The sequence below is a fragment of the Tessaracoccus lapidicaptus genome (assembly GCF_001693815.1).
Lineage (GTDB): Bacteria > Actinomycetota > Actinomycetes > Propionibacteriales > Propionibacteriaceae > Arachnia > Arachnia lapidicapta.
Window position 1 is genome coordinate 170,835 of sequence record NZ_MBQD01000023.1, and the last position, 56,408, is coordinate 227,242.

General features: G+C 70.5%; 58 protein-coding genes, 1 tRNA gene and 1 pseudogene (2 of these 60 cut by a window edge). 26 read left to right on the plus strand and 34 right to left on the minus strand.

Features of this window, described 5'->3' with window-relative positions; all coding sequences use genetic code 11:
* From BCR15_RS10550 to BCR15_RS10575, 5 genes are all read right to left on the minus strand, one after another.
* On the minus strand, positions 1-1,724 hold the 5' portion of the coding sequence (locus tag BCR15_RS10550) for an ABC transporter permease (RefSeq protein ID WP_068752151.1). The gene continues 1,432 nt to the left of window position 1, outside the view; the window shows 1,724 of its 3,156 coding nt (coding positions 1-1,724); the start codon lies at positions 1,722-1,724; its stop codon lies off the left edge, out of view.
* A gap of 27 nt (positions 1,725-1,751) precedes the next feature.
* Positions 1,752-2,687, minus strand: a complete 936-nt coding sequence (locus BCR15_RS10555) for a DMT family transporter (protein ID WP_176715228.1) — start codon at positions 2,685-2,687, stop codon at positions 1,752-1,754.
* A 107-nt stretch (positions 2,688-2,794) separates the two neighbouring features.
* Positions 2,795-3,742: a L,D-transpeptidase family protein gene (locus BCR15_RS10560; protein WP_068752153.1), complete on the minus strand. Its 948-nt coding sequence runs from the start codon at positions 3,740-3,742 to the stop codon at positions 2,795-2,797.
* 283 nt (positions 3,743-4,025) lie between these two features.
* Positions 4,026-4,961 carry a 3-methyladenine DNA glycosylase gene (locus tag BCR15_RS10570; protein ID WP_197971761.1) on the minus strand — a complete coding sequence of 312 codons (936 nt, stop codon included), beginning with the start codon at positions 4,959-4,961 and terminating at the stop codon, positions 4,026-4,028.
* The gene (locus BCR15_RS10575; protein ID WP_068752245.1) at positions 4,958-5,653 is read right to left on the minus strand and encodes a M48 family metallopeptidase; all 696 of its coding nucleotides are present in this window, start codon (positions 5,651-5,653) and stop codon (positions 4,958-4,960) included. Before BCR15_RS10575 ends, BCR15_RS10570 begins: the two co-directional genes overlap by 4 nt.
* Before the next feature lie 160 nt (positions 5,654-5,813).
* Between BCR15_RS10575 and BCR15_RS10580 the strand changes: the two genes are divergently transcribed.
* Entirely contained in the window at positions 5,814-7,049 is a 1,236-nt protein-coding gene (locus tag BCR15_RS10580; RefSeq protein ID WP_068752156.1) for an inorganic phosphate transporter, read from the plus strand.
* On the plus strand, positions 7,046-7,342 hold the full coding sequence (locus BCR15_RS10585) for a hypothetical protein (protein ID WP_068752157.1): 297 nt from the start codon (positions 7,046-7,048) through the stop codon (positions 7,340-7,342). Before BCR15_RS10580 ends, BCR15_RS10585 begins: the two co-directional genes overlap by 4 nt.
* Position 7,343: 1 nt before the next feature.
* Here BCR15_RS10585 and BCR15_RS10590 read toward each other — a convergent pair whose 3' ends face one another.
* Genes BCR15_RS10590 through BCR15_RS10600 form a run of 3 tightly spaced genes read right to left on the minus strand, consistent with a single transcriptional unit; the run spans position 7,344 to position 10,290 of the window.
* On the minus strand, positions 7,344-8,363 hold the full coding sequence (locus tag BCR15_RS10590; protein WP_068752158.1) for a LacI family DNA-binding transcriptional regulator: 1,020 nt from the start codon (positions 8,361-8,363) through the stop codon (positions 7,344-7,346).
* Positions 8,360-9,109, minus strand: coding sequence for an ATP-binding cassette domain-containing protein (locus BCR15_RS10595; RefSeq protein ID WP_228383393.1), 750 nt, complete (start codon positions 9,107-9,109; stop codon positions 8,360-8,362). Before BCR15_RS10595 ends, BCR15_RS10590 begins: the two co-directional genes overlap by 4 nt.
* Positions 9,110-9,114: 5 nt before the next feature.
* The gene (locus BCR15_RS10600) at positions 9,115-10,290 is read right to left on the minus strand and encodes an ROK family transcriptional regulator (protein WP_068752160.1); all 1,176 of its coding nucleotides are present in this window, start codon (positions 10,288-10,290) and stop codon (positions 9,115-9,117) included.
* Positions 10,291-10,556: 266 nt separating this feature from the next.
* Between BCR15_RS10600 and mmsA the strand changes: the two genes are divergently transcribed.
* From mmsA to BCR15_RS10620, 4 genes are all read left to right on the plus strand, one after another.
* Entirely contained in the window at positions 10,557-12,116 is a 1,560-nt protein-coding gene (gene mmsA / locus BCR15_RS10605; protein ID WP_068752161.1) for a multiple monosaccharide ABC transporter ATP-binding protein, read from the plus strand.
* A gap of 27 nt (positions 12,117-12,143) precedes the next feature.
* Positions 12,144-13,451, plus strand: coding sequence for a sugar ABC transporter permease (locus tag BCR15_RS10610; RefSeq protein ID WP_197971760.1), 1,308 nt, complete (start codon positions 12,144-12,146; stop codon positions 13,449-13,451).
* Positions 13,452-13,589: 138 nt separating this feature from the next.
* Positions 13,590-14,696 (plus strand): substrate-binding domain-containing protein, encoded by a 1,107-nt coding sequence (locus BCR15_RS10615; RefSeq protein ID WP_176715229.1) that lies wholly within the window; start codon positions 13,590-13,592, stop codon positions 14,694-14,696.
* Between the two features lie 132 nt (positions 14,697-14,828).
* Entirely contained in the window at positions 14,829-15,512 is a 684-nt protein-coding gene (locus BCR15_RS10620) for a ferredoxin--NADP reductase (RefSeq protein WP_068752164.1), read from the plus strand.
* On the opposite strand, the gene BCR15_RS10625 is transcribed toward BCR15_RS10620, so the two are convergent.
* The 11 genes from BCR15_RS10625 to BCR15_RS10675 all read right to left on the minus strand — a co-directional run bounded on the left by BCR15_RS10625 (position 15,491) and on the right by BCR15_RS10675 (position 26,357).
* Positions 15,491-16,363, minus strand: coding sequence for an SDR family oxidoreductase (locus BCR15_RS10625; protein WP_068752165.1), 873 nt, complete (start codon positions 16,361-16,363; stop codon positions 15,491-15,493). The genes BCR15_RS10620 and BCR15_RS10625 overlap by 22 nt on opposite strands.
* Before the next feature lie 29 nt (positions 16,364-16,392).
* Complete coding sequence (locus tag BCR15_RS15565; protein ID WP_068752166.1) at positions 16,393-16,632, minus strand: DUF72 domain-containing protein; 240 nt, start codon at positions 16,630-16,632, stop codon at positions 16,393-16,395.
* Positions 16,633-16,637: 5 nt separating this feature from the next.
* Positions 16,638-16,982 carry a DUF72 domain-containing protein gene (locus BCR15_RS15570; RefSeq protein WP_500809113.1) on the minus strand — a complete coding sequence of 115 codons (345 nt, stop codon included), beginning with the start codon at positions 16,980-16,982 and terminating at the stop codon, positions 16,638-16,640.
* A gap of 792 nt (positions 16,983-17,774) precedes the next feature.
* The gene (locus tag BCR15_RS10640) at positions 17,775-18,869 is read right to left on the minus strand and encodes a sialidase family protein (RefSeq protein WP_068752168.1); all 1,095 of its coding nucleotides are present in this window, start codon (positions 18,867-18,869) and stop codon (positions 17,775-17,777) included.
* Entirely contained in the window at positions 18,866-19,546 is a 681-nt protein-coding gene (locus BCR15_RS10645; protein ID WP_068752169.1) for an N-acetylmannosamine-6-phosphate 2-epimerase, read from the minus strand. The genes BCR15_RS10640 and BCR15_RS10645 overlap by 4 nt, the downstream gene beginning before the upstream one ends.
* Positions 19,543-20,472, minus strand: a complete 930-nt coding sequence (locus BCR15_RS10650; protein WP_068752170.1) for an ROK family protein — start codon at positions 20,470-20,472, stop codon at positions 19,543-19,545. The genes BCR15_RS10645 and BCR15_RS10650 overlap by 4 nt, the downstream gene beginning before the upstream one ends.
* Positions 20,469-21,386: a dihydrodipicolinate synthase family protein gene (locus BCR15_RS10655; RefSeq protein WP_068752171.1), complete on the minus strand. Its 918-nt coding sequence runs from the start codon at positions 21,384-21,386 to the stop codon at positions 20,469-20,471. The genes BCR15_RS10650 and BCR15_RS10655 overlap by 4 nt, the downstream gene beginning before the upstream one ends.
* Before the next feature lie 25 nt (positions 21,387-21,411).
* Positions 21,412-22,200, minus strand: a complete 789-nt coding sequence (locus tag BCR15_RS10660) for an ATP-binding cassette domain-containing protein (RefSeq protein WP_068752172.1) — start codon at positions 22,198-22,200, stop codon at positions 21,412-21,414.
* On the minus strand, positions 22,197-24,278 hold the full coding sequence (locus BCR15_RS10665; RefSeq protein WP_068752173.1) for a dipeptide/oligopeptide/nickel ABC transporter permease/ATP-binding protein: 2,082 nt from the start codon (positions 24,276-24,278) through the stop codon (positions 22,197-22,199). The genes BCR15_RS10660 and BCR15_RS10665 overlap by 4 nt, the downstream gene beginning before the upstream one ends.
* Positions 24,278-25,243 carry an ABC transporter permease gene (locus BCR15_RS10670; protein WP_068752174.1) on the minus strand — a complete coding sequence of 322 codons (966 nt, stop codon included), beginning with the start codon at positions 25,241-25,243 and terminating at the stop codon, positions 24,278-24,280. Before BCR15_RS10670 ends, BCR15_RS10665 begins: the two co-directional genes overlap by 1 nt.
* A 103-nt stretch (positions 25,244-25,346) precedes the next feature.
* Positions 25,347-26,357 carry an ABC transporter substrate-binding protein gene (locus tag BCR15_RS10675; protein ID WP_228383392.1) on the minus strand — a complete coding sequence of 337 codons (1,011 nt, stop codon included), beginning with the start codon at positions 26,355-26,357 and terminating at the stop codon, positions 25,347-25,349.
* 175 nt (positions 26,358-26,532) lie between these two features.
* Between BCR15_RS10675 and BCR15_RS10680 the strand changes: the two genes are divergently transcribed.
* The 17 genes from BCR15_RS10680 (at position 26,533) to BCR15_RS10760 (ending at position 41,237) form a co-directional block, all read left to right on the plus strand.
* The gene (locus BCR15_RS10680) at positions 26,533-27,816 is read left to right on the plus strand and encodes an ethanolamine utilization protein EutH (RefSeq protein WP_068752175.1); all 1,284 of its coding nucleotides are present in this window, start codon (positions 26,533-26,535) and stop codon (positions 27,814-27,816) included.
* Positions 27,813-28,103, plus strand: coding sequence for a EutN/CcmL family microcompartment protein (locus BCR15_RS10685; RefSeq protein WP_068752176.1), 291 nt, complete (start codon positions 27,813-27,815; stop codon positions 28,101-28,103). Before BCR15_RS10680 ends, BCR15_RS10685 begins: the two co-directional genes overlap by 4 nt.
* 34 nt (positions 28,104-28,137) lie before the next feature.
* The gene (locus BCR15_RS10690) at positions 28,138-29,625 is read left to right on the plus strand and encodes an ethanolamine ammonia-lyase reactivating factor EutA (protein WP_068752177.1); all 1,488 of its coding nucleotides are present in this window, start codon (positions 28,138-28,140) and stop codon (positions 29,623-29,625) included.
* A 22-nt stretch (positions 29,626-29,647) separates the two neighbouring features.
* Positions 29,648-31,015 (plus strand): ethanolamine ammonia-lyase subunit EutB, encoded by a 1,368-nt coding sequence (locus BCR15_RS10695; protein WP_068752178.1) that lies wholly within the window; start codon positions 29,648-29,650, stop codon positions 31,013-31,015.
* Between the two features lie 6 nt (positions 31,016-31,021).
* The gene (gene eutC / locus BCR15_RS10700) at positions 31,022-31,936 is read left to right on the plus strand and encodes an ethanolamine ammonia-lyase subunit EutC (RefSeq protein ID WP_068752179.1); all 915 of its coding nucleotides are present in this window, start codon (positions 31,022-31,024) and stop codon (positions 31,934-31,936) included.
* 10 nt (positions 31,937-31,946) lie between these two features.
* On the plus strand, positions 31,947-32,603 hold the full coding sequence (gene eutL, locus BCR15_RS10705; protein ID WP_176715230.1) for an ethanolamine utilization microcompartment protein EutL: 657 nt from the start codon (positions 31,947-31,949) through the stop codon (positions 32,601-32,603).
* A 17-nt stretch (positions 32,604-32,620) separates the two neighbouring features.
* A complete protein-coding gene (locus tag BCR15_RS10710) occupies positions 32,621-34,099 on the plus strand; it encodes an aldehyde dehydrogenase family protein (RefSeq protein ID WP_068752180.1) in 1,479 nt (492 codons plus the stop codon).
* A 202-nt stretch (positions 34,100-34,301) separates the two neighbouring features.
* Positions 34,302-34,589, plus strand: a complete 288-nt coding sequence (locus BCR15_RS10715) for a BMC domain-containing protein (RefSeq protein WP_068752181.1) — start codon at positions 34,302-34,304, stop codon at positions 34,587-34,589.
* Between the two features lie 144 nt (positions 34,590-34,733).
* Positions 34,734-35,327, plus strand: coding sequence for a cupin domain-containing protein (locus BCR15_RS10720; protein WP_068752182.1), 594 nt, complete (start codon positions 34,734-34,736; stop codon positions 35,325-35,327).
* Positions 35,328-36,098: a cobalamin adenosyltransferase family protein gene (locus BCR15_RS10725; protein WP_068752183.1), complete on the plus strand. Its 771-nt coding sequence runs from the start codon at positions 35,328-35,330 to the stop codon at positions 36,096-36,098.
* Positions 36,095-36,916, plus strand: coding sequence for an ethanolamine utilization protein EutJ (gene eutJ, locus BCR15_RS10730; protein WP_068752184.1), 822 nt, complete (start codon positions 36,095-36,097; stop codon positions 36,914-36,916). The genes BCR15_RS10725 and eutJ overlap by 4 nt, the downstream gene beginning before the upstream one ends.
* Positions 36,917-36,930: 14 nt before the next feature.
* Positions 36,931-37,557, plus strand: a complete 627-nt coding sequence (locus BCR15_RS10735; RefSeq protein ID WP_068752185.1) for a hypothetical protein — start codon at positions 36,931-36,933, stop codon at positions 37,555-37,557.
* Positions 37,558-37,597: 40 nt separating this feature from the next.
* Positions 37,598-37,873: a cupin domain-containing protein gene (locus BCR15_RS10740; RefSeq protein WP_141680109.1), complete on the plus strand. Its 276-nt coding sequence runs from the start codon at positions 37,598-37,600 to the stop codon at positions 37,871-37,873.
* Between the two features lies 1 nt (position 37,874).
* Complete coding sequence (gene pta, locus BCR15_RS10745; RefSeq protein WP_068752187.1) at positions 37,875-39,023, plus strand: phosphate acetyltransferase; 1,149 nt, start codon at positions 37,875-37,877, stop codon at positions 39,021-39,023.
* 1 nt (position 39,024) lies between these two features.
* A complete protein-coding gene (locus BCR15_RS10750; RefSeq protein ID WP_068752188.1) occupies positions 39,025-40,131 on the plus strand; it encodes a 1-propanol dehydrogenase PduQ in 1,107 nt (368 codons plus the stop codon).
* Positions 40,132-40,170: 39 nt separating this feature from the next.
* Complete coding sequence (locus BCR15_RS10755) at positions 40,171-40,839, plus strand: PIG-L deacetylase family protein (RefSeq protein WP_068752189.1); 669 nt, start codon at positions 40,171-40,173, stop codon at positions 40,837-40,839.
* A complete protein-coding gene (locus BCR15_RS10760) occupies positions 40,836-41,237 on the plus strand; it encodes a rhodanese-like domain-containing protein (protein WP_068752190.1) in 402 nt (133 codons plus the stop codon). The genes BCR15_RS10755 and BCR15_RS10760 overlap by 4 nt, the downstream gene beginning before the upstream one ends.
* Before the next feature lie 375 nt (positions 41,238-41,612).
* Here the strand turns inward: BCR15_RS10760 and BCR15_RS10765 are convergent, their stop codons facing one another.
* The 9 genes and pseudogenes from BCR15_RS10765 to hemE form a co-directional block, all read right to left on the minus strand.
* Complete coding sequence (locus tag BCR15_RS10765; RefSeq protein WP_228383391.1) at positions 41,613-41,999, minus strand: hypothetical protein; 387 nt, start codon at positions 41,997-41,999, stop codon at positions 41,613-41,615.
* Between the two features lie 133 nt (positions 42,000-42,132).
* A tRNA-Ala gene (locus tag BCR15_RS10770) sits at positions 42,133-42,205 on the minus strand.
* A 73-nt stretch (positions 42,206-42,278) separates the two neighbouring features.
* The gene (gene hemC / locus BCR15_RS10775) at positions 42,279-43,943 is read right to left on the minus strand and encodes a hydroxymethylbilane synthase (RefSeq protein WP_083196599.1); all 1,665 of its coding nucleotides are present in this window, start codon (positions 43,941-43,943) and stop codon (positions 42,279-42,281) included.
* 37 nt (positions 43,944-43,980) lie between these two features.
* The gene (gene hemL / locus BCR15_RS10780; RefSeq protein ID WP_176715231.1) at positions 43,981-45,267 is read right to left on the minus strand and encodes a glutamate-1-semialdehyde 2,1-aminomutase; all 1,287 of its coding nucleotides are present in this window, start codon (positions 45,265-45,267) and stop codon (positions 43,981-43,983) included.
* Positions 45,264-46,229: a porphobilinogen synthase gene (gene hemB, locus BCR15_RS10785; protein ID WP_068752192.1), complete on the minus strand. Its 966-nt coding sequence runs from the start codon at positions 46,227-46,229 to the stop codon at positions 45,264-45,266. The genes hemL and hemB overlap by 4 nt, the downstream gene beginning before the upstream one ends.
* Entirely contained in the window at positions 46,226-46,918 is a 693-nt protein-coding gene (locus BCR15_RS15320; protein WP_256094616.1) for a uroporphyrinogen-III synthase, read from the minus strand. The genes hemB and BCR15_RS15320 overlap by 4 nt, the downstream gene beginning before the upstream one ends.
* Positions 46,919-46,975: 57 nt before the next feature.
* Positions 46,976-47,860: pseudogene (gene hemC / locus BCR15_RS15325) on the minus strand (hydroxymethylbilane synthase); the annotation flags it as partial.
* Positions 47,857-49,140 (minus strand): protoporphyrinogen/coproporphyrinogen oxidase, encoded by a 1,284-nt coding sequence (locus tag BCR15_RS10795; protein WP_068752194.1) that lies wholly within the window; start codon positions 49,138-49,140, stop codon positions 47,857-47,859. The gene BCR15_RS10795 and the pseudogene hemC (BCR15_RS15325), both read right to left, overlap by 4 nt.
* The gene (gene hemE / locus BCR15_RS10800) at positions 49,137-50,144 is read right to left on the minus strand and encodes a uroporphyrinogen decarboxylase (protein ID WP_218058956.1); all 1,008 of its coding nucleotides are present in this window, start codon (positions 50,142-50,144) and stop codon (positions 49,137-49,139) included. The genes BCR15_RS10795 and hemE overlap by 4 nt, the downstream gene beginning before the upstream one ends.
* 56 nt (positions 50,145-50,200) lie before the next feature.
* Between hemE and BCR15_RS10805 the strand changes: the two genes are divergently transcribed.
* From BCR15_RS10805 to hemQ, 3 genes are read left to right on the plus strand one after another with little or no spacing between them, the layout of a single operon-like run.
* Positions 50,201-51,469 (plus strand): glutamyl-tRNA reductase, encoded by a 1,269-nt coding sequence (locus BCR15_RS10805; RefSeq protein WP_176715232.1) that lies wholly within the window; start codon positions 50,201-50,203, stop codon positions 51,467-51,469.
* A complete protein-coding gene (locus BCR15_RS15330; protein ID WP_176715233.1) occupies positions 51,466-52,518 on the plus strand; it encodes a ferrochelatase in 1,053 nt (350 codons plus the stop codon). Before BCR15_RS10805 ends, BCR15_RS15330 begins: the two co-directional genes overlap by 4 nt.
* Positions 52,518-53,246 carry a hydrogen peroxide-dependent heme synthase gene (hemQ, locus tag BCR15_RS15335; RefSeq protein WP_256094605.1) on the plus strand — a complete coding sequence of 243 codons (729 nt, stop codon included), beginning with the start codon at positions 52,518-52,520 and terminating at the stop codon, positions 53,244-53,246. Before BCR15_RS15330 ends, hemQ begins: the two co-directional genes overlap by 1 nt.
* Before the next feature lie 4 nt (positions 53,247-53,250).
* On the opposite strand, the gene BCR15_RS10815 is transcribed toward hemQ, so the two are convergent.
* The 6 genes in view from BCR15_RS10815 to BCR15_RS10835 are tightly spaced (at most 46 nt apart) and all read right to left on the minus strand, a layout consistent with a single transcriptional unit that may run on beyond the window.
* The gene (locus BCR15_RS10815) at positions 53,251-54,264 is read right to left on the minus strand and encodes an LLM class flavin-dependent oxidoreductase (protein WP_068752197.1); all 1,014 of its coding nucleotides are present in this window, start codon (positions 54,262-54,264) and stop codon (positions 53,251-53,253) included.
* Positions 54,265-54,270: 6 nt separating this feature from the next.
* Positions 54,271-54,888 carry a histidine phosphatase family protein gene (locus tag BCR15_RS10820; protein ID WP_068752198.1) on the minus strand — a complete coding sequence of 206 codons (618 nt, stop codon included), beginning with the start codon at positions 54,886-54,888 and terminating at the stop codon, positions 54,271-54,273.
* The gene (gene rsfS, locus BCR15_RS10825; protein WP_068752199.1) at positions 54,885-55,286 is read right to left on the minus strand and encodes a ribosome silencing factor; all 402 of its coding nucleotides are present in this window, start codon (positions 55,284-55,286) and stop codon (positions 54,885-54,887) included. Before rsfS ends, BCR15_RS10820 begins: the two co-directional genes overlap by 4 nt.
* A complete protein-coding gene (gene nadD, locus BCR15_RS10830) occupies positions 55,273-55,941 on the minus strand; it encodes a nicotinate-nucleotide adenylyltransferase (RefSeq protein WP_068752200.1) in 669 nt (222 codons plus the stop codon). The genes rsfS and nadD overlap by 14 nt, the downstream gene beginning before the upstream one ends.
* Positions 55,938-56,075, minus strand: coding sequence for a hypothetical protein (locus BCR15_RS14965; RefSeq protein ID WP_153302428.1), 138 nt, complete (start codon positions 56,073-56,075; stop codon positions 55,938-55,940). Before BCR15_RS14965 ends, nadD begins: the two co-directional genes overlap by 4 nt.
* A gap of 46 nt (positions 56,076-56,121) precedes the next feature.
* Positions 56,122-56,408, minus strand: partial view of a glutamate-5-semialdehyde dehydrogenase gene (locus tag BCR15_RS10835; RefSeq protein ID WP_068752201.1) — the 3' portion only. Its footprint extends 955 nt past the window's final position; 287 of the gene's 1,242 nt are visible here — the last part of the coding sequence; its start codon lies off the right edge, out of view; its stop codon occupies positions 56,122-56,124.

Genomic DNA, 56,408 nt, shown 5'->3' on the forward strand with positions numbered 1-56,408 from the left:
GCGGCGGCCAGCTGCCACGGGTCGAGGTCGAGTCCCCCCGTCAGCCGGACCGTCAGTTCGCGGGCGCCGTCTGGGACGGGCAGCGGTCCGGGGGGCTCGTGATCGGCGAGCTCCGGGGGCAGGCTGAGTCCGGCCGGCAGCGCGGCCGCGGCGCCGAGGCGGTCCACCGGGCCGGCGACCAGCTTGACCGGTACGTCGCCCACCATCGCGGTCTCGTCGACCCACGCCGGGCTGGAGCCGGCGATCGTGGTGGACGTTCCCAGGTCCGGCAGCGCCGGCATGCCGCCGGCGGGAGGCCCGCCCAGGACCGCACGCAGGTCCGCGCCGCGCTCCAACGCCGCGATGTCCGCGCCGACCGCGCGGCTGGCCCCGCCGAACAGTCCGGTGATCGTGACCCCGCCCAGCGCCAGGATCGACAGGACCAGCGGGACGGTGGCGGTGGCGGCACCACGCAGCACGTGCGCCCCGGCGAGCCAGGACACGACTCCGCGCGACGGCACCACGGGTCCGGCCGGCGACACCCCGATCCGAGCCAGAGCGGCAGCGACGTCGCGCCGCCCCTGGGCGGCCGCCCCCGACCTCACCGCCATGCCCGCGTGCGCCGCCCCGACGCCCACCAGCGCCGCGAACGCCGTCGCCGCGCCCACCGCCGCACCCACCAGCACCTGCGGCGTCTGCGCCCAGGAGCCGGCCAGGACGCGCAGCGCGGCGACGCCGACGCCGGCCCCCGCGAGCCCACCGACCGTCACCACGAGCGCCGCCTCAACAGCGGCGACCCCCGTCCACTGAGCGACGGTAGCGCCGCGCGCCAGGAGCAGGCGGGTCTCCCTCGCGCGCGCCAGGGCGACGACGTGCGCCACCTGACCGACGGCCGCGGCCGCGACGGCCCACGCCAGGCCGATCGGCACGATCCCGAGGCGGCGCGCGTCGGCCCAGCCCGCGGCCGCCGATGCCACCCGATCGGCCAGTGCCCCGTGGACCGTGACCCCGCGGCCAGTGTCGTCGGCGACTTCCGCCAGCTCCTTGGCCCGGACGGCCCCGGAGCTGAGCGCCGCGAAGTCGTCCGCCTCGACGCGGTCGAGCGCCGGCTCCAGGAACCAGGCGAGCACCGGAGTGCCGGGGAGTTGGGTGATGACCGTCCGCGACACCAGGAGGGGGCCGATGAGCGCCCCCTCGGCGCCCCGCACGGCCAGCGGATCGGCCACCCAGCGCGACTCGGACGGATCGACCGGCCGCCACGTGGCGGTGACGGTCAGCAGCCGCCCCCCGACCTCGATCGTGTCACCGGGCCGGACGCCCAGGCGCTGGGCCGCGTCGGCCTGGAGCGCTGCCTCGTCGTCGGCGGAGGGTTCCCGTCCCGTCAGGGCAAGTCCTTCGGTTCCGGACCCGGCATGGCGCGCCACGACGCGCGCCTCACCGACCCGCACCGGCTCGGCGTCGATCGACGTGGTCACCACCACTCGCGCGGGCGCGAAACCGGCCTCGAGTGCCGAGCGTGCCCGGCGGTCCTGGGCGTCGATGTCGGACCCCGCCCGCGCCCGGACCGTGAGGGTCGCGGGCGAAGGACCAGCGAGAGCGTCCCGGGCCGCGGCTGAGGCGACCGCATCGGTCAGACCGGCGACGACGCCCAGCACGGCTGCGGCCATGACCACCAGGCCGATGAGCACAGCGGGGAGCGCGGGCCGCGCGCGGACGCGCGCGACGCCCCAGCCGGTCCACTGCATCCTCGCACCCTAGCCCCGCGGGGCCGGTCAGCTGCCAGGCGGTACCGTAGCCGGCTCCGGGGCGCCGATCTCGGCTGCCAGTCGTCGCTCCTCGACGGCATCGGGATGGTCCTTGGACAGCAACATGACGCCGTAGACCGCGATCGCGCCGGTCACGGCCATGCCGACCGCCGGGCCGACGCCCATGTCCATGCCCTCTCCGAGCACGATGAGGCCGAAGAGAACGGCGACGAACGGGTCGACCGTGGTCATGGTGCCGACGGTGATCTCGGCGGGCCCCGACGCGTAGCCCTGCTGGATCATCCAGACGCCGAGGCCGTAGCAGGCCAGCATCATGAGCACCGTGGCCAGCACCTCGAACCCGCCGAACGGCTGCCCGTGCTTGAGCACCAGGTCCATGGCCGCCTTCATGAACCCCGAGGCCAGGCCGTAGAAGGTCGCGCCGACCGAGGACCACATCATCGCCCGCGCCCACGGGGCGGCCTTGGTGGCGAGGTACGACAGGACCGCGCAGATGGCGCACACGACCAGGAAGGCGATGAACATCGGCGCGAACTCGACCTGCTTCTCCCCGGTCGCGAACAGCGACGAGAACACGGTGAACCCGACGACGCCGGCGACGGTGACCGCCACGGCGATCCACATCTTGTGGCTGAGCGCGTGCTTGTGGATGCGCGCGGCGAGCAGCACCGACCAGGGCACCGCCAGGATGCCGACGGGCTGCACCACCGCCACCGGTGCGAAGGACAGCGCGACGAGGTGGATGGCCGCCCCCATGAAGACGAACGTCAGCCCCAGCAGCCACTTCGGGATGGTGAACAGCTTCAGCAGCCCGGCGAAGGTGAGCTTGTTCGACGACGCCGTCGCCGAGGGGTGGAACGTCGACTTCACTCCGAGGCTCTGGAGGATGGCCCCGCTCGCGAAGAGGAACGAGGACACCACCTGCATTCCGATGGCCAGCACGATCACGCGGCTATCCGCCTTTCACTCAAATGACTCCGACGAGCCTACCTCTCGGTCGCGTCGATCCCGTCGGACTGTGGTCTCAGTCCGACGGGACTCAGGTGACGTCAGTAGACGACGACCTTGTCACCGACCCGCGCGGTGTCGAACAGCGCGGCGACGGCCGCCTTGTCGCGGACATTGACGCAGCCATGGGAGGCGCCGTTGTATCCGTTGCGGGCGAAGTCCGCCGAATAGTGGACCGCCTGCCCACCGCTGAAGAACAGCGCGTAGGGCATGGGCGTGTCGTACAGACTCGAGACGTGGTCGCGTGACTTCCAGTACACCGAGAAGACGCCGTTGCGGGTGGGGGTGAGCTCGGAGCCGAACCGCACGTCCATCGTCATCCGGATGCTGCCGTCGACCACCCAGGCCAACCGGCGTTGCGACTTCGAGATGCAGATCACGCGGCCGCTCAGGCAGCGGTCGTCCAGCGTCATCGATGACGGCTTCGGCGTCGCGACGATGTTGTTGAGTTCGTCGCTCGTCGGCTTGCGCGTCATGGCGTAGAGCCGGTCCTTCGTCCGCTGGTCGACCTCACCCGTCACCGGGATCTGCCGCTTGCCCTGGAATCCGCTGACCGCCTCGGCCGTCTTCGGGCCGTAGATGCCGTCGATCTTGGGCGCATACCAGCCGATCTGCTTGAGCCGGGCCTGAAGGTCCTTCACGGCGTCACCCGTGGCACCCTCGGCCAGGAGCGCCGGGCCGGGGCGCATGATGTTGTACATCTCGTCGCGGGTGGGTTCCCGCGTCATGGCCACGAGGCGGTCCAGCGTCGTCTGGTCCACCTGGCCGGTGACCGGAATGCCGCGCTTGGCCTGGAAGCCCTCGACGGCCAACCGGGTCGCATCGTCGTACGTGCCGGAGACGGGTCCCTCCATCCACTGGATCTGCTGGAGGCGGTGCTGCAGCGCGCGGACGTCGTCACCCTCGTCACCGAGCGCCATCAGCGCGGGCGGGGCCGACGGCGTCGGTGGGGCGGTCGCGGTGGGATCGGTGGTCGGGCTCGGCTCCACACTGGGAGTCGGCTCGGAACTGGGAGTGGGCTCGACACTGGGCTCGGGCTCCGGTGCCGGGCTCGGTTCAACGCTGGGCGGCGGTGCGTCGTCTGACCCGGGCTGCGGGGCCCGGGGGGACACGGTGGCGCTGGGCACAGCGGAGGGCGCGAGCCCGGCCGGAGCGCACGCGCCGGTGGCGAGGGCGACGGCGACGGCCAGGCTGGTGACGATCCTCCGCGCGGTGGGCAGAGCGGACATGGTGACCTCACAGTAGGGGAAGCGCTGACGTGTCAGCGGCAGCTTAGGCGGGAGGTGGGGTCGCGCCGGTCCTCAACACGCCCGTCTCCTCACTCCCACTACGCCCGGGGACCCGCCCCCGGTTGCACAGGGCCGTCAGCGAGTCGATCAGTGCACCGCGCAGCGGGGCCGCCCGCTCCGTAAACACCCGTTGGCGCGCCACGTAGTCGGCGCGGCCAGCGGCGGTTTCGACCGGGATCGGCTCATATCCCCACCCGGTGAGGTCATAGGCGGAGGCCTGCATATCCACCGCGCGGATGTCGCGCGCCAACCGGAACGTGGCGAACACCAGGTCTGAGGACACGGCGGGAGTGAGTTTGCCCGCCCACTTGTACAAGTCCATGTTGACGTGCAGGCAGCCGGGCTGGTCGAACTCCGCCTGCCGTTCGCGGGTCGGGTGGAGCAGGTTGAGCGGCTTGGCCGCGGGCGTGAAGAAGCGGAACGCGTCGATGTGGGTACAGCGGCATCCCACCTCCTCGACGATCCGGGCGATCTCGGCGGGCGGGTATCTCAGCGGCAGGTACGGGTGGCGGCTCTCGTCGGGGCGAAGCCGGTAGACCATCGCCCACTCGTGCATGCCGAAGCAGCCGAAGCGCGCGGGAGCCGCCTCCGTCGCCGTCAGGAGATCCAGCGCGGTTCGCACCGTCCCGCCGCGCTGAGCCAGGAAGGCGTCGCCGTCCAGGGTGACCGCGCCGGACGGGAGCACCCGGTAGCGCCCCGCCCGCGCGTACTCGGCCGCGTCGGCGAGCGCCACCCCCGCGCCCGGATGCCACTGGGCCAGCTGCGACGGCCGCAGCGTGTAGTAGTGGAACAGGAAGTCGTCGACGGGGTGCTTGACTCCCCTGTCCCTCCGCGCCACGACGTCGGCCAGCTCGGCCTCGACGGCGCTGGCATGCGCCTCGGCGCGGGCCTGCCAGTCGGCGCGTTCCAGGACGATCACGGCCGTCCCCGCAGGGCACGCCGGCGGACCCGCCACTCCGGCAGGAGGGCGTCCATCCACCGGGTGAAGCCGGCGCCGTGGCCGCGCTCGTGCAGGTGGACCAGCTCATGCACCAGGACGTACTCCAGAGCCCACGGCTCGAGCTCGGCGAGTGCGACGTTGAGCGTGACGACGGCGGTGCGGGTGTTGCACGTCCCCCACCGGCTGGTCATGCGCCGCCAGCGGACCGACGAGGGAGAGCGTCCGACCCGCGCGCACCACCGGTCGAGGAGCGGCTCGAGCGCCAGGGCGAGTTCGCGGCGGTAGAGCCCGTCGAGCGCCCGACGGCGGGCGGCGTCGTCCTTGCCCACCAGCCGGAGGACGCCGCCGTCGCGCCGGGCCGAGGCCTTGGACCCGCCGGCCACCGACACCTCGTGCCACCGGCCCCAGAGCCGTGCCCTGCCCCCGTCCGTGAGCGGTTCCTGCGCCGGGGCGGCCATCCGGACCGTGGTCTGCGAGCGGGCGATCCACGCGCGGTTGGCGATGACGAAGTCCTCGATCCGCTCCAGCGGCACCCCCAGCGGCACCGACACCGCCAGGCGGCCGTCCGGGGGCAGCACGCGGAGTCGGAGGTTCTTGATGGGCTTGTAGGACACCTCCATCAGTCTCCCGTCGAGGCGCAGGACGGCGGTGGAGACGGTGCGCGCGGACATGCCGGTCATGATAGGTCGCCGCCTCCGACAGAATCGACGCCCGGCCCGCGCCGCCCACTGTTCACATGAGCTTCATGGCGCAGGCCTGCCGGTGAGCCTGTCGCTGCCGTAACCTGCCCCCGATTGCGCGATCCCGCCCGCCACGTAGCAGACTGGACCCGTGCCCCCCGAGTTGATCGTGCTAGCGCTCGTCGTCGTCGTCGCCCTTGTCTTCGACTTCACCAATGGATTCCACGACACCGGCAATGCCATGGCCACCTCCATCGCGACGGGGGCGCTGCGCCCCAAGACGGCGGTCGCGCTGTCAGCCGTGCTCAACCTCGTCGGGGCATTCCTGTCCGTCGAGGTGGCGCTCACGGTGACCAACGCCGTGGTCAACATCCAGGACAAGACCGGGGCCCCCAGACCGGAGCTGATCGCCGACGGCGGCCTGTCCCTCCTCCTCATCATCCTGTCCGGACTCGTCGGGGCGATCGTCTGGAACCTGCTGACGTGGCTGTTCAGCCTCCCGTCCAGTTCGTCGCACGCGTTGTTCGGCGGCCTCGTCGGCGCCACCATGGCCGGCCTCGGCGTGGAGGGCGTCAAGTGGGTGGGCGACGGCACGAAGCTCGACGGTGTCATCGGCAAGGTCGTACTGCCCGCGCTGATGTCGCCGGTGATCGCCGTCGTCATCGCGGCGGTAGGCACGTCGCTGATCTTCCGCATCACCCGGGGCGTCGCCGAGAAGTACCGCGAATCCGGATTCCGCTGGGGCCAGATCGGGTCGGCATCGCTCGTGTCTCTCGCGCACGGCACCAACGACGCCCAGAAGACCATGGGGGTCATCACCCTGGCGCTCATCGCCACCGGGTCATGGACGGACCTCGAGTCAGTGCCGTTCTGGGTCAAGGTCGCCTGTGCCGTGGCCATCGCGCTGGGCACCTACCTGGGCGGGTGGCGCATCATCCGCACCCTCGGCAAGGGGTTGGTGGAGATCGCCTCCCCGCAGGGCATGGCGGCCGAGTCCTCCTCCGCCGCGGTGATCCTCGCCTCGAGTCACCTCGGCTTCGCGCTGTCCACCACCCACGTCGCCACCGGGTCGATCCTGGGCACCGGGCTGGGAAAGAAGGACGCAACCGTCAACTGGCGCATCGCGGGCCGGATGCTGTTGGCGTGGCTCATCACCCTGCCCGCAGCCGGCACGGTCGGCGCGATCGTGTGGTTCGTCGGCCACTCGGTCGGGGGCTTGGCCGGTGCCCTCGTCGTGACCGCGATCCTCGTCGCCTCGGCGGCCTGGATGTATCTGCGGTCGCTGCGCACCGCCGTTGACCATCGCAACGTCAACGACGACTGGGTCGAGCAGGTCACCGACCGCCCGGTCCCCCATCACGGCGTCCGCGAGGAGACGAAGGCATGAACAACCTCTGGCTGGCGCTGCAGGGCGCGTGGAACGTGCTGTGGGTCGGGCTGCTGCTCGGCGCGGGGCTCCCCGCCATCTTCGCCCTCGGCATCAGGGCGCTGTCCTACGGCGTCGGGGGCGACGCCGACGCGACCCTGCACGAGCCGCATCCCGCCGCGAAGGTGGTGGCGTTCTTCTGCTTCGGCGTGGTCGTGCTGGCCATCGCCGCGGGCATCGGCGTCATCGTGGCCCACGGTCTGGGCGCGAAGCTGGTCTTCGACGGCATCGTGCCGGCGTTCGTGCCCAAGTGAGTCACTGACTCGGGGGGATCTCCCCTGACCCGCGGATGATCATGGTCGTCGGCACCACGACCTCCGTGACGGCCGTCGTCACGCCGTCGAGCCGGTCGAACACGATCGTCGCGGCCTCCCGGCCGATGCGCCTGGGATCTTGGGCCACCACCGTGACCGGCGGGATCAGGTGCGCGGCGAGCGGGATGTCGTCGAAGCCGACCAGAGCCGTCGTGTGCTGGGCGCCCGCCTCGCGCAGCGCGCCGATGGCACCCACGGTGATGACGTTCTGGGCGGTGAACAGCGCGGTGGGCGGCGCCGGATCGGCGAGGAGCCGCGCCACGGCGGCCGCCGCCGCAGCCTCCCCGCGCAGGTCACCGAGCACCAGCCGGGGGTCCACCTCGATCCCCTGGTGGCGGCACTCGTCCACGAACCCTCTCAGACGTTCCCGCGCGGTGAAGATCCGTTCGTCGTCGCCCAGGAACGCGATGCGACGGTGCCCGTGACTCGCCAGGTGGGCCACCGCCTCCCGCGCGCCCCGGTAGTTGTCCGACATCACGGTGTCCCCGACCACCCCGGACGGGCGGCGATCGACGAACACGACGGGCGTGCCGTGTTCGATCTCCCGCTCGAGGTATCCGTGGTCGTGGCCGATGGTGGTGAGGATCAGGCCGTCGACCCGCCGCCGGAGGAACGCGGCCACGGCCTCGCGCTCCCGTTCGGGGTCGTCGTCGAGGCTGGAGGCGAAGACCGCGACGTGGCGGGCGTGCGCCACGTCCTCGACGGCGCGGTGGACGGCCGCCGAGAACGGGTTGGCGACGTTGCCGACCAGGAGGCCCAGGGTGTTGGTCCGGCCCCGGCGCCTGAGGAGTCCGGCGTGGAAGTCGGGCTGGTAACGCAGGGTCTCGACGGCGGCCTCGACGCGAGCGCGGGTCTCGGGGGCGACCCGCGGATCGTCGTTGATCACCCGCGACACCGTCGTCACCGCGACACCGGCCTCGGCGGCCACGTCCTTCATGGTGGGTCGCGGGGTTCCCGTCATCGGTGGCTCCGGAGCCTCGTCGCTCCCGTGATGGCGGAGAGCACTTCCTCGTAGCTGGCGGTGGCGGTGTCGAAGGAGCCGTTGTTGCGGCCGTGCCGCAGCACCTCGATCCGGTCGGCCACGGCCCGCACGTCGTTGAGGTTGTGGCTGATCAGGATGACGCCGAGGCCCATGTCGCGCAGGCTCTCCACGTAGCTCAGCACCTCCGCGGTCTGCCCGACCGAGAGGGAGGCGGTGGGCTCGTCGAGCACCACGAGGCGGGGCCGGCTCACGAGCGTCCTCGCGATCGCCACGCACTGACGCTGTCCCGCCGACAGCTGCACCAGGGGCGTTCGCAGGTCCGGGATCCGGGCGTTCAGCTGGGCGAGGTAGGACCGCGCCAGGTCATCCATGCGATCGACGTCGAGCAGCCCGGACGAGCTGAGCTCACGTCCCAGAAAGATGTTCGACGTGACGTCGAGGTTCTCGGCCAGCGCGAACTCCTGGAACACCGCGGCGATCCCCATCGCGAAGGCCGCCTGGGCCGAGGCGATAGTGACAGCCCTCCCGTCGAGATAGATCTGCCCGCCGTCGGGCTGGTAGATGCCCGAGATCATCCGCGCCACGGTCGACTTGCCTGCGGCGTTGTCGCCGACGAGGGCCACGACCTCCCCGGCGCGGACCTCCAGATCGACGTCGACCAGGGCCTGGACACCGCCGAAGTGCTTGCTCACCGACCTCAGCGTCAGCAACGGCGCATCTTCCATGTGAGTCATCCTTCCACCGTTACGCCCACACCCGCGTTGATGGCGTCGTGGATGGCCACGAGCGCCCCTCTGGAACAGCCCTCCGTGGGGAACGCGGGGTCCACGAGGAGTTCGTCCGGCGACGGGAGCAGGGGCCGCGCCCGCACGGACTCCCGCAGCGCCGCCACGAACGGCTCCCCCACCGCCGCGAGCTCGCCGCCCCACGTGATCCGCTCCGGCGCAACGACGGTGGCGAGATCGGCCACCGCCGCCCCGATGGCGCTCCCGGCGTCCGCGACCACCTGCCGGCAGCCGGGGTCCCCGTCCGCCGCGGCCTTGACGATCCCCCGCAGATCCATGGGTCCGTGGCTGAGCCGCACCAGTTCGGCCAGCGCCTCCCCCGCCACCACGGTGTTGAGGCAGCCACGGGCCCCGCAGCGGCAGATCTGGCCGGCCGAGGCGACCCGGACGTGCCCCAGCGCCCCGGCTGCGCCTCGGAAGCCCGCCAGGGGTGTCCCGGAGACGAGGTAGCTCGAGTCGGTGGTGTGCGACGCGTACACGTACAGGGCTGAGGATGCCCCGCGGAGGGAACCCAGGCGGGACTCAGCCAGCGCCCCCGCGTCCGCCTCTTTGACGACCAGGACCGGCCGCTGAATACGGGCGGACAGGAGCTGGTCGACGTCGAGCTCCTCCCATCCCGGCAGCTGGAAGGCCGCGCCCCGACCCTCCCGCCCGACGCTGGAGGGCAGCGCCAGGCCGACCCCGCCGATCTGGTCCATCGACGCGCCGACGTCGTCGGCCATGTCGGAGATCAGCAGGGCCGCCCGGTCGAGCGTGGTGTCGGAGCGGTGGTCCGGGGGCAGTGGGAGGCGCTTCACCGTCCGCACGTCAAGCGACGCGTCCGCGATGACGAGCTCGAGCGAGCGCCGGCCGATGTGCATCCCCACCGCGAGCGCCGATGAGGTCTTCAGGGCGACCAGTTGTGCGCGGCGCCCGGAGCGGGTGGTGGCGGTGGTCTCCACGACGTCCTGGTCGAGCAGCTGGCGCACGATGTTGGACACCGTGGCGGGCGACAGCCCCGTGACGCTGGCGAGTTCCACCTGCGTGATCCGGCCGTACGCCTTCACAGCTTCAATGATGCGGGAGCTGTTGGCCTCGCGCAGCGAGGGTTGCGAGCCCGGCGCTCCGACGACCCTGTTCACGCTTGAAGGCTAGCAGCTGGCTGAGCGTGAACCCAGGAGTTGCGTTCAGTTCCCAAACTAACGGCCGGCGCCGCTGGTGTTAGCGATGAACAGGTATTAACCCTAGTCAGAGCCTATGGCATCGATTCCATTTATCACGGTTTGATAACGCTTGTATTCAAGAGTTGACGCCAAGGCTGGGCGGCCCGTACGTTCAATCCATCGGGGGACGGCGACACTGACTAGTCGCTCAACACCCGCGGAGTCGAAGGAGACACGGGTAGGACATGGACAACAGTCACGTGTTGCTGGGGATGCTGAACATCACCAAGGAGTTCCCGGGCGTGCGCGCTCTCGACGGCGTCACGATGAACGTGCGCCGGGGTGACATCCACGCCATCTGCGGCGAGAACGGCGCCGGCAAGTCGACGCTGATGAAGGTGCTGTCGGGGGTATACCCGCACGGGACGTACGACGGGCAGATCGTCTTCGAGGGCAAGGAGATGCACTTCGGTGGCATCAAGGCCTCCGAGGAGCAGGGCATCGTCATCATCCATCAGGAGTTGGCGCTGATCCCTGAGCTGTCGGTCACGGAGAATCTGTTCCTCGGCTCCGAGGTCACCTCCGGGCTGCTCATCGACTGGCAGGCCGCTAGGCTCCGGGCGCTCGACCTGCTGGCCCGCGTCGGCCTCGACATCGACCCCGATGCGCCGATCAAGACCCTCGGCGTCGGGCAGCAGCAACTCATCGAGATCGCCAAGGCGCTGGCCAAGAACGTGAAGCTGCTGATCCTGGACGAGCCCACGTCGGCGCTGAACGAGGACGACTCGCGCAACCTGCTCGACCTCATGCGCGGCCTGAAGGCCAAGGGCATCACCCAGATCATGATCTCCCACAAGCTCAACGAGATCGCCGCCGTGTCCGACGCCGTCACCGTCATCCGGGACGGGCGCACGGTCGAGACCTACGACGTCGTGGCCGGCCACGTCGACGAGGACCGCATCATCCGGGCCATGGTCGGTCGCTCCATCGAGAACCGCTACCCCACCCGCACGCCCCACATCGGCGATGTCCTGTTCGAGGTGAACGGCTGGAACGTGGAACACCCGTCCATCCCCGGACGCCTCATCGTCAAGGACGCCGCCTTCACGGTGCGCTCGGGCGAGGTGGTCGGCTTCGCTGGCCTCATGGGCGCCGGCCGCACCGAGCTGGCCCGCTCGATCTTCGGCCGCTCCTACGGGCGGTGGCTGTCGGGCGAGATGCACCTCGACGGGCGCCGGATCGAGACCCACACCGTCGCGCAGGCCATCGACCAGGGCATCGCCTACGTCACCGAGGACCGCAAGATGCTGGGCCTCAACCTGATCGACGACATCAAGAGCACCATCGTGTCCGCCAACCTCAAGGACATCGTGTCGCGGTTCCTGCTCAGCCCACGCAAGGAGTCCGCCGTCGCGGAGAAGTACCGCAAGGAGCTCCGGATCAAGGCGCCGAGCGTAGACGTCGGCGTCTCCACCCTCTCCGGCGGGAACCAGCAGAAGGTGGTGCTCGCCAAGTGGATGTATCCCGAACCGCAGCTGCTCATCCTGGACGAGCCGACACGAGGGATCGACGTCGGCGCCAAGTACGAGATCTACAAGCTCATCCACGCGCTCGCCGACTCGGGCAAGGGGGTCGTGGTGATCTCCTCCGAACTGCCCGAGCTGCTCGGCATCTGCGACCGGATCTACACCATCTGCGAGGGCCGGATCACCGGCGAGCTGGCGGCAGCGGACGCCGACCAGGAGACCCTCATGCGACGAATGACCACCACCAGCACCACCTCAGCCGCAGCGCTGTCGGCCTGACCTGAAACGGACTAGACAATGAAGGCTTTGAAGCAAGTTCTCGGGGGAAACCTCCAGCAGTACACGATGGCCCTGGCGCTGGTGCTCCTCGCCGTCGTCTTCGACGTGGTGTCCGGGGGGCGGATGCTCACGTCATCCAACTTCCAGAACCTGATCTCCGGCAACGCCTACGTGCTCATTCTGGCGATCGGCATGGTGATGGTGATCGTCATCGGGCAGATCGACCTCTCGGTCGGCTCGGTCGCGGGCTTCGTCGGCATGACCACGGCCATCACGACCGCCACGTATGGCTTCCCCTGGTGGGCCGGCATCCTGGCGGGCCTCCTGGCCGGAGTGGTCATCGGAGCCTGGCACGGCTTCTGGCTGGCGAAGGTCGGCATCCCGGGCTTCATCACCACCCTGGCCGGCATGATGATCTTCCGCGGGCTCGTCATCTGGATGTCGCAGTCGATCTCCGTGCCCGTCCCGTCGGAATACAAGTTCTTCGGCGCCGGCTACCTGCCTGAGTGGGGCCCCTCCTTCACGGGCCTGAACAACTCGACTCTGCTGCTCGGCATCCTCGCCGCGGCCTGGTTCATCTGGAGCGAGCTCAAGCGGCGCGCCCATGCCCTGGAGCGCGGGGCCGAGGCTCCGATGTGGGCCACGATCGTCCGCATCGCGCTGATCGTCGCGGTCATCGGCTACGTCACCTGGCTGTTCGGCAGCGGCCGCCCCGGTACCTCGTTCCCGATCCCGGGCGTCATCCTGGTCATTCTCGTCATCATCTACCACGTCCTCACCCAGCGGACCCGGTTCGGTCGCCACATCTACGCCGTGGGTGGTAACAAGGCCGCCGCTGCGCTGTCGGGCGTCAACACCGCCAGGACCTACTTCCTGGTCATGCTCAACATGAGCTTCCTCGCGGCCATCGCCGGCATCCTGTTCGTGGGCCGTGCCACCGCTGCCGGCCCCTCGGACGGCACGATGTGGGAGCTGGACGCCATCGCGGCGGTCTTCATCGGCGGCGCCGCGGTCTCCGGCGGCATCGGCACCGTGATCGGATCCATGATCGGCGGTCTGGTGATGGCCGTCCTCAACAGCGGCCTGATGCTCATGGGCGTCGGCGCCGACCAGACCCAGGTCATCAAGGGCCTGGTTCTCCTGGCGGCCGTGGCCTTCGACGTCTACAACAAGCAGCAGGGCCGCCCCTCCCTGATCGGCACCCTGATGCGCCAGTTCCGCAGCGAACCCACCGCCGTCGCGCCGGTCACCGGGACCACCCCGGAGCCTGCGGCCGTGGATGGAGGCCCCGTGGTCGACGCCGCCGACACCCTCCCCGTCACACAGTCCAAGTAGTCCCTCCACACCATCGGGCGGCGTCCTGTGGGCGCCACCCCTCCCCCGGTGCGCCCTCGTGCGCACTCCACGGGCACCGATGCCCACCCCCGAACCGGATCGGCCGGTCGGGATCTTCCGAAAGGAACACCCATGAAAATGAAGGCAGCTGGCCTCCTCACCGGACTCCTCGTCTCCTCGCTGGCGCTCACCGCCTGCGGCGGCGGCCGCGAGGGCACCACCGAACCCACCACCTCGGGCGACACGTCCGCCTCGGCCGCCGCGGGCGGTTTCGCGGAGGACGCCACCATCGGCGTCGCACTGCCGTGGCTGGGCACGCAGAACTGGAAGGAGGCCGAGGTCATGTTCGCCGAGCAGCTCGAGGCCGCCGGGTTCACCCCCCTCATCCAGGCCGCCGACAACAAGGTGCCCCAGCAGCAGCAGCAGATCGAGGCCATGATCGAGCAGGGCGCCGAGGTCATCGTCGTCGGCCCCGTCGACGGCACTCAGCTCGGCTCCGTGCTGGAGAAGGCCCACGACGCGGGCATCGAGGTGCTGGGCTACGACCGGCTCATCGAGAACACCACCGCCATCGACGGCGTCGTCCAGTTCGGCTCGATCCGCACCGGCGAGCTCCAGGGACAGTCGCTGCTCGAGGGCCTCGAGGCCACCGGCCCCGGCCCCTACAACATCGAGCTCTTCGGCGGCGGCCCGGCCGACCCCAACGCCCCGAACTTCTTCACCGGCGCCATGAGCGTGCTGCAGCCGAAGATCGACGACGGCACCCTCGTCGTGGTGTCCGGCCAGACCGAGTTCACCCAGGTAGCCACCCCTGACTGGGACAACGCGAAGGCCCAGGCGCGCATGGACTCGCTCCTGTCGGGCAACTACTCCGACAAGAAGATCCACGGCGTGCTCTCGCCCAACGACGGCATCGCCCGCGCCATCCTGACGTCGGCCAAGCAGGCCGGCATGGAGCTGCCCGTCGTCACGGGCCTCGACGCGGAGAACGAGTCGATCATCTCGATCGCGGCCGGCGAGCAGTACTCCACGGTCGCCAAGCCCACCGATGCGCTCGTCGCCAAGACCGTCGAGCTGATCCAGGTGCTGCAGTCCGGTGAGGCGCTGCCGGAGACCGAGGACACGGCCAACAACGGCAAGGTGGACGTCAACATCTACCAGCTGGACCCGGTCGTGGTGACCAAGGACAACGCCGCCGAGGTGTTCGCCAACGATCCCGATCGCCTGGCTCTCCTCGAGGGCTGATCGCACCACACGACGAGGGGCGGGTCCGTGAGGGCCCGCCCCTCGTCGTGCCGCCCAAACCCGTGCAGGGGGCGCGGCCGCGGGGTAGCGTCGGGAGCGACGGCACCGCGACGGCGAAGGAGGCCCCCGCTCATGTCCCTGACTCTTGTCGAGAAGCTCCACGAGGCGGCAAACATCTGGACGTTCCGCTTCCGCAGTGACGAACCGCTCGTGTGGGAGGCCGGGCAGTTCGTCCAGGTCGAACTCCCCCACGAAGACCCCGACGACGAGGGCACCGCGCGATGGTTCACCAACGCGGCCGCGCCCTACGAGGGCGTCATGCAGATCACCACGCGGGTGACGCGCTCCACCTTCAAGCAGGCGCTCTCGCGGCTGGAGCCGGGGGACGCCATCGAGCTGAAGGAGGCCCCCGACGGGGACTTCACCTGGGAGGAGACCGACGTCCCCATCGTCTTCGTCGCCGGCGGAATCGGTGTGACGCCGTTCCACAGCATCCTCAAGCAGCGGTTCCACGACGGCGAGCCCCTCGCCGTCACGTTGATCTACGGCAGTGGCTCGGACGACGTGGCGTTCGGCGACGAACTGGCCGAGTGGGAGGAGTCCGACCGGTCACTGACCGTGCATCGGGTCGTGGGTGAGCCCCTCACAGTCGACGTGCTCACCCGCCTGGTGCCCGCGCTGACGGACTGCCTGGTCTATGTGTCGGGTCCGGAGCCGATGGTCGAGGAGCTGGGCGAGGCGCTCCGCGACGCGGGGCTGCCGGACCCGCAGCTCAAGGAGGACTTCTTCCCCGGCTACACCGCCGAGGACATCTGAGCCCACGACCGCATGGTGGCCTCGAGCGGCTCCGTGGGCCGGCCCAGCAACCGGGCGAGGTCGCCCGTCGTCGCATCCAGGGCTCCCTCGCGGATGCTGCCGTTCATCTCGACGATGAACTGCGCCGTCGCCTCGTCCAGCCCGGCGCCGAGCAAGAGATCGCGCTCGTCGTCGGAGCTCAGGGGCTCGTAGCGCACCGGGGTGCCGAGCACGAGCTGGGCAGTGCCGGCGAACTCCTCGTAGCTCCACGCGGTATCGCCCGAGAGCTCGTAGACACAGCCCTCATGGCCCGGCGTGGACACCACCACGGCGGCGGCCTCGGCGTAGTCCCGGCGCGGGGCCGTCGCGAGCCGCCCGTCACCCGCGCTGTTGGCCACCACCCCGCCGTCCCGGGCGGCGACGAAATCCTGGTAGTGGTTCTCCGTGTACCACCCGTTGCGCAGCAGGGTGGCGGGGATGCCGGACTCGCGGATGAGTTCCTCGGTGGCCCGGTGGTCGACGGCGAGTCCCAGGATGGTGGTCGGCGCCATCAGCACCGACGTATAGGCAACGTGTCCGACCCCGGCCCGGCGTGCCGCCTCGACGGCGTTGGCATGCAGCGGGAGCCGGTGACCCGGGTCGCTCAGCGAGATGAGCAGCAGGTCCTGCGCCCCGTGCAGCGCGGCGGCGGTGGCGTCGACGTCCTCGAGGTCGAGCGGAGCTGTGCGGACCCCCCGCCGCGCCAGGTCGCTGAGCCGTACGGCGTTGCGCCCCAGGGCGAGGATCTCCTCGGCGGGGGTCCCGCGGTCCAGGAGAGCCGCGACGGTCAGGCCGCCCAGCTGTCCGGTGGCTCCGATGATGGCGATGGTCATGGCTCTCCTCGTCGTGCGATGCGACGATCCTAGGCCCGCCCGAGCCATTCCCGGCAGTGGCCCGCCCAGCGGTCGAGGGCCGCGTCGGAGTAGGCGCTGGTGTACAGCTCCGTCTCCCCGTGGAGCCGGATGTAGCGGATCCCAGTGGTGGCGTCGCTCATGGTCGGCCAGACACCGGCGCTGTCGGCGATGACCATGGCGACGTCGTGCTCCCGCAGCAGGTCGTGCGCCTCCGCTGACTCGAAGCTGGGATGGCGGGGCTCCAGCACGTGGCTCAAGGGCCGCCCGACGGCGACGCCGGGCGCCGGCGTGGGCCGAGAGCCAGCACGCCGGAGGCGAAGAAGTTCGCCAGCGCGGCGTCGACGTCGTGGAGTTGCTTGAGATGCGTGATGTACCGGGCACCCTTGACGGCGAAGACGAAGTCGTCCGGTGTCGCGGCCGCCCACGACCGGTACGAACTCGGACGTTGGAGCGAGTAGAAGGACCCGTTGATCTCGACGGAGTTCATGCGTCCCGCGAGGTACTGCAGTTCGTCGCGCTGCCTCAGCCCGGGCGGATAGAAGTCCCCGCGCCACCGTGGGTACCGCCATCCCGAAACCCCGATGCGACACTGAGCCATGCCAGGGAGCGTAGCCGCCGCCCTCCGGGGAGAAGCGAGAAACCCCCGCCGGGGCGGGGGTTTCTTTGATCCGGTGGACCTAGCGGGAGGCTTGTCGAAACTTACCCCGGCACTGGCGCGGATGGTCGCGAGCCACGGAGCTATTCGCAGGCGTGCGTGTCCACCACGCCCACGGAGGCGTAGCCTCCTTCAGCTGTCTCGACCGGATGAGGCTGCCCTTCAGGAGGCGGAAACTGCGTACCTGTCGGGGCGGTCGTTGAAGGCGATCGCGAAGGAAGTTGGGATCGGGCATGAGCGGTTGTCGCGCCTCCTCCGCGAGCGCGGAGTCAAGCTACGGAACCAGTCCCCTACTCGGGAAGAGACTGCTCAGATGAAGACTCGCTACACCGAGGGCATGTCACTTGAACGCATTGGAGCAGTGCTGGGCTACTCGCCTGGCACTGTCAGGGCTCATCTGCTCGCCGCCCAGGTCGTCATGCGCGACTCGCATGGGCGATAGGCCTGCGCGATCAGGCCGATCTGTAATCGTCGGGCCTGGCTTCCACTTCGTCGAACAGCGCGTCGTGAACGAGGAGGCGGGCCTCGGCGCTGAGCGTCCGATCCGAGTGTCAGTCTTCCGCTTACTTGCCGACGTCGATAGCCACGCCGGAGAGATCGTTCCAACCTTGCTGGTTACTTGCCGACGTCGATAGCCACGCCGGAGAGATCGTTCCAACCTTGCTGGGCCTCAACGCAGCTGGCTGGAGCGCCGTCACGGTGCGACCAGCCTCAACATCAGGATCCCTGAACGGCTCAGCGGGCGGGGGCAACCTCCGGTGGGGCGGCTGCCCCGGCGCGGCCCGGGATCGCGCTGAGCATCGGCTCGCCGCCGTCAAAGCCGACCTCGTCGCGCGCGATTCGGGCGAAGACGATCGCGTCGTAGTCGCCCGACTCCCACGCCACGGCCAGCGCGCCGTCGGGAAGCTCGAGGGCCACCGAGTAGGCGCAGGCGCCGTCGTCGATCCCGAGGGCCGGTGTCCACGTCTCGCCGCCGTCGGCCGACCGGCGGATCGCCAGCTCGCGTCGCTCGGACGGATGGTTGAGGATTGTGGCGACCACCTGGCTCCCCCAGCGGGACAGCCCTCCATTACACGCGGGGTCGACGAGCTGCTCGTGGGCCACCGGGGGGCCGAACGTCACGCCCCCGTCGTCGGACACGGCCCAGCGACGACGCGGAGTCGCGCGGGCGTGCAGCAGGACGCGTCCGCCGGGCAGCTCGATGACCTTGTTCTCGTCGCAGTCCGGGCCGATGCGCTCGCCGAGCGCCCACGTGGTGCCGTCGTCGTCGGAGTAGGCCATGGCGGCGAAGTGCTGCCCGGCCGCAGTGCGGAGCACGAACGGCTGGAGCAGTCGGCCGGCATGGGCACCCTCGCGCAGCGTCAGACCGTTCCCGGACGACGCGAACATGCCCGTCACGTCGTCGGGCTTGAGGCTCGCCGTGAGGTCTCGGTGCTGCCAGGCTTGGCCGTCGTCGAACGAGGAGGCCAGCCAGAGGCGCAGCCCCTCACCGGCGCCCGGCTCGGCGTCGAAGAAGCTGCGGCCTGCCGAGGACACGTACCAGCAGTGCACGACGCCCGGGCCGACGACGAAGCTCGCATCCCCGAAGCCCTCGGAGGCGGTGTGCCGGCGCAGCACCCGCAGCGGGCCCCAGGAGTGCCCGAGGTCGTCGGAGCTTCTGTACACCACATCGAAGGGTCCGGGCAGGTCGCGCCAGTCGGCGCGCACGTCCCAGGCGGCCAGCAGCCGGTAGGCGGGCGTCACGGCCAGGGCCGGGATGCGGTAGCAGGGGCTGGTGAAGGCGGCGCCGTCGAACGGGTCACCGCGCTGGGCCAGCACGGAGGTGATCACGCCTCGGCCACTGCCTGCGCGAACCACGACGTGATGGTGGTGGGGTGCGTGATCGCGGTGCCGACGACGACACCCCAGGCCCCGCGACGGATGGACTCCGCGGCGTCGGCGGGGCTGTGAACACGGCCCTCGACGAGAACGGGGCGGTCGGCCAGGGCGATGATCTCGTCGATCGCCTCCCAGTCCGGGCCGTCGGTCTTCGGGCGCTCGCCCGAGTAGCCGACCAGCGTGGTGCCGATGACGTCGGCCCCTGCCTCCTGAGCCGCAGCGGCGTCACCGGCCGACCCACAGTCGGCCATGACGAGGACTTCCGGGAAGCGCTCCTTCAGGCCGGCGACGGTCTCGGCCAGTGTCCGGCCGTCGGGGCGATCGCGGCGGGTGCCGTCGAGCGCAACGATCTCGCAGCCGGTCTCCGCGACCGCGATGCAGCTCTCGAGCGTCGGCGTGATGTAGACGCCGGTGGCGCCCTCCTTGACCAGGCCGATGATCGGCACGTCGACGGCCGCGCGGATGGCGCGCAGATCGTCCAGGCCCTTCGCCCGGATCGCGGCGGCGCCGCCGGCGACGGCGGCCTGGGCCACCTGGCTCATCGTGCGCGGATCCAGCATCGGCTCGCCGGGGTACGCCTGGCAGGAGACGACGAGCTGGCCGCGGAGGGAATCGAGGATGGCGTTCATGTGAGGCTCCTATGGTGAGGATGGGCAGCGACGGAGTCGAGGGCGCGCTTCGCGGCCCCCAGGATCGCGGCGGAGGGACCGGCCGCTGCGGGCAGCACCGGAATGTCGGCGAGGATGGGCACGAGTTCGTCGCGGATGGTCCGTCGAAGCGGCCCCCACCAGACGTCGCCGGCGAGCGCCACTCCCCCGCCGATGACGACGCAGGCGGGGTCCAGCACGGTGACCAGCCCGGCGATCGCGCGCCCGAGCGATGACGCGGCGCGCTCGACGACGGCGAGTGCCTTCTTTTCGCCGGCCTCGGCGCGGGCCATGATGGCCCGACCGTCGACGCCGTCGACCCCGTACATCCGCTCGATGGCAGGCCCGGCGGCAACGGCCTCGAGGTGGCCGGGGCGGCCGCAGGCACAGTAGAGGCCCTCCGCGCCGGGGGTGGGGACGTGCCCGATCTCCCCAGCGACGTGGTGGGCGCCCGTCCAGAGGCGACCATCGAGCACGACAGCACCCCCGACGCCGGTGCCGACGGCGACCATCAGCACCGAGCCGTGGTCACGCGCCGCGCCCAGCCACTGTTCGCCCAGCGCGTGGGCGTCGACGTCGTTGATGACCTCGATGGGGCGGTCGGACCAGCCGCGGCGCTGCCGGAGGCCGCCCGCGACGTCGGTGCCGACCCAGTCGGAGAAGGTGTCGGTGGCCGAGATGATCCGGCCGACGGTGGCGTCGACGACGCCCGCGGTCCCGACGCCCAGGCCGACGGTGTCGTCGCCCCCGACCCGGCGGACCAGGTCGGCAACGACGTCGAGCACTGCCTGTCCCCCACGCAGGGCGGGGGTGGGGGCGGAGACGATCTCACCGAGCGTTCCGTCGGGGGCGACCCGGGCCGCGGCCGTCTTGGTGCCCCCGAGGTCAACCCCGACGACGTGGCTCATGCCAGCAGCCCGACCTCGCGCAGGATCGTCTCGATACCGGCGACGTCGTCGCTGGCGAGGGGCTCCATCGGCGCCGGCATGGCGCCGGATGCGATGATGCCGAGGCTGGCCAGTGCCTGCTTGAACGCCCCGATGCCGCCGGCGTCGCCGGAGCGGCCCTGCGGGACAAAGGCGATCTCGAACAGACGCGCGATGCGGTCCTGCTCGTCGCGGACGGCCACCCAGTCGCCGGCCTGCGCCGCGTCCCACATGCGGGCGTACCCGGCGGGGTCGACGTTGCCGAGTCCCGGCACGGCGCCGTCGGCGCCCAGCAGGAACATCCCGTCACACATGACCTCGTGGCCGGTGAGGAGCTCGAGCGGGTGCCCGGCGGCGCGGTTGGCGGCCACGAGGCGGCGGAAGCCGACGTCGTCGCCCGAGGAGTCCTTGACGCCCGCGATGACGCCGTCCTTGGCCAGGTTCATCAGCGTGGCGAGGCCGAGGTAGCTGTGCACGCGGACGGGCACGTTGTAGGCGAAGACCGGCACCCTCACCGCGTCGGCGATGATCCGGAAGTGACGCTCGATCTCCGCGACGTCGTTGAGGGCGTACAGCGGGGCGGTGACGACGACTGCGTCGGCCCCGAGGTCCTCGGCGCGCTTGGCGGTCTCCGCGATGCGGCGGGCGGTGAAGTCGGGCGTACCGACGAGCACCGGGACGCGGCCGGCGGCGCGCTTGACGCAACGGGCGGTGACCTCGTCGCGCTCCGAGTCGGTCAGGTAGGCCACCTGCCCGGACGAACCGAGGATGAAGAGGCCGTGCAGGCCGCCGTCGATGAGGTGGTCGACGAGCCGATCGAGGCTCTCGAAGTCGACCGAGCCGTCAGTGTGCATGGGCGTGATGACCGGGGGCACGATCCCGCGGAAATTGGGCATGGTGATCTGTTGTTCCGTTTCTCTCTTAGAGGAGTGAAGGCACGGCGCTGAGCAGCGTCCGCGTGTACTCGTGGGTGGGGTTGGCGAAGATCTGGTCGGCCTGTCCGGTCTCGACGATCTGCCCGGCCAGCATGACTGCCATGCGGTCGGAGATGTAGCGCACGGTGTTGATGTCGTGGCTGATGAAGACCAGCCCCAGCCCGAGCTGGTCTTTCAGGTCGCTCAGCAGGTTGAGCACCTGGGCGCGCACCGACACGTCGAGGGCCGAGGTCGGCTCGTCGGCGATGATGACGTCCGGGTCCAGCGCGAGCGCGCGGGCGATGGCGACGCGCTGCCGCTGCCCGCCGGAGATCTGCCGGGGCAGCACGTCGAGCGCCGATTGCGGCAGACCGACGAGGTCGAGCAGCTCCTTGACCCGCTTCTCCCGCTCGGAGGGCTCAAGCACGCCGTGCACCTTGAATGGGTCGAGCAGCGTGTCGCGCACGATCATGCGCGGGTTGAGAGCGGTGGCCGGGTCCTGGAACACCACCGAGACGGCGCGCCCCAGCTTCTTCCGGCCAGCTGCGTTGAGCTTCATCTGTTCGCCCTTGAAGCGCACCTCGCCGGAGGTGACGGGCTGGAGGCCCACCATCACTCGCGCCAGGGTGGACTTGCCGCAGCCCGACTCGCCCACGAGGCCGAGCGTCTCGCCCTTGCTGACCGAGATGTTGACGCCGTTGACGGCGTGTACCCGGTCGGGGCGGAACAGCTTGCCGGTGCGCGACTTGTGGACGACGTGGACGTCGCGCAGGTCGACGACGGGGGTGGTGCTCATCGCAGTCCCTCCTTCTCCAGCAGGGCGTCGAGCTCGCTGGTGCTCGCGTAGAAGTGGTCATCGGTGCCGGGCACCAGATGCAGGGTCGGTTTCTCGGTGAGGCCGGCCTGCGGGTGCGAGGAGCGCGGGGCGAACCGGTCGCCGGCGACGAACTCGCGCGGGCTGGGCACGACGCCGGGCACCTGGTGCAGGCGGCCGGTGCCGGACTCGATCGAGAGCACCGCGCCGAGCAGGCCGCGGGTGTACTCGTGAGTCGGGTTGGTGAGCAGCTCCCTGGTGACAGCCTGCTCGACCACCTGGCCGGCGTACATGACGGTGATGCGGTGCGCCACCTCGGCGACGAGCGCCAGGTCGTGCGACACGAACACCATCGCGAAGCCGAGCTTCTCGCGCAGCTCGTTGAGCAGATCCACCACCTGAGCCTGGACGGTGACGTCGAGGGCCGTGGTGGGCTCGTCGGCGATGACCAGGCGCGGGTTGCGGGTGAGCGCCATGGCGATCAGCACGCGCTGGCGCTGGCCGCCGGAGAGCTCGTGGGGGTAGGACTTGAGCGTGCGGACCGGGTCGAGCCCGACGAGCTCCAGCAGTTCCTCGGCCGTGCGCTGGCCGCCCCGCTTGGTGAGCTGCTTCATCTGCGCGCGGATGAGCATCGACGGGTTGAGCGAGCTCAGCGCGTCCTGGTAGATCATGCTCATCTCGTGGCCGCGCAGATCGTTGCGCTCCTTCGGGTTGAGCGTCAGCAGTTCGCGACCGTCGAACTTCACCGAGCCCTCGATGCGGGCGTTCTCGGGCAGGAGGCCCATGATCGCCATGGAGGTGATCGACTTGCCGCAGCCGGACTCGCCGACCAGTCCCATCGTCTCGCCTTCGCGGACGGTGAAGCTCACGTCGTCGACGATCCTCACCTCACCGTGGGCGCCGGGGAAGGAGATCGAGAGGTTCTTGACCTCCAGCAGCGGCTTGGCGTCGGGGTTGGCGAGCACCAGGCGGTCGCTGCGGGCCAGTTCGGCCTCCTTGAGCGCGGCCAGACGTGCCTTGAGGGACTCGACCTGCGAGACGTGAGAGGCTGCGATGCCGGCTGCACCGGCCTCACCCTTCAGCTTGTCCTCGTCGGACTGCACGTTGACCTTGGTCTTGATCCGGGGCGACGCGAACGAGTCCGTGAGTCCCTCGGACAGGACGTTGAGGCTGAGGGTGGTGATCAGGATGAACAGGCCGGGGAAGAACGTCACCCACCAGTGGCCGGACAGCAGCAGCGCCTTGCCTTCGGAGAGCATGTTGCCCCACGTGGGGGCGTTGACCGAGCTGATGCCGGTGCCGATGAACGACAGCGACGCCTCGAACACGATGGCGTCGGCCACGAGCACCGTCGCGAACACGAGGATCGGGGCCAGGCAGTTACGCGCGACGTGCTTGAAGAGGATCCACCACGTCTTGGCGCCCATCACCTTGGACGCGGCCACGTAGTCCTCGCCGAACTGGGAGAGCACGTTGGCGCGGACCACGCGGGTCAGCTGCGGGACGTAGAGGAACGCGATCGAGATGACCACCACCGGCAGCATCGGCAGCCTCGACGAGAGCGCGGTCACCATGACGGCGGCCAGGGCGATGCCGGGGAAGCTCATCACGATGTCGAGCGTGCGCATCAGGACTTCGGAGACCGTCTTGCGGGCCGTGCCGGCGATCGAGCCCAGCACCGCCGCGACGACGAGCGCGAGGCCGGTGGCGGCCAGCCCGACCAGCAGCGAGACCCGGGTGCCGTGGAGGACGCGGGAGAACGTGTCGCGGCCGCGATCGTCGGTGCCGAAGAGGAACTCGCCGTCCGGCGGGATCGCGGTGTCGGGGATGAGCTGGGTGCCCACCCCTTCGATGGTGACCTCGGAGTAGACGATCTTGTCTTCGGGCACGAGGCCGGAGGCTCCCGGGTCGAAGGGGGCGACGAGGGGCGCGAAGACGGCCACGAGCGCGAGCAGCGAGATGACCGCCAGCGCGATCTTGGAGGCGACGGGCAGCGCCCGGATCCCCGCGAACCGGAGGCCCGGCTGCTGAAGCTTCTTTCTGGACTCAGGCGACAGCATCAGATGCTCCTGATTCGGGGGTTGACCAGCACGTAAAGCAGGTCGACCACCAGGTTGATGATGATGAAGGCAAGCGCGATCGTGATCGTCACACCCTGGACGATGTTGACGTCGTTGCGCATGATGCCCTGGAAGATGAGGTTGCCCATGCCCTGGATGTTGAAGATCATCTCGATGACCACGGCGCCGCCCATCATGTAGCCGACGCGCAGGCCCAGCACCGTCAGCGGCGTGATGAGCGCGTTGCGCAGCACGTTGCGCGCCACGACGATGTGCTTCGGGATGCCGGCGCCGATGGCGGTGCGCACGTAGTCGCGGTCGAGTTCCTCGACCATGGCGGTGCGCACGACGCGGGTCAGTGAGCCAGACAGCGGGATGGCCATGCCGACAGCGGGCAGCGTGACCTGGTTGATGTAGCCGGCGGGATCGTCGGAGAAGTTGATCCAGTTGGTGATCACGGCGGGGAACCAGCCGAGGCCACCCGGGATGTTGGCGAACCACTGGATGAAGAGCAGCGCCAGCCAGAACGACGGCGTGGCGAGCGACGCGATCGAGACGAACCGGATGACCTGGTCGGGCCACTTGTCGCGGAAGAGCGCGGCGATGATGCCGAGCACGAGCGCGATGATGACTCCGAGGAACAGGCCGATGAACGTGAGCTGCAAGGTGATGGGGAACGACCTCGCCACCATCTCGCCAATCGGCACGCCGGTGAAGGACTCGCCGAGGTCACCCTGGACGAGGCCGCCAAGGTAGCGGACGTACTTGACGAGGAGGGGGTCGTTGAGGTTGAAGCGCTCACGGTAGTTCTCGAGGGCCTCCGGCGTGGCCGACTCGCCGAGGGCGAGCCGAGCGGGGTCGGCGGTCGACAGTGACATCACCAGAAATACCAGCAGCGTGGCGCCCAGCACCATGATGGGCATAGCCAGCACTCTGCGCAGCAGGAGGCGGATGAAGTTGGACACGGCGTCGTAAGTTCCTGATCTTCAGTGGGTGCAGCCGTCTTCGGGGCAGGCAGAAGGGGGGCCGGCCGGGCTGCGGGCCGACCCCCCTCTCAGTCGGGATTGACTACTGGGTGGTGCCGACGTCCACGAAGGACAGGCCGGTCACGGCGATCGGCTTGAAGTCGACCAGCGTCTCCGCGTCGAACGCCGTGGGCGTCTTGCGGTGGAACAGCGGGTACAGCGGCAGGGTCTCGGAGACCAGGTCGAACGCCTGACCCCAGAGAGCCTGCTGCTCGTCACCGGTGGCCGCAACGGCCTGGTCGAGGAGCTCCTGCATCTGGGTGTGGGACTCCTGGCCCTTCCAGTGCATGCGCGTGTCGGTCCAGACGTCGCCGCTGTACCACCAGCGCAGCAGAAGGTCCGCGTCGTCGCCGAACACCGACGGGTCGCCGGGGGCCACCACGATGTCGAATGCGTTCGGATCGCTGTCGATGGTGCCGTAGACGTCAGCCGACTGCTTCTCTTCGTAGTTGACGGTCAGGCCGGCGGCCTCGAGCGACTCCTTGATGATCGGGCGCACGGCCGCGAAGAAGTCGTGGTTCGAGGCGAGCAAGCGCACCGAGGTCAGGCCGGTCTCGGCGAAGAGGGCCTTGGCCTTCTCGACGTCGAGGGTGTAGACGGTCGACGCCTCCTGGTAGGAGGGGTGCTCCTTCTGGAGGAACGACGTGGCCGGGGTGGCCAGGTCGGCCATGCCTACCTTGGTCATGCGGTCGTAGTCGAGCGCGTACATGACGCCCTGACGGTTCTTGACCTCGTTCATCGGGGCAAGCCCCATGTTGAACATCATGAAGACCAGCCCGAAGCCCTGCTCCGCGGCAACCGAGCCTTCCGCCAGTCCATCCTCCTCGGCGCCACCGACGATGCCGTCCGCGGACGGTTGCAGGGGGTCTTCATCGTCGTGGTCGCGGGCGGGCCGCGGCTGGCCGACGTCGTCCACGGAGGGGCGGCCGAAGTAGTCGGTCCGGCGTGGGCCACGGGCGGCGGCGGCCTGCTGGTGCTGATCGGCATCGCAGTGGTCGCCGTGGCCTCCCCCGCCTTCCGCCGCTACCGCGTCGACCTGAACGAACGTGCACACTAGCTGAACAGCCCTGCACGCATTCCCAGGTGAACCCGGCGAGTGCTTCTTGACTAGCGACGATGCCCAGCGGCCCCAGTGAAGGGCGCATTCGGCGGCCGACCCCGCCCTTTTGGGCTAGGTTCCCGAAGAGGGGACGACGGGGTTCCCGCACCACTGTGAAAGCGGGGTTGACATGGATGTCAACGAGATCATCGTGTGGATCTTGATGATCTGCATGGTCCTGGGCGGTATCGACAGGGCAATCGGCAACAAATTCGGGTTGGGCGAGAAGTTCGAAGAGGGATTCATGGCGCTAGGCCCCCTCGCGCTGGCCATGGTCGGCGTCATGTCGCTCTCACCCGTGCTGGCCAAGCTGCTGAACCCGATCGTGGGCCCGCTGTACACCATCGTGGGGGCCGACCCGGGCATGTTCGCCGGCACGCTGCTCGCCAACGACATGGGTGGCTACCCCCTGGCTGAGCAGTTGTCGGTGGATCCCATGGCCATCAACCTCTCCGGCCTGATCCTGGGCGCGATGATGGGCCCCACCATCGTCTTCACGATCCCCGTGGCGCTGGGCATCATCGACAAGGCCGACCGCCCCTTCCTCGCCAAGGGCATCCTCGCCGGCATCACCACCATCCCCATCGGAGTGCTCGTCGGTGGCTTGGTGGCCGGCATGCCTGCGGGTTTCGTGCTGGTCAACCTCATCCCGATCGTCGTCGCCGCGGTTCTCATCGCAGTGGGGCTCTGGCTCATCCCCGACGGCATGACGAAGGGTTTCGAATGGTTCGGTAAGGGGTTGGTCTTCGTCATCTCCATCGGCCTGGTCATCGGTGTCTTCGAGCAGATGACCGGCGTGCAGATCATGCCGGCGGGCTGGGAACTCATCCCGCCCACCGAGGGGCTCGCAGTCGTTGGCAGCATCGCCATGATGCTGCTGGGCGCGTTCCCCGCCGTGCACCTCATCATCACGTTCGCCAGCAAGCCGCTGGCCAAGGTGGGCAAGCTCATCGGCATCAATGACGCAGCTGCTGGCGGACTCATCGCCACGCTCGCCAACAACATCCCGATGTTCCAGATCATGAAGGACATGGATCCGCGCGGCAAGGTCGTCAACGCGGCCTTCGCGGTGAGCGCGGCCTTCGCGTTCGGTGACCACCTCGGCTTCACCGCCGGTGTCAACCGCGACATGATCTTCCCGGTGATCACCGGCAAGCTCACTGCCGGTATCCTCGCCGTCGGCGTGGCCCTCCTGCTGTTCTCCCGCTCGCTGCCTGCGGCCACCGAGGCCTCCTCTCACCACGCGCACGGGCACGTGCCCGACGCCACCGAGGACCTCGCTGACGCCTCCGGGGACCCCGACGTGGCGCTCGACCAGACGCACGAAGACGCCGACGGCTTCGGCCGCCGAGCGGCGCACGGGATCGACGACCGCAGGGCAGACACCGACGTGAGACGAGGCGATGTCCGATGAGGATCGCCAGGGTCGTGGGTAACGCTGTGTCGACCATCAAGGTCGACTCCCTGCACGGAAGCAAGCTGCTCGTCGTGCGGGCCGCCTCCCCCAGCGACGAGCCCTACGGGGAGCCCTTCGTCGCCGTCGACGCAGTCGGCGCCGGTGAAGGCGAACTGGTGCTCATCTCCGAGGGCAGCGCAGGGCGCTACACCCCGCACACCGCTGACGCCCCCGTCGACGCCGTGATCCTCGCGATCCTCGACTCTCTCGACGTCGGCGGCCAGATGACGTTCCGCAAACACTGACCATCCACACGCACGCTTCACGGAAGGGAGGGACATGACCGCACGGCAGGTCCTCAGCGTCGGGATCGACGTCGGCACCACGACGAGCCAGATGGTCGTGTCCCGCCTCACCGTCTCCAACCGTGCGCGGGCCGGCCTGGTGCCGAAACTCGACATCGAGACGCGCGAGATCCTCTACGAATCCGAGCCGCGGTTGACGCCCCTCACCTCCCCCGATGAGGTCGACGTCGAGGAGCTCACCCGCTTCATCCGCGCGCAGTACCAGGCGGCGGGGATCAGCCCGGAGGACGTCACGACCGGCGCGGTCATCATCACGGGAGAGACCGCGCGGACCCACAACGCCCAGGCCATCCTGCAGGGGCTCTCCGACCTCGCCGGCGACTTCGTCGTGACGGTGGCCGGACCCAACGTCGAGTCGCAGATGGCCGCACGCGGCTCCGGGGCCGCCGAGTGGTCGGCGCAGAACTACGCCACCGTCGTCAACATCGACATCGGCGGCGGCTCGGCCAACGCCGCCGTGTTCCGCTCCGGCGTGCACATCGCCTCGTCCGCGCTGATGGTGGGCGGCCGCCAGGCTGTGGTCGATCCCGCCACCGGCGTGCTCACCCACCTGGCGCCCTCGGGCGTACGGATCGCTGAAGCCAAGGGCCTGCGGCTGCGGGTCGGCGAGCGCGCGCCCGAGTCCGAGCTTCGGGCGCTGGCCGCGCAGATGGCCGACCTCACGGTGGACCTGGCTCTGGGCATCCGATCCCCGCTCGGCGAAGACGTCGCTCTCAGCCCCGGCTACCACGTCGACTCCCCCGTCAGCGCCTACTTCCTCTCCGGCGGCGTGGGCGCGCTCTACTACGACGACGCCCCGTCCACGACGCTGGCCGACTGGGCGCGGTACGGCGACATCGGCCCGCTGTTCGCCGAGGCCCTCCGCCAGAACCAGCGCTGGCGCCAGCTGCCCGTCAAGCGTCCCGCGCAGACCCTGCGGGCCACGGTGCTCGGGGCGGCCAGCCAGCAGGTGACCCTGTCCGGATCCACCATCTGGGCCGAGCCCAGGCACCTGCCGCTGAAGAACCTGCCGGTGATCGAACCGCGCCTCGACGACGCGCTCACCGACGCGGCCTCGATCGCGTCGTCGGTCGCCGAGGCCGTGCGCCGCTGGGACGGCGAGGAGCAGGCGGGGTGCGCGGTCATGATCACGTTCCCCGGCAAGCTCCAGTACGCGCAGGTGGATGCGCTGGCCGACGGCCTCACCTCCTACGCGGTCGGACGCGCCGCCCCCGACACTCCGCTGGTGCTGGTGCTCGAGGACGACTACGCCCAGGTGCTGGGCCAGACCATCCGCGGCAAGGCCGACCGTCTGCCGCTCATCGTCGTGGACCAGATCGGCCTCGGCGAGGGCGACTTCATCGACATCGGCGAGCCGATGTTCGACGGCCGCGTGGTGCCGGTCTCCGTCAAGACCCTCATTTTCTACTCACCCGACCCGAAGGGCCGGCAGCCCACGACTCACGGAAGGCAAGTCACATGAAACCGGAAGAGGAGGTGCAGTGATGCTGCTCCGAACGAAGCTGTTCGGGACGACGTACGAGTTCGGCAGCGTGAAGGAACTGCTCGCGAAGGCCAACGAGGAGAAGTCCGGCGATCAGCAGGCAGGCATCGCGGCAGAGAGCAACGCCGAGCGGGTCGCCGCCCGACTGGTGCTGGCTGAAGTGCCGCTCAGCGTCCTTCGCGAGAACCCGGTGGTCCCCTACGACGAGGACGAGGTGACGCGCGCCATCGACGACGCCGTCAACGAGACCGTCTACGAGGAGATCAAGGGCTGGAAGGTCGGCGACTTCCGCGAATGGATCCTCAGCAACGACACCACCTCCGCGATGATCCGCCGCGTCAGCAATGCGTTGACCGGCGAGATGGTGGCGGGCGTGACGAAGCTGATGAGCAACCTCGACCTCATCCTGGCCGGGCGGAAGATCCGCGTCGAAACCCACTGCTCCAACACTATGGGCCGCCCCGGCACGCTGGGCTCCCGCAACCAGCCCAACCACCCCACCGACTCGGTCGAGGGCATCCGCGCGACCGTGCTCGAGGGCCTCTCCTACGGGTCCGGCGACTCGGTCATCGGCATCAACCCAGCCGACGACTCGGTGGGCAGCGTGAGCCGCCTGCTGGAGATGACCAAGAAGATCATCGACGACTGGGAGATCCCCACGCAGAACTGCGTGCTCGCCCACGTCACCACCCAGGTCGAGGCCATGAAGCGCGGCGCCCCCGTCGGGCTCCTCTTCCAGAGCCTCGCCGGCAGCCAGAAGGCCATGGACAGCTTTGGCATCTCCGTCGGTCTCATGGACGACGCCTACGAGCAGGCGAAGAAGTACGCCTGGCCCACCGGCCCCAACTACATGTACTTCGAGACCGGCCAGGGCGCGGAGCTCTCCGCGGACGGCCACAACGGCGCCGACCAGCTGTGCCTGGAGGCCCGCTGCTACGGCCTGGCCAAGCGGTACTACCCCTACCAGGTCAACACGGTGGTCGGCTTCATCGGCCCCGAGTACCTGTACGACTCGCGGCAGATCGCCCGGGCGGGCCTCGAAGACCACTTCATGGGCAAGCTCACCGGCATCCAGATGGGCTGCGACGTCTGCTACACCAACCACGCGGTGGCCGACCAGAACGACAACGAGAACCTGTCGGTGCTGCTCGCCTCGGCGGGATGCAGCTTCATCATGGGCGTGCCGATGGGCGACGACGCCATGCTGAGCTACCAGACCACCAGCTACCACGACGCGCCGTCGCTGCGTCAGGCGCTCGGGCTGCACCCGCTGCCCGAGTTCGAAGAGTGGATGACCGAGATCGGCCTGTGGAAGAACGGCCAACTCACGGACAAGGCCGGCGACGCCAGCTTCTTCCTGAAGAGGTAGATATTCATGATTGACAACACCCAACTCGAACAGCTGGTCGCCAGGGTCCTGGCCGAACTCAAGGAGAGCGGAGCCAACGTCCCGGCCAAGTCCGCCAACGGCTACTCCACGCTCCCCGCCAAGGAGGGCGACCTGGTCATCGACCTGCCCGACCCCACCGAGGAGTCGATGCGACGACGCATCATGGTCGAGAACCCGGCCGACGCCGAAGGGCTGCGCAACCTGTGCGCCGCCACGACGGCACGGCTCGGCGTCGGACGCGCCGGCCCGCGCCCCAAGACGGCGCAGGCGCTGCTCTTCAAGGCCGATCACGGAGTGACGCAGGACGCCATCTACGGCGTCGTGTCCGAGGAGGTCAAGGACGACCTCAACCTCTTCACGGTGACCACCCGCGTGGCCGACCGCGGCGAGTACCTGCTGCGCCCCGACCTCGGCCGTCTCCTCTCCGACGAGGCCAAGAAGACCATCGCCGAGAAATGCACCAAGGGCCCGGACGTGCAGATCTGCGTCGGCGACGGCCTCTCGGCCGCCGCGATCGACAACAACCTGCGCGAGATCTATCCCGTGCTGGAGCAGGGGTTGAAATCCGCCGGGCTGACCGTCGGTACCCCCTTCTTCATCGAGAACGCCCGCGTGGGCATCATGAACGACGTCAACACGATCATCGGCGCCAGGGTGCTCGTGATCCTCATCGGGGAGCGGCCCGGCCTGGGCATCGCCGACGCGATGAGCGCCTACCTCGGCTACGACCCGCAGCCGGGCAAGACCGACGCCGACCGTGACCTGCTCTGCATGATCACCACCCACGGCGGCACCAACCCCCTCGAGGCCGGCGCGTACGTCGTCGAACTCATCAAACGCATGATCAAGCACAGCGCCAGTGGAGTGAAGCTCCGCGAGGCGATGGGCGAGGACCAGTGAGGAGATAGCCATGGCCATCCTTGACCCCATCAAGCCCACGATTCTGGCAGCCAGGATCATCCCCAACATCGACCGCGGGTTCGCGGAGAAACTCGAGTTGGCCGACCACCACCGCTCCCTGGCGCTGGTGACCTGCGACATCGACGACTCGCTCTACGTGGCGCTCGACGAGGCCACGAAGATGGCCGAGGTCGACGTCGTCTACGCCAAGAGCTTCTACGCCGGTTCCGGCTACCCGTCGGGCCCGCTGTCGGGCGAGATCATCGGCATCCTCGCTGGCCCCACGCCGGCCGAGGTGCGCTCGGGTCTCGACGCGTGCATCGCGCACGCCGAGGAGGAGTGCTGGTTCTACGCGGCCGACGAGGCCGGCGACCTGGGCTTCTTCCCACACCTGGTGAGCTCGACCGGCACCTATCTGTCCGAGATGGCGGGGGTCGCGGCCGGGCAGCCGCTGGCCTACCTCATCGCCCCGCCGCTGGAGGCCACCTACGCGCTCGACGCGGCGCTCAAGGCCGCCGACGTGAGCATGCAGGAGTTCTTCGCGCCGCCGTCGGAGACCAACTTCGCCGGCGCCCTGCTGACGGGCAGCCTCAGCGCCTGCCGCGCTGCGGCCGCCGCGTTCCAGGACGCCGTGCTCGGCGTCGCCTCCTCGCCCAAGGCGTACTGACACGAGGGAATGAGCCCATGCCACAGCTAGACAAGGATCTCTCGTCGATCCAGCAGGCCCGGACACTGGCAACCCGGGCCCGCGAGGCGATGCGGAGCTTCCAGTTCGCGACCCAGGACGAGGTGGACCGCATCTGCGAGGCGATGGTCGCCGCCGTGATGCGCGAAGCCCCGCGCCTGGGCCAGATGGCCCACGACGAGACCGGCTTCGGCTACCCGGCACACAAGCAGCTGAAGACCGAGTTCGCCGCCCAGGGGGTGTGGAACTCCATCAAGGACGCGCCCACCTGCGGTGTGCTGCGGCGCGACGAGAGCCGCGGCATCGTCGAGATCGGCTGGCCCGTCGGCGTGATCTGCGCGCTGACGCCGTCGACCAACCCGACGTCCACCGCCGTGTTCAAGGCGCTGATCGGGGTCAAGGCGCGCAACGCCGTCGTCGTGGCCCCGCACCCCTCGGCCAGGAAGTGCACCGCTGAGGCCGTGCGCGTCATGGCGGAGGCGGGCGAGGCCGCCGGCATGCCCGCCGGGCTGCTGAGCTGCATGACCGAGGTGACCGTGCAGGGGACCAACGAGCTGATGAGCCACTACGCCACGTCGATGATCCTCGCCACCGGCGGCCCTGGCATGGTCAAGGCGGCGCACAGCGTCGGCAAGCCTGCGCACGGCGTCGGGCCGGGAAACGTGCCCGCGTACGTGGACCGCTCCGCCGACATCGAGCAGGCCGCCACGATGATCGTCGAGTCGAAATCCTTCGACTGCTCGACGATCTGCGCCACCGAACAGTCCGTCATCGCTGACGCCCCCATCGCCGACCGGCTGAGGTCCGCCATGGAGGCCAAGGGGGCGCACTGGCTCACCCGGGACCAGGCCGAGAAGCTGCTGAGCAGGATGTTCCGCCCGAACGGCCTCATGAACGCCGAGTATGTGGGCAGGTCCCCCCAGGACCTGGCCAGAGAGGGCGGGATCGACGGCGTGCCCGCGAGCGCCCGCATCCTCGTCGCCGACCTCGACGGCATCGGCGCGGAGTACCCTCTCTCCCGCGAGAAGCTCACCACCCTGCTGGGGTTCATGACGGTCGCCGATGCCAAGGAGGGCCGGCAGCGCGCAGGCGAGTTGCTCCGCTTCGGCGGCGACGGTCACACGATGGTGATCCACGCCACCGACGACGAGGTGATCTACACGCTCGGCGTGATGGAGCCTGCCTTCCGCATCGTGGTCAACAGCTGGGGATCGCTGGGAGCCATCGGCTCGACCACCGACCTCATGCCCTCGCTGACGCTGGCCCCCGGCGGCGTCGGCGGCGCGGTGGTCAGCGACAACATCACGCTGCAGCACGTCCTCAACGTCAAGCGGCTGGCCTACCACCAGCACGAGGCCCCGGCGGTCGCGCGGGCCCACGGCGGCTCGGGCGCCTCCGGCGCCGGCTCGTCCGGCCTGCACGACAGCGAACTCGTCGAGCGGCTCGTCTCAGCAGTACTCAAGGAACTGAAGAAGTAGGAGGCGATAGATGACAACCACAGACCCCGGCGCGGCAAGGCCCGCACCGGCACCGCCAGAGAGACGGGCCTCGCCCGCCGCCATGGCAGCGGGCGCACCGCAGGACGCACCCGCCGTCCCCACCAAGACAGCCGAGACCGACCCGGTCGAGGCCCCGGCACCAACCAGCCAACCCACACAACAATCCAGAAGGAGCACTCCCATGGCAGATGTCCAGATGATCGCACTAGGCATGGTCGAGACCAGGGGTCTCGTCGGAGCCATCGAGGCCGCCGACGCAATGGTCAAGGCCGCCAACGTCAAGCTCATCGGCAAGGAGCAGATCGGTTCGGCCTACGTGACCGTGATGGTCCGCGGCGACGTCGGCGCGGTCAAGGCCGCCACCGATGCGGGCGCAGCCGCAGCAGGCCGCGTCGGCGAGCTTGTCTCGGTCCACGTGATCCCGCGTCCGCACGCGGACGTCGAGATCATCCTCCCCCACAAGGACTGATCCAGCGACCCGCTGGGTAGGCGGGCTGAGGAGCGTGCCGGCCGGGGCTGAGCCCCGGCGGTGCCCGGCGTATGCCGGCGACGTTCCTCACGCCCGGCCGCCCGGCGCGCGCAGACGTCCCACACCATTAAGGAGCGAACCATCATGGGTCGACCAGTCATCACGGCGACCGACGTCCTGAACGCCGGACGCGGGGGCACCCTGCAGGCCCCCAGCGATGCCATCATCACGCCGCTGGCGCGCGACACCGCGCGGGACAAAGACGTGACGATCGTCGTGGGCGCCCCGGTCCAGTCGCCCTCCGCGGGCGACATCTCCCAGCAGGTTCGCACCATCGTGGAGAGGCTGTTGGCCGGTTCCGGGGGCGATACCCCCGCCCCCGGAGCCGCCGTCAAGCACGCCTCCATCCGCGACGTCGAGCTCGATCCGTTCCCCTACCCCGGCCCCCCGCCGGGCATGGACGTGCGGACCCGCGACGTCGTCACCGACGCCGACGGCTCCCCCATGGCCGCCGGCTACATGAGCATCACCAAGGGCCAGTTCCCCTGGACCCTCAACTACGACGAGGTGCAGATCGTCCTCGAGGGCGAGCTGCATCTGGGCGGCGACGCCCGCGGCAAGGTCGGCCGGGCCGGCGACGTGCTCTACGTGCCCAAGGGATCCAGCATCACGTTCGGCACCCCCACCTTCGCCAAGTTCGTCTACGTCACGTTCCCCGCCAACTGGGAGGACGCGTAGGTGTCCGTCGTCACTGAGGCCGATCTTCGCGCACAGCTCCGCCGCCCGGAACACGGGGCGACGGTGAGCATCGCGCCAGGCGCGCGGCTGAGCCCGTCGGCGCAGGACTTCGTCAAGCAGTGGTCACTCGTGGTGGCCGAGGACGGCCCTGCCCCCGGCCCGCCTGCGGCCAGCGTCGGCACGGCCTGGGACCGGCCCGCGGAGTTCCCCGTGCGGCTCGAGGGCGACCTGCCCTGCTGCACCACCTGCGGCACGCCCGTGAAGAAGAAGGTCAGCTCGCTCACCCAGCTGAACGCCTCCCACTACGCGCCGAAGACCCACCCGCGGATCGTCCTGCGGGGCCGTGTCGATTCGCTGCTGGCCTTCACCATGCTGGCCCAGTCCCGCGCGCTGACCGACGGTCACCTGGCCATCGCCGAGCACCTCGGCACGCTCGCGGCCTACTGCCGCGAGCTGACCTCCGCCGAGTACGGCGAGCGCCCCGTCGCGCCGCTAGCCCTTCGTGACGTGTCCGCCGACGAGCTGCACCGGGCCACCCATCAGCCCGACAAGGCTCTGGGCATCCCCCACCTCACCATCGACGGCGCCTCCGTCGAGCTTCAGCACTGGCTGAACGTCTGCCGGACGCAGTCCCGGGAGCTCGAGATCACGGCGCTGGAGGCCTTCGAATCGCCCCACCACCCCTACGGCGAGTCGATCTGCCACGCCATGAACCGACTCTCCAGCGCGTTCTACTACCTCCAACTGCTCCTCGAAGCGGGCCGGTCATGAGCGTCGAGAAGCTCATGCGCCGAGCGGCCAGAGCGGTCAAGGAACCGGCCGCAATCCCGGCTGGGGTCCCGATCCGCGTTGGGGTGGACCTCGGCACCGCCTTCACCGTGATCTTCGTCACCGACGAGCACGGCCAGCCGCTGGCCGGCGCCACCACGTTCGCCGACGTCGTGCGCGACGGCGTCGTGTGGGACTTCGCCGGGGCGCAGCGCGTGGTGCGCGAGCTGAGGGAGAAGCTTGAGCGCGCCACCGGCCGGTCGCTCCACCACGGCGCGGTCACCATCCCGCCGGCCGTCGACCAGTCCAACCACCGCGCCCACCGCTACGTCATCGAGGGAGCAGGGATCGACTGCGACGCCGTCGTCGACGAGACAACCGCGGCCAACACCGTGCTCGGCATCCGCGACGGCGCGGTGGTCGACATCGGGGGCGGCACCACCGGCATCGCAATCCTCGAGGACGGCGAGATCGTCGCCAACTACGACGAGCCGAGCGGCGGCACCCACATGTCCCTGGTACTCGCGGGAGCCCTGAAGATTCCCTACGAGGAGGCGGAGAAACTCAAGCGCAAGCGCTCCCGGCACGCCGAGTTCCTTCCCATCGTCTCCCCCGTCCTCGAGAAGGTCTCCACCATCGTCAGCGACGCCGTGCGCAGCCACAACGTGCAGCAGATCGTGCTGGCGGGCGGCACATCGTCGTTCACCGGTATCGAGGAGATCATGACCCGGATCACCGGCGTGCCGTCCCGGGTCGCCCCCCAACCCATGCTCGTCACCCCGCTGGGAGTCACCTCCCACGCTCACCTCATCACCGACTGAAACGAGGACTGCCCATGTCTGACAACAATGGAGTCGAGCTCCGCGTCTACTGCCACCTCGACCGGATGCAGCCCCAGTTCGCCGCCTTCGTCGGCACCATCACCCAGGGCGATCCGCCCGTCGAGGGCATGGCCTCCCTCTACGTCGAGGTGGCGCCGGGCAACTCGGTGTTCAACCTCGTCGACCGCGTCGTCAAGGCCACCGACGTGCGCCCGGGCACCCAGATCGTCGAGCGCCAGTTCGGCATGTTCGAGGTGCACTCGCTCTCGCAGGCCGACGTCCTGCGCGCCGGCGAGGTGGTGCTCGAGGAGCTCGGCCAGAGCGTCGAGCAACGAATCAAGCCAAAGGTGGCCTCCGAGCAGATCATCACCAACGTCAATCCCTATCAGGCGCAGCTGCTCAACCGGTTCAACCGCGGCACCATGCTCGTGGCCGGCCAGACCATGCTCGTACTCGAGGTCGAGCCCGCCGCCTACATCACGCTCGCGGCCAACGAGGCGGAGAAGGCGGCGCCCGTGTCGCTCAACCACTTCTCGTCGGTCGGCGTGTTCGGACGCCTGTGGATGGCTGGCTCGGAGTCCGACATCCTCGCCGCCCGCGAAGCCGCCGTCGCGGCCATCGACGCGATCAGCGGCACCTGATGATCGACGCGGCCACCGACGCACACCCCAGGAGACAGCCATGAGACCAGTAGTGACCCAGACCACCATCCGCGACGCGAAGTCGCAGGGGCTGACCGAGCTGCCGGTGCAGCCCGGCACCATCATCACCGCCCTCGCACGCGAGTTCGCCCAGGACCAGGGCATCAAGCTGGTCCTCACCACCGAACAGGCCTCGGCCCCGCCGGCGGCCGACCGGGACGATCGGGCCGCCCTGCGCGCCGCCGTCGTCAAGCAGCTGGGCCACGAGCCCGACGGTCTGGACGCCGCGCTGGACAAGGTGCTGAAGGAGCACTGACATGCGCGCCGTGGTGACGGAAGCGTCCGTCCGGGCAGCCCTGGCCGACGGGGCAGCCGAGCTCCGCGTGCCCGAGGGTGCGATCGTCACGGACCTCGCGAGGGAGCTCGCTGGCCGTCGGGGGATTCGTCTGACCACTGGGGTCGAGCTTCCCTCCGCCGAAGCCGCCAACCACGGCCCGTTCGTCGAAGGCCTGGTGGAGAGGGCGCGCCGGCTGCACCAGCACATCGTCTTGTGCGAGGGGTCGGAGGAACGCGTCCTGAGGGCCGCCGACCGCGTCCTGCACGCCCGGATGGCGCGCCTCACCCTGCTGGGCGACGAGGCGGCCGTCCGTCGCGCCGCCGAGCGAGCCGGCGTCGACATCGCCGCCGCGAGCATCGTCGACCCGGCCACCAGCGAGCACGCCGAGCGGTTCGCCGAGGAGTACGCGCGGCTGCGCGCCCACAAGGGCGTCACGCTCGACGACGCCCGCGGGAGGGTCCGCGACGTCTCCTACTTCGGCACCATGATGGTCCAACTTGGTCTGGCCGACGGCATGGTCTCGGGCGCGGTGCACACCACCGCGGAGACCATCCGGCCGGCGCTGGAGATCATCAAGACCCAGCCCGGCGTCGCGTCGGTCTCGTCGGTGTTCCTCCTCGTGCTGGGCGATCAGGTGTTCGTGGCCGGAGACTGCGCCGTCAACCCCCAGCCCACCCCGGCCCAGCTGGCGGAGATCGCCGTCAACGCCGCGGGCGCCGCCGTCCAGTTCGGCGTCGACCCACGGGTCGCGATGCTCTCCTACTCCACCGGGACATCGGGCAGCGGACCCGCCGTCGACGCCGTCGTCGAGGCCACGTCGCTGGCGAAGGAGGCCGCCCCGCACCTGGTCCTGGAAGGGCCGCTCCAGTACGACGCCGCCGTCGACCCAGTGGTCGGCAAGAGAAAGCTCCCCGGCTCGAAGGTGGCGGGCAAAGCCACCGTGCTGATCTTCCCCGACCTCAACTCCGGCAACATCGCCTACAAGGCGGTGCAGCAGAGCGGCGGGGCGCTCGCGATCGGGCCGATGCTGCTCGGGCTGCGCAAACCGGTCAACGACCTGTCGAGGAGCGCCACCGTCGACGACATCGTCAACACCGTCGTCGCCACGGCCATCCAGGCTGGAGGATGAGATGGGCGAGTTCGGGCTGGGGCCCACCCTCCTCCACGGGGCCGGGGCGCTTGACGCCCTGAGCCAGTTCGCCGGCGAGCGCGTGCTGGTGGTGACCGATACCGGGATCGCGGGCACGCCGACGCTCGGCATCGTCCGCGAACACCTCGCCGGCGCCGAGATCACGGTCTTCGACGGCGTCACACCCGACCCGAGCACCACCGTCGTCGCCGAGGGCCTGGCCGCGTACTACGCCGCCGGTCCGCACGCGGTGGTGGCGGTGGGCGGCGGCTCGGTGATCGATGCCGCCAAGGCCATGCACCTCATCGCAACGCAGCAGGGCCGGGGCGCGCCCTGGGGGCTCGCGGTGGTGCCGACAACCAGCGGGTCCGGCTCCGAGGTGACGTCGGTCGCCGTCGTCACCGACGAGGTCAACCAGGTCAAGATCCCACTCATCGACCAGCGGCTCATGCCGCGGCTCGCCATCCTCGATCCCGTCGCGGTGCGCGGCTGCCCGCCGCGGGTCTCGATGGATGCCGGGATGGATGCCCTCACCCACGCGGTCGAGGCCTACGTGGCCACGGGCGCCAGCGACTTCAGCGACGCGTTCGCCGAGAAGGCCGTCCAACTCATCCGCACCTGGCTCCCGGTGGTGCACCGCGATCCGGGCAACCTCGAGGCCCGCGAGCGGATGCACAACGCCGCCACGCTGGCCGCCGTGGCCTTCGAGAACGCCGGCCTGGGGCTCACCCACTCGCTCGCCCACGCCATCGGGGGCCATTTCCACGTGGCGCACGGTCGCCTCAACTCGGTGCTGCTGCCGCACGTCATCGGCTTCAACGCGGGCGACGCTGCGGCGGCTGAGCGGTACTACCAGTTGGCGCTGGACTCCGGGCTGGACCCGGCCGGCCGGCGCTCCGGTGCCACCAAGCTGCGCTCCGCGGTCCAGCGGCTGGCGGGCCAGGTGGAGATGCCGCACACGCTGACCGAGGCCGGCGTTGACCCGGTTGAGTTCCACCGCGCCGTCGACACTCTGGCGGCCCAGGCGCTCGCCGACGGCTGCACCCCCTTCAACCCGGTGTGCCCCACCCAGCGCGATCTCCGAGCCCTGCTCCGTTCGGCACTCTGACGGCTGGACTTGATACCCCCAGGGGTATAAGCTTGTGACATGCAATTGCCTTCCCTGCCGCGCGTTCTCGCTGTGGTCGCGCACCCCGACGACGAGTCCTTCGGCCTCGGCGCGGTGATCTCGACGTTGATCGACGCCGGCAGCCAGGTGAGCGTGCTCTGCCTCACCTCGGGCGAGGCCTCCACGCTCGGCGCCCACCCCGAACTGGCGCGCATCCGAGCCGTCGAGCTCGAGACGGCCGCCGCTGCGCTCGGTTGCCACAACACCACGCTTCTGGCCCACCCCGACGGCGGGCTCTCGCAGTACCCCGAGCTGCTGGTTCGCGACGTCGAACTCGCTGCCGACACCGTCCAACCCGATGCCTTCCTCGTCTTCTCCCCGGAGGGCGGCGTGACCGGCCATCCGGACCACGAGGCCGCCAGCCACGCCGCGCTCGCCGTCGCGGCTGAACGGGGCCTCCCGACGCTGGAGTGGGCACTGCCGCTCCACGTGACAGACGCGCTGGCCGAGGAGTACGGCGTCGCGTTCACCGGCTACCCCGAATCCGAGCTGCCCATCGTCCTGGAGGTTGACCGCACGCGCCAGCTGGCCGCTGCCGCCGAACACGCCAGCCAGGCAGTGCCGGGTAGCCTGTTATGGCGTCGCCTTGAACTGCTCGGCACCCACGAATACCTCCGCCTGACCGACCCCACTCAGGAGAACTCATGATCACCCGTCGCCTGTTCACCGCCCTCGCCGCCTCCTCCGTGCTGGCCGTTGCCGCCTGCAGCGCCGGGGCCGACGCCACGTCGCAGCAGACCGAGTACGACGCCGCCGGCTTCAGGGAGCGCATGGCCAAGGAGAGCACGGTCATCCTCGACGTGCGTACCCCGGAGGAGTTCGCCGCCGGCCATATCCCGGGCGCGATCAACCTCGACGTCCAGTCGCCCACGCTCACTGACGACGTCGCCTCCCTCAACAGGGCGGTCCCCTACGCGGTGTACTGCCGCTCGGGCAACCGCTCGCAGGTGGCGCTCGACATCATGACCGAACGCGGCCTCGAGGCCTTCCACCTCGCCGGCGGCATCGGCGCCTGGCAGTCGGCCGGCTACGACATCGTCAGCTGAGCACACTGAGCGCGGGTTCGCCCTGAAGAATTGACGCGCCATCCCTCAGGTAGCCCTCGAGGAACGTTTTTTCAGGGTGAACGGAAGCGAAGAACGAGCCGCCGCACCCCATCGCTGGGCAGTGGGGAACGAGCCGGCGCACCCCAACGTCTCCCTGACTAGGGGCGAGAAACCAGCCGCCGCACCCCGACGTCTCCCTGAGTAGGGAGCGAGGAACGAGCCGCCGCACCCCGACGTCTCCCTCACCTGAAAGTAAGTGACCACCGTTGCCGTGGGGGTCAAGTTTCGTGGACAGGTATTTTGTTGGTCAGGCCGCGGCTGCGGTCTGAGGTTGGTGGCCTTCCAGCGACGCCCCACGGCGTCACAGATCAGATGTCACCCACCCGTGCAGCAGTCCCGAAGGTGCTCAACGACGTGTTCGACCAGCTCGAAGGATCCAGCGAGGACGAACGCAAGCTCCTGACTGCCCAGCGCGACAAGCTCGAAGCCGAACGCCTCAAACTCGTCCAGGCCCACTACGCCGACGCGATCCCCCTCGACCTCCTCAAGAGCGAACAAGACCGCATCCGCGTCAGCCTCGACCAGATCAGCACACGGCTCGACAACCTCACCGACGCCTACGCCGACGCCCGAACAGGCTTGGACCAACTCACCGAACTCCTGGTCGACCTCGACGACCTCTACAACAAGTGCGAACCAGCCGAACGACGCATCCTCAACCGCGCCCTGTTCACCCGCATCACCATCGACGACGACGAACACGCCACCTACACACCCGACGAGACCACCGCCAGCGTCCTTGCCCACACCAGCATCGACGCCCCGGCCCACGTCACCACAGAAACAAAACTGCCCCGCCATCAGACGGGGCAAGTTTCGATCTTCTCATCTTACGTGGAGCTAAGGGGATTCGAACCCCTGGCCTCTTCCATGCCATGGAAGCGCGCTACCAACTGCGCCATAGCCCCGGTGTCACCGTCCGGCGACTCAGAGAACATTAGCGCATCTCCCCGCCAGTTGAAAAATCGGCGGTTGCCGGTGTCAACGCTGCTTGGCAAGCTCTCGAGCCAGCGCTGCCACGCCGAACTCGTCCTTGGACTTGGCGACCGCGAGGACCGGGACACCGAAGGAGGCGAGCGCCTCGGCAGTGGGCTCATCCCACGCCAGGACGTGCACGTCCGCACGGTGCCCCAGGAGGTTGACGTACGCCGACGCGAGAGACGGCTGGCTCAACAGGATGGCCTGCCAGGCGCCGTCGTCCCACATCTGCTTGGCGCGGGGATCCAGCGCCTCGACGTCGACCATCGTGTAGACCTCGAGCCTCTCGACGGTGTAGCCCTTGGCGCGCAGTCCGTCCTCGAGCTTCGTCGAGAGCTGGTCGGCGCACGGAATGACGACCCGCTGCTCACCAGCGGCGCGCGGGAACATCTCGACCAGGCTCTGGGAGCTGGCGGTGCCCTCCGGGGAGAGGTCGACGGCGCGGCCGCCCTCCTCGACCGCGTGACGCGTCGTGGACCCCATCGCGGCCACCGACTTGCCCTCGGGAATCTCCCAGCCGCGTTCGCGCAGCGCCCACACGGTCTGCGCCGACGGCAGGACGACCCAGTCGGCCCAGCCGATGATGTTGTCCGCGGGCAGCAGCTTGGCCTCCTGCAGCGAGATGCAGTCCACCCTCAGCCCGTTCTTGCGCAGCGACTGCGCCAACCGGCCCTCCTGCCTCGGCAGGAGGACCCGGATGCGGTCATCGCCGGGCACCTCGATGAAGGGCGACTCGTCGTCGTGCTCGACCGACAGGGTCACCGAGGCCAGTGCCTCGGGCGAGAAGAAGCGCTCGGCACGCCTGGTCTTCAGGGCCGCCGCGACGTTGTGCCCGGTGCGGACCGCGTGGAACTCGGAGGTCGGCATCCCGACCTCCAGCACCGTGCGCTTGGTGCCGTCGATGGAGAACACGCCGGCCTTGAGGGAGAGGATGCCGCGGCGCTCGGCCAGCGCGCCCACCGGAGCGAGGTAGGTGGTCTCCAGCCCGACGAGGACCGCTCGCTCGGCGTCGACGGCGATCCGCGTCTCGATGTCGTCGAAGGCCTTGAGCGCCAGGGCGATCTCGCGGTCGTCGCTGCGGCATTCGAGCGCCAGTGCGCCCTGGCCGGGCGCCGGGAGGATCGGGAGGTACTCCGCGACCCGGTCGTGGAGGCCGAGCGCGTCCACGCCCGCGGCCGACAGCACGACGGCGTCGAGGTCGCCGGGCTCGAGGTGGCGCAGGCGGTCCTCCAACGTCCCGCCGACGTCGACGAACGTCAGGTCGGGGCGCAGGGCCCGCAGCTGCGCGATCCGCCGCAGTGACGTCACCCCGACCCGGGAATGCCGGGGCAGGGCGGCCAGGGTGCGGCCGTTGCGGGTGCACAGGACGTCGCGGTGGTCACCCCGCGGCAGCACGGCGGGGATCGTCAGGTAGTCCGGCTTGTCGGACAGCGGGATGTCCTTGACGGAGTGCACGACGACGTCGACGGTCCGTTCCCGCAGCGCCTCGCGCAGTTCCTTGGCGAACACCCCGACGGAGTAGCCCTCGGGCATGTGCACCGTGTCGCCCGCCGTCGTGGTGATGGTGACGGTCTCCACCTCGTGCCCGGCGTCCCGCAGCAGGCGCGCCACCGTCTCCGAGCGGGCCAGCGCCAATGCCGATCCCCGTGTGCCCAATCGAAGCTTCACCGTCGATTCCTCTCCATGGTCCGAGACCCCAAGCTTCTCATGCGCCGGCGGCCGAGCGCGCGGCGGCCGGCAGCGCGTCCGCGATGCGGTTCATCGCCGCGTCGTCGTGCGCCGCGGTGAGGAACCAGGCCTCGAACGCCGACGGCGGGAGGGCCACGCCGTGGTCCAGCATCGTGTGGAAGAAGCGGCCGAAGGCGGCCGTGTCCTGCGCCTTGGCGTCCTCGTAGTTCGCCACCGGCGCGTCGCGGAAGAACACCGAGAACAGGCTCCCCGCCCGCTGCACCACGTGCGGCACCGAGGCGCGGCTGAGCGCGTCGGCCACGGCCGACTGCAGCTCTGCGGACCGGGTGTCCACCGTCCGATAGACAGCGGTGTCGGCGAGCCGGAGCGTCGCGAGGCCCGCGGCGGTGGCGAGGGGATTGCCCGACAGGGTTCCGGCCTGGTAGACGGGGCCCACGGGAGCCAGCAGTTGCATGAGATCGGCGCGCCCGGCGATCGCCGCCAGCGGCATGCCTCCGCCGACCACCTTGCCGAAGGTCACCAGATCCGGGACGAGCCCGGGCTCCAGCCCTAGCCAGCCGGAGGGCGAGACGCGGAAGCCCGTCAGGACCTCGTCGAGGATCATCAGGGCCCCGTGCCGGGCGGTCAGGTCGCGGATGGCCGCGTTGAAGCCTGCGGCGGGTGGCACGACGCCCATGTTGGCGGGCGCGCCCTCGGTGATGACGGCGGCGATCCTGTCACCGGACTCCGCGAACACGCGCTCCAGCGCCGCGACGTCGTTGTACTCCACGACGACGGTGTCCGCGGTCGCCGCCCTCGTCACGCCGGCGGACCCGGGGAGCCCCTGCGTGGCGACGCCGGAGCCCGCTGCGGCCAGCAGCGCGTCGGAGTGACCGTGGTAGCAGCCGGCGAACTTCACGATGACGTCGCGGCTGGTCGCTCCCCGGGCCAGCCGGACGGCCGTCATCGTCGCCTCCGTGCCCGTGGAGACGAAGCGCACCTGCTCCGCCAGCGGCACCCGGGTGCGGATGGTCTCGGCGAGCTCCACCTCGGCCGCCGTGGGCGCGCCGAACGAGAGTCCGCGCGCCGCGGCCTCCTGGACCGCGGCCACCACCTCCGGGTGCGCGTGACCGAGCAGCGCGGGTCCCCACGAGGCGACGAGGTCCACGTAGTCGCGGCCCTCCACGTCGACGACGTGGGCACCGCGCGCCTCCGCCACGAACACCGGGGTTCCGCCGACGGAGCCGAAGGCCCGTACCGGGGAGGAGACACCTCCCGGGATGACGCCGCGGGCTCGCGTGAACAGATCGGTCATGTCGGTCACTTCATCCACCCCGCGAGTTCCAGCGCCCAATAGGTCAGCACGATGTCGGCACCCGCCCGCACGATCGCGGTGACCGACTCGGTCACCGCGCCGCGGCGGTCCAGCCAGCCGCGCTCGGCCGCCGCTTCGATCATGGCGTACTCCCCCGACACCTGGTAGGCGGCCACCGGCACGTCGGAGATCGCCGCGACATCGGCCACCACGTCGAGGTAGTAGCCGGCCGGCTTGACCATCACCATGTCCGCGCCCTCGGCCAGGTCGAGCTCCGCCTCGCGCAGGCCCTCGCGGCGGTTGGCCGGGTCCTGCTGGTAGGTCTTGCGATCCCCCGCCAGGGTCGACGTCACCGCCTCCCGGAACGGGCCGTAGAACGAGGAGGCGTACTTCGCCGCGTAGGCCAGGATCGCCGTGTCGGTGTGCCCCGCGCCCTCCAGCCCGGCGCGGATGGCCTCGACCTGACCGTCCATCATCCCCGACGGGGACACGACGTGCGCGCCGGCCGCCACCTGCGCCAGCGCCATCGTCACGTAGGCGGCCAGGGTCTCGTCGTTGTCGACGCGCCCGTCGTCGGTGAGGAAGCCGCAGTGGCCGTGGCTGGTGAACTCGTCGAGGCAGGTGTCGGCCATGACGACGATGTCGTCGCCCACCTCGGCGCGGACCGCACGCAGGCCCCGCTGGAGGATTCCGGTGTCAGCCCACCCGGCCGAGCCGCGCTCGTCCTTGTCGGCGTCGTCGGGAACGCCGAACAGCATGATGCCGCCGAGTCCCGCGGCCGCCGCCAGCTCCGCCACCCGGCCGACCGTGCCGGGCGTGTGGCGTTCGACACCGGGCATGGACGAGATGGCGCCCTCCCGTTCGGCGACGAACACCGGCAGGACGAGCTGCGACGCACGCGGCTCCACTTCGCGGACCAGCCGCCGCATCGCGGGGGTGGTGCGCAGCCTCCTCGGGCGCATCGGCATCATGACTGTCCCTTCCCGAGGGACGCGATCGCGTGGACCAGTCCCTCCGCATCCTGGGTCGCGGCCACGGCCGCCACCTCGACTCCCATGGCGGCGAGTTCGGCCGCCGACGGCGGGCCGAAGGCCACGACCGCGACTCCCTCGCGCCAGCCCAACACCTGGTCGACGGCCCGGGCGACGGACCCCGCCGTCACCACGACCACGTCGAAATGACCCCCGCGCCAGTCCGCTACGACGGGCCCCGGCAGGGCGTCCACCGGTTCCATCGTGTAGGTGGCCACCTGCAGGACCGCATATCCCTTGGCGCGCAGCCCCTCGGCAAGCACCGGTGACGACAGCGCCGACCCCGGGAGGAGCACGAGCCCCTCCCCCGCCGGGAAGGCGGCCGCCAGCGCGCGGGCGCTGGACTCGCCCTCGGGGACGAGGTCGGGGGTCATGCCGGCGCGCAGGACCGCCGCGGCGGTCGCGCCGCCCACGGCGGCGACGCGGGCGCCGACGGGTAGGCCCAGTCCCAATTCCTGCCAGGTCTCGACGGCGGCGGGGGACGTGAACGCCACCCACCGGGCCCGGTCCGGCAGCTCGACGGGCCCCACCGGGCGGCGGCGCTGCACCGGTACGGCGACGACCTCGGCCCCGGCCGCGCGGAGACCGTCCGCGAGGTCCCCGTCGGCTCGGGGAAGCAGGAGCCTCACGCCGGCCAGGGGTGTGTCGCCCCGCCACAGCGACGTCTCGTCGTGCAGGTCCGCCAGCCGCGACTCCCGCGCGGCGCCCAGGTCCGCGACACCGGCCGCCCCGGACGCCAGGAGCTCGGCCACCGCGGTCTCCCCCGCCCGGGCGTCGAGGTCGACGGTGGTGCGCGCGGCGCGCGATCCGTCCGGCGCGAAGACCCCGGCCCGCAGCCGGCCGTCGGCCCCCCACGCGGCGATCGGTGCGGCACAGCCACCGCCGAGGCCCGCCAGCACCGCGCGCTCCGCGTCGACGGCCGACCGCGTGGCGGGGTCGTCGAGCGCCGTCAGCGCTCCGAGGACCGGTTCGTCGTCGACCCGGCACTCCAGGGCCAGCGCGCCCTGTCCGGGTGCGGGCAGGATCGGCAGGTGGTCGGTGATGTGGTCCTCGAGCCCGAGCCGGGCCAGCCCGGCCGCGGCCAGCACCACGGCGTCGAGGTCCCCGTCGGCGACCCGCGCGAGACGGGTCCCCACGTTGCCGCGCACGTCGACGTAGCGCAGGTCGGGCCGCAGCGCCCGCAGCTGCGACACCCGCCGGGGCGAACCGGTGCCGACGGCCGAGCCGGCGGGCAGCTCGGCGAGCCGCAGCCCGCCGCGGGCGCACAGGACGTCGCGGGCGTCGGCACGCCGGGGCACCGCCGCGATCGTCAGTCCCGGCACGGGGGCGGTCGGCAGGTCCTTGAGGGAATGGACGGCGAAGTCGGCCCGCCCGTCGAGGAGCGCCCGCCGCAGTTCGGCCGCGAAGACGCCGAGCCCGCCGAGGCTGGTCAGGGAGCCGGTGAGCACGTCGCCTCCGGTCTTGATCCGCACGAGCTCGACCTCGTGCCCGAGCGCCGTCAGCGCCTCAGCCACCTGCGTGGACTGGGCGACGGCCAGCGCCGAGCCGCGGGTGCCGAGCCGGAGCCTCACTTGAGCACCCGACGGCTGCCCGCGACGACCGACGCGATCCCGTTGCCGTCGATCCAGGCACCCACGACGTCGACCCCGACGCCCGCCGCGGCCTCCAGATAGAAGTCGCGCGTGGCGTGCTCCATGCGCGTGGGCATCTCCTCCCACGACACGGCCGCGAACCCGGTGACGTCGCCGTCGGTGAGCGGGAGCCGGAGGAAGCGCGCGGCGTCGGCGAGGGCGTCGGCGCGGCTGGGGATGTAGGTCTCCGGATAGGACAGACGCACGATCTCCTGGCCCGGCCGCCTCGACCACGGCCACTTGACCGAGTAGTGGGTGAGGGCCTTCGCGTGCACGGAGTCGTCGCGCTCGCCGACGAGCAGGCCAGACCCGACCGGCTCCGCCGCGAGTCCCGGGTGATTCAACCCGAGCACGGCCAGGTGCGCGGGCTGCGTGGGGGTGGGCGCGAGATCGACGCCGAGCTTGGCAAGCAGTCCGCACGCGGACGCCGACGGCCCGGCCAGGACCAGCCGCTCGCCGCGCACCGAGCCGCCGTCCTGCAGGCTCACCGCGAACCCGGTGCCGGCCCGGTGGACGTCGACTGCCGGTGACGTGCACCTGATCTCGCCCCCCAGGCCGGTGATGCGGGCCGCCAAGGCGTCGATGAGCCGGAACATGCCGCCCACGGGCTGCTCGACGGCCGCCGCGCCCGGCCGGCGGACGGCCGCGACGGCACGCAGCAGGGAGCCCTCCCGGGCGAGGGCCTCGCGTAGTCCGGGCGCGAACGAGGCGAGCGGCATCCGGCCGGGTTCGAGCGAGTACACGCCCCGGGCGACGGGGGTGACGAGCGTGCGGAGCGCTCCCTCGCCCATCCGGGCCAGCACGAGGTCACCGAGGGTGGTGGCCTCCGCGCCTACCTCGGCGGGCAGGTCGAGGTCGCGGGCCACGCGGGCGCGGTCCTGCGGGTCGAGCGCGTCGAGCGCCGGATCCTCGAGCGACGCGGGGATCCCCAGGACGCCCTCCGCCATGGGCCACACGCCGTCCGGGCGCCAAATGTGCGGACACCCCAGCGGCGCCGCCACCGGGAGGCCGAGTTCCTCGCACAGCTCGCGGACCACTCCGCCGCGCACCGCGTAGGCCTCCGCGCCCGCGTCCACGGCGACGCCGCCGATCTCGATGGGAGCGATGAGTCCGCCCAGCCTCGTGGAGGCCTCGAGGACCGTGACCCGGCGCCCGGCCTGCGCCAACCGGTAGCCGGCGACCAGGCCGGCGAGCCCGCCCCCGACGACGACCGCGGTCACAGCTCGTGGAGGAGCGCCACCAGGTCGGTGAGCACCCCCGGGTCGGTGGTGGGCGGGACGCCGTGGCCCAGGTTGACCACGTGCGCCGGGGCGGCGCGGCCTCGGTCGACGACGTCGCGGGCGTGCGCGGCGAGCGCCGGCCACCCGGCGGCGAGTAGCGCCGGATCGATGTTGCCCTGCAACGGGAGTCCGGGCAGGAGGTCGGCGGCCTCGTCGAGCGGCGTGCGGTAGTCGATGCCCATGGCCTCGACCCCGCAGGCGGCCATGTCGGGCAGCAGGTGCCGGGTGCCGGTGCCGAAGTGGATGCGCGGGACCTTCCCCTCGACGGCGGCAAGGACCCGGGCGGAATGCGGCGCGACGTACTCGACGTAGTCCGCCCGCGTCAGTGCCCCCGCCCAGGAGTCGAAGAGCTGCACCACCCGGGCGCCGGCGGCCACTTGGACGTCGAGGAACTGGCCCGACAGGTCAGCGGCCCACTCGAGCAGCCGGTGCCAGGCCTGCGGGTCCGCGTGCATCATGGCGCGGGCCGCCAGGTGGTCCCGGGAGCCGCGGCCCTCCACCAGGTAGGCGGCCAGGGTGAAGGGGGCGCCGGCGAACCCGATGAGGGGGGTCGCGTCCCCGAGCTCGGCGGTGACGATGCGGACGGCCTCCGTGATGGCGCTGGTCTCGATCAGCGAGTGCCGCACGATGCGGTCGACGTCGGCGGCGGTCCGCACGGGCTTGTCGATGACCGGACCCACGCCGGAGTGGATCTCGACCTCCACGCCGGCGAGGACCAGCGGGGTCATGATGTCGGAGAAGAAGATCGCCGCGTCCACCTTGTGCCGGCGGACCGGCTGCAGCGTGATCTCCGCCGCCAACTCGGGCATCAGACACGCCTCCAGGATGGTCGTGCCCTCCCGGATGGCTCGGTATTCGGGCAGCGACCTGCCGGCCTGGCGCATGAACCAGACGGGGAGCCGCTCGGGTCGGTGTCCGCTCAAGGCGGAAAGAAGTGAACTCATTTGGTCCTGATTCTGCCGCATCGGGCAAGCGTGGTTGAATGGGGCGCACTGTGACTATGCGTGTCTTCTCCATCCAGCACGACCGCCACGGCCTGACCGAGGTCGAGCGGATCAGCGCGGATGTCGACGGTGTCGCGGCGCGGATGTGCTCGCTGCCGGACGTGACGGGCGCCGTGGTCCTCAGCACCTGCAACCGCGTGGAGGTGCTGCTCGACACCACCGGACACGCCGCGAACACGGACCTGCGCGCGGCGCTGGACGCGCAGTTCGCCGAGCCGCCCGCCTGGGACCTCTACCTGGGCGAGGCCGCCCTGGGTCACCTGTTCCGGGTGGCCTCCGGCCTCGACTCCATGGTGGTGGGCGAGCGGGAGATCGCCGGCCAGCTGAAGCGCGCCCTGGCCGACGCCCAGGCCGCGGGGCACACGTCGCTGCCGCTGACCATCGCCGTCGACGAGGCGCTGCGCACCTCGCGACGCATCGCGAACGAGACCGCACTGGAAGGCGCCGGGCGTTCGGTCGTCGGCGTCGGGTTGTCCCTCATGGGCGTCGAGGACTGGACCCGCGCCACGGCCACCATCGTCGGCACCGGGTCCTACGCCGGTGCCGTGGTCGCCGCGCTGCGGCACAAGGGCGTCGCGCACATCAGGGTCCACTCGGCGTCGGGTCGCGGGTCGACGTTCGCCGACAGCCACGACCTCGAGCACGTGGCCACCCTGGACGACGCGCTCGCCGGCACGGACATCGTCGTCACGTGCCGCGGCCTCGGCTCCCCCGTCATCACGCCGGCCCACGTCGCCGGTCCCATGCGTCTGCTGGACCTGTCCCTGCAGCGCGACGTCGACCCCGCCGTCGCCCGGGTCCCCGGAACGGTCGTGGTGGACCTCGCGAGCATCCAGGCGTCGATCCAGCCGTGTTACGCGGAGGACACGCGGCGGGCCGAGGCCCTCGTCCAGGCGGGCGTCGCGGACGTCATGACCCGGCTGCGCTCCCGGATCGTCGACCCGGCCGTCGTCGGGCTGCGCGACACGGTCATGGGCATGGTCGCCGACGAGGTGGCGCGGCTGCCGCAGCGCCAGCTGTCGCACGACGACGCGGCCCTGGCGCTGCGCCGGCTCGCGACTCGCCTGCTGCACATCCCGTCCTCCCGGGCGCGCGTGGCCGCCGAGCAGGGCCGCACGGAGGAGTACCTGACCGCGATGGCCGAGCTGTACGGCATCGGCGCCCCGGAGACGGTGGACCCCGACGGGTTGGAGGACGCGCACTGCCCGGTCACCAACCTGCAGGTGGCCGATCTCGACACTCCCGACGCCCAGGAGGCCATGTGACGTCCCTCGCCCCGTACACAGCGGTCCTGTTCGCCTCGTACGGCGGCCCCGACAAGTCTGAGGACGTCCTGCCCTTCATGCGCAACGCCACGGCGGGCCGCGGCATCCCCGACGAGCGGCTGATCGAGGTGTCGCGCCACTACGAGCTGTTCGGCGGTAGGTCGCCGATCAACGAACTCAACGCCGCCCTCATGGACGCGGTGCGGGGCGAGTTGGCGCGGCGCGGCGTCGACGTGCCCGTCGTCATCGGCAACCGCAACTGGCATCCGTACATCGAGGACACGGTCCAGTCGCTCGGCGACGACGGGCACGAGCGGGTCGTGGCCCTCGCGACGTCGGCCTACTCGTCGTACTCCGGGTGCCGCCAGTACCACGAGGACCTGATCCGCGGCGCCGACGGGCACGCGATCCGGATCGACAAGGTGGACCCCTTCGCGGAGACGCCGGGCTTCGTGTCGGCAAACGCCCGGGCCCTGGTCGCGGCCGTGCGGCGACTCCGGGAGCGCATCGGCGACGAGACGCTGCGGGTGCTGTTCGTCACCCACTCCATCCCGACGGCCATGAACGCGGCCTCGTCGACGGGTGAGCCGGAGCGACGCTACGACGCCCAGCATCTGCGCGTGGCCGCCGCCGTCGCCGCGGAGGCCTCGGCCGAGCTGGGTGAGGAGCTGGCGTGGGAGCTGACCTTCTGCTCGCGTTCGGGCGCCCCCCACATCCCGTGGCTGGAGCCTGACGTCAACGACCGGATGCCTGAGGTGCAGGCCGAGGGTGTCGCGGGTGTGGTGGCGGCCCCCATCGGGTTCATCTCGGACCACATGGAGGTCGCCTACGATCTCGACACGCAGGCCCGGGACACCGCCGCCGAGCTCGCGCTCCCCTACGAGCGCGCGGCGACCGTCGGCACCGACCAGGGCTTCGTGTCGTTGCTGGTCGACCAGCTGGTCGCGGCGGCCGAGGTCGCCCGCGGCGAGCGCCCCGACGAACCCCGCTGCCGCTTCAGCACCGGGCGCTGCTGCCTCCCCCGCCCCGCCCAGGAAGGACCCCGATGATGAGCAAGCACCCCGGTCGCGACTCCCGCGACGAGCAGGACGTCGACCTCGAGGCCATCAACGCCACTCCGCTGTACGCGCTGTACTCGGTGTTCGCGACCGCGGCGCCGCTCCCGGAGGAGGCCGCGGACCGGCTCGCGACGCAGGTCGAGGACCATCTCGCCGACGCCGGGGTGACGGTGCGCGGCTTCTACGACATCGGCGGATTCCGCGCGGACGCCGACCTCCTGGTCTGGACGCTGGCCAACGACCCGGCGTCGCTCCAGGCCGGCTACCACGCTCTGCGGCGCAGCGCGCTCGGGGCGCATCTGGAGCCCGTCTGGTCGGTGATGGGCGTCCACCGCCCGGCCGAGTTCAACCGGACGCACGTCCCCAGCTGCTTCGCCGGGTTCGCGCCGCGGCCGTGGCTGACGGTGTACCCGTTCGTCCGCAGCTACGACTGGTACTACCTCGACGAGGCCCACCGCTCGCAGATGCTCATGGAGCACGGGATGGCGGGGCGCGAGTACCCGGATGTCATCGCCTCGACGCTGTCGTCGTTCGCTCTCAACGACTACGAGTGGATCCTGGCCTTCGAGGCCGACGAGCTGCACCGGCTCACCGACGCCATGCGCCACCAGCGCGGCGTCGAGGCCCGCCTCCACGTCCGCGAGGAGACCCCCTTCTTCACCGGGCCGCGGGTCGAGCTGGCCGAGTGGATCGGGCGCCAGCCGGCCTCGCTCGACTGAGCGCCTACTTCCAGCCGACCTCCCGGGCCACGGCCAGGAGGTTCTCCATCCAGTGCCGGTTGTAGTCGACGCCCAACTGCGAGGGCATGGTGAACAGCACCTGGTCGGCTTCCATCACCGCCTCGTCGGCGCGGAGCATCGCCGCGACCTCCTCTACAGTGCCCACCATCTGGGGGCCTGACCGGGCCCGCGACCCGTCCAGCTGGCCCACGCTGTCGCCGCCGTGGCCGTGCCGCCCGAAGTAGCGGCGATCGTCGTCGGACGTGATCGGGAAGGCCGGGCGGGTGACGGCCGCGAGACCGGGCCCCGGATGCCCGAGCCGATGGAAGACCCGCCGGTAGGTGCGCACCTGGTCGGCCTGCTGGATGTTGAAGGGGCGGCCGTCCTCGGCCAGCAGCAGAGTGGAGCTCAGCAGGTTCATGCCCTGCTCGGCGGTCCAGACGCCCGTCTCGTGCGACCCGGCGCCCCACCAGATGCGGTCCGGCAGGCCGGGGCTGAGGGGGCGGATGGGCAGGTCGGGCCCCTCGCCCAGCGCGAGTGCGCGCGCGGAGTGGGCCACCGGCTCCCCGGCGATCGCGCGGCGGAAGCGGGCCACCTTGGACTGCGCGTGGTCCGCCCACGACTCGCCGTCGCGGAGGCTGTAGCCGAACTGGCGCTGGCCGTCCGCGGCCACCTCCGGGCTGCCGCGCGAGACGCCGAGCTGCAGCCGGCCGTCGGCGATGAGGTCGGTCGCAGCGGCCTCCTCCGCCAGGTGCAGCGGGTTCTCGTAGCGGAGGTCCACCACGCCGGTGCCGACGTCGATGCGACGGGTGACCGCCGCCATCGCCGCCAGCAGCGGGAAGGGGGTGGCGTGCGACTCCTCGAAGTGGTGGACCCGCACCCACGCCCCGTCGAGGCCGATCTCGTCGGCGACGACGGCGAGCTCGATGTGCTCACGCAGCGAGGCGCGGGCGTCCGGCACCCTCGCCCCCACCACCGGTCGGTAGTGGCCGAACGACAGGAAGCCGATCTTCGTCATAGTCGATTATCGGTCCGGACCGTGGAAGATGCCGACGTTGTGCGCGAGCAGCCGCCACGCCCCGTGGGCGAAGCCGAGCTCGCTGAAGTGCGCGTTGCCGAGGCCGCCGAGCACCCTGCCCTCCAGCCCGAGCAGCGCGTGGATGACGCGGTTGAGCAGCAGACCGTGCGACACCACGAGCACGGTGCGGTCCGGGTGGGTCGCGACGATGTCGAGGACCGCGGGCACACCGCGCGCCACGACGTCGGCGAGCGTCTCCCCCTCCGGGGAGCGGCGGAAGTCGACGCCGTTGGCGTACATCGACTCGTAGTCCGGCATCGAGGCCTTGACCTCGTCCCAGGTGAGCCCGGACCAGCTGCCGACGTCGATCTCCATGAGCCGGGGATCGGTGCGCACCTCAATGCCGGGGCGGACGATGCGTGCGGTGTCGAGGGCGCGGCTCAGCGGCGAGGCGTACACGGCGTCGACCTCGGTCGCCGCCAGCGCGGCCCCGGCGGCCTCGGCCTGCCGCCGACCGGCGCCGTTGAGGGGCACGTCGGCCTGCCCCTGGAACCGTTGCGCGGCGTTCCAGTCGGTCTGGCCGTGCCGGAGCAGGAGGAGACGGGTGGCGTGCTCCAGCTTCACAGGGCGGGGTCGTCGGACCGTGCCGGGTCGTCGGGGGCGAGGTCGAGGTCCAGCGGGATCTGCGGGCAGTCCTTCCACAGGCGCTCGAGGTTGTACAGCGAGCGCTCCTCGGTGTGCTGCACGTGCACGACGAAGTCGATGTAGTCCAGCAGCACCCAGCGGTTCTCCCGGTCGCCCTCGCGGCGCACCGGCTTGCGGCCGGCGGCGATGAGCTTCTCCTCCACGCCGTCGACGATGGCGCCGACCTGGCGCTCGTTGCCGGCCGACGCGATGAGGAAGACGTCGGTGATGGCGAGCTGCTCGGACACGTCGAAGGCGACGATCTTGTGGCCCTGCTTGTCGGCCGCCGCCTGCGCGGCGATCCGCACCGGGGCCAGCACGTCGTCAGCTACGGTCATGGGGTACTCCTGATCCCGGGGCCGGATACAGGCCCCGCTTGGCGATGTACTGGACGATGCCGTCGGGCACCAGGTACCAGATGGGCTCGTGGGCGCGGACGCGCTCACGGCAGTCGGTGGACGAGATGGCCAGGGCCGGGACCTCGAGCAGCGTCACGGAGTCCTCGGGCAGGTGCGCCAGGTCCGCGGGAGTCATGGGGACCCCCGGGCGGGTGACCCCGACGAAGTGGGCGAGGTCGAACAGCTCGTCCGCCCCGTACCAGGTGAGGATCTGCCGGACGGCGTCGGCGCCCGTGATGAAGAACAGGTCGGTGTTCGGGCCGCGCTCGGTGCGCAGGTCCTTCAGCGTGTCGACGGTGTAGGTGTTGCCCGGGCGGTCGATGTCGACCCGCGACACCGAGAACCGGGGGTTCGACGCCGTCGCGATGACCGTCATCAGGTAACGGTCCTCCGCGGGAGACACCTCGCGGTGTGACTTCTGCCACGGCATGCCGGTGGGGACGAAGACCACCTCGTCGAGCGCGAATTTCGCCGCGACCTCGGACGCGGCCACGAGGTGGCCGTGATGGATGGGGTCGAAGGTGCCGCCCATGACGCCGAGCCGGTAGCGGCGCTGCCCAGCGGCGCGGGCGATGCCCAGCTCTGTCGACGTCACTTCGAGTGCGGACGCCCGGAGCCGAAGCCGACGATCCAGGCGATGGCACCCAGCAAGATGACGAGCGCCAGCGCGCCCATGACCCAGCTGGGGATGGCGGGCGACGCTGCGGCGGTCTCCAGAAGAAGGCTCATGGCGACCGATCCTAGCAAGGCGCTGGGCGCCGTCGGCCGTCGCGCGTCAGGCGCGGACCTGGCCGTCGCCCTCGATGACGTACTTGCTGCTCGTCATCTCCGGAAGCCCCATCGGTCCGCGGGCGTGCAGCTTCTGGGTCGAGATGCCGATCTCTGCGCCGAAGCCGAACTCGCCGCCGTCGACGAAGCGGCTGGAGGCGTTGACGAGCACGGCGGCGGCGTCGACCTCGGCGACGAAACGGTCGGCCGCGCGGCGCGACCGGGTGACGATCGTCTCCGAATGCCCGGTGGTGTGGGCGCGGATGTGGTCGAGGGCCTCGTCGAGGGAGTCGA

Coding starts and splice junctions, on each gene's coding strand:
- BCR15_RS10575 (WP_068752245.1), bottom strand. CDS start 5,653: ATGTCCGCGCGCACCGTCTCCACCGCCGTCCTGCGCCTCGACGGGAGA.
- BCR15_RS10585 (WP_068752157.1), top strand. CDS start 7,046: ATGAACAACCTCTGGCTGGCGCTGCAGGGCGCGTGGAACGTGCTGTGG.
- BCR15_RS10590 (WP_068752158.1), bottom strand. CDS start 8,363: ATGACGGGAACCCCGCGACCCACCATGAAGGACGTGGCCGCCGAGGCC.
- BCR15_RS10595 (WP_228383393.1), bottom strand. CDS start 9,109: ATGGAAGATGCGCCGTTGCTGACGCTGAGGTCGGTGAGCAAGCACTTC.
- mmsA (WP_068752161.1), top strand. CDS start 10,557: ATGGACAACAGTCACGTGTTGCTGGGGATGCTGAACATCACCAAGGAG.
- BCR15_RS10615 (WP_176715229.1), top strand. CDS start 13,590: ATGAAGGCAGCTGGCCTCCTCACCGGACTCCTCGTCTCCTCGCTGGCG.
- BCR15_RS10620 (WP_068752164.1), top strand. CDS start 14,829: ATGTCCCTGACTCTTGTCGAGAAGCTCCACGAGGCGGCAAACATCTGG.
- BCR15_RS10625 (WP_068752165.1), bottom strand. CDS start 16,363: ATGACCATCGCCATCATCGGAGCCACCGGACAGCTGGGCGGCCTGACC.
- BCR15_RS15570 (WP_500809113.1), bottom strand. CDS start 16,982: ATGGCTCAGTGTCGCATCGGGGTTTCGGGATGGCGGTACCCACGGTGG.
- BCR15_RS10645 (WP_068752169.1), bottom strand. CDS start 19,546: ATGAACGCCATCCTCGATTCCCTCCGCGGCCAGCTCGTCGTCTCCTGC.
- BCR15_RS10650 (WP_068752170.1), bottom strand. CDS start 20,472: ATGAGCCACGTCGTCGGGGTTGACCTCGGGGGCACCAAGACGGCCGCG.
- BCR15_RS10655 (WP_068752171.1), bottom strand. CDS start 21,386: ATGCCCAATTTCCGCGGGATCGTGCCCCCGGTCATCACGCCCATGCAC.
- BCR15_RS10660 (WP_068752172.1), bottom strand. CDS start 22,200: ATGAGCACCACCCCCGTCGTCGACCTGCGCGACGTCCACGTCGTCCAC.
- BCR15_RS10665 (WP_068752173.1), bottom strand. CDS start 24,278: ATGCTGTCGCCTGAGTCCAGAAAGAAGCTTCAGCAGCCGGGCCTCCGG.
- BCR15_RS10680 (WP_068752175.1), top strand. CDS start 26,533: ATGGATGTCAACGAGATCATCGTGTGGATCTTGATGATCTGCATGGTC.
- BCR15_RS10685 (WP_068752176.1), top strand. CDS start 27,813: ATGAGGATCGCCAGGGTCGTGGGTAACGCTGTGTCGACCATCAAGGTC.
- BCR15_RS10690 (WP_068752177.1), top strand. CDS start 28,138: ATGACCGCACGGCAGGTCCTCAGCGTCGGGATCGACGTCGGCACCACG.
- BCR15_RS10695 (WP_068752178.1), top strand. CDS start 29,648: ATGCTGCTCCGAACGAAGCTGTTCGGGACGACGTACGAGTTCGGCAGC.
- eutC (WP_068752179.1), top strand. CDS start 31,022: ATGATTGACAACACCCAACTCGAACAGCTGGTCGCCAGGGTCCTGGCC.
- eutL (WP_176715230.1), top strand. CDS start 31,947: ATGGCCATCCTTGACCCCATCAAGCCCACGATTCTGGCAGCCAGGATC.
- BCR15_RS10710 (WP_068752180.1), top strand. CDS start 32,621: ATGCCACAGCTAGACAAGGATCTCTCGTCGATCCAGCAGGCCCGGACA.
- BCR15_RS10715 (WP_068752181.1), top strand. CDS start 34,302: ATGGCAGATGTCCAGATGATCGCACTAGGCATGGTCGAGACCAGGGGT.
- BCR15_RS10720 (WP_068752182.1), top strand. CDS start 34,734: ATGGGTCGACCAGTCATCACGGCGACCGACGTCCTGAACGCCGGACGC.
- eutJ (WP_068752184.1), top strand. CDS start 36,095: ATGAGCGTCGAGAAGCTCATGCGCCGAGCGGCCAGAGCGGTCAAGGAA.
- BCR15_RS10735 (WP_068752185.1), top strand. CDS start 36,931: ATGTCTGACAACAATGGAGTCGAGCTCCGCGTCTACTGCCACCTCGAC.
- BCR15_RS10740 (WP_141680109.1), top strand. CDS start 37,598: ATGAGACCAGTAGTGACCCAGACCACCATCCGCGACGCGAAGTCGCAG.
- pta (WP_068752187.1), top strand. CDS start 37,875: ATGCGCGCCGTGGTGACGGAAGCGTCCGTCCGGGCAGCCCTGGCCGAC.
- BCR15_RS10750 (WP_068752188.1), top strand. CDS start 39,025: ATGGGCGAGTTCGGGCTGGGGCCCACCCTCCTCCACGGGGCCGGGGCG.
- BCR15_RS10755 (WP_068752189.1), top strand. CDS start 40,171: ATGCAATTGCCTTCCCTGCCGCGCGTTCTCGCTGTGGTCGCGCACCCC.
- BCR15_RS10760 (WP_068752190.1), top strand. CDS start 40,836: ATGATCACCCGTCGCCTGTTCACCGCCCTCGCCGCCTCCTCCGTGCTG.
- hemB (WP_068752192.1), bottom strand. CDS start 46,229: ATGATGCCGATGCGCCCGAGGAGGCTGCGCACCACCCCCGCGATGCGG.
- hemE (WP_218058956.1), bottom strand. CDS start 50,144: ATGAGTTCACTTCTTTCCGCCTTGAGCGGACACCGACCCGAGCGGCTC.
- BCR15_RS10805 (WP_176715232.1), top strand. CDS start 50,201: ATGCGTGTCTTCTCCATCCAGCACGACCGCCACGGCCTGACCGAGGTC.
- hemQ (WP_256094605.1), top strand. CDS start 52,518: ATGAGCAAGCACCCCGGTCGCGACTCCCGCGACGAGCAGGACGTCGAC.
- BCR15_RS10815 (WP_068752197.1), bottom strand. CDS start 54,264: ATGACGAAGATCGGCTTCCTGTCGTTCGGCCACTACCGACCGGTGGTG.
- rsfS (WP_068752199.1), bottom strand. CDS start 55,286: ATGACCGTAGCTGACGACGTGCTGGCCCCGGTGCGGATCGCCGCGCAG.
- BCR15_RS14965 (WP_153302428.1), bottom strand. CDS start 56,075: ATGAGCCTTCTTCTGGAGACCGCCGCAGCGTCGCCCGCCATCCCCAGC.